Genomic DNA, 57,671 nt, shown 5'->3' on the forward strand with positions numbered 1-57,671 from the left:
GCAAGTGCGGAGTGCAAGTGCGGAATGCGAATGCGAAGTGTAAGTGCGAATGTGAAGTGCAAATGCAAAATGCAAAATGCAAAGAGCGGATGAAGAGTGCAAATGAAAAGCATGGTTGCAAAGCACGAGAAAATGACGATTGCAAAGCACGAGAAAAATACGAATGCAAAGGCAGAATAATAACATGAAGCTTAATCATGGTAGGTTCCGCAGTTTGCGCCGCCAGCTTGCTGCGCTGCTGGCGGTTATGTTGCTCTGCGGCGTTGTATCCGCCGCAGAGCCCTGGGCGGCGGAGCGCATTGACGCCGCCCCAGGTGCAAAAGAGGAGCCGCCGCAAAGCTGGCTCCTCAAATGGAGCGACCCCGCGCAAGCAGCTGAGCTGCGCGGGACGCTCGTGATCCGCCGCCAGGCTGAGGCGGCGGTCGACGTCGTACGTCCGGCCGAAGCATCGGCGGACGTCGAAGCATGGCTGCGCCGGCTGCGAAGCACGCCGGGCGTCGAATACGTGCACCCGAATGGCCGGGTGCACGCCTTAGAGCTGTCCGCCGCACAGCAGGCGGACGACAGCCCTCCAGCCGAAGCTGCCGCCGGCGAGGCTTCGGCCCTCGCAGCCGCCGCTGCGCCAAAAGCGGCGGCCAGCGACCCCGAGCTTGCGAAGCAAAGCTATCTCAAGCAGATCGGCGCGCTAGCCGCTTGGAAAACCGTGCGCGAGCAAACCGCGCTGACAATCGCGATTGTCGATACGGGCATCGATCTCGACCATCCCGATCTCAAGAAAAATCTCGTTCCCGGCATCAACTTGATCGATACGGACATGCCGCCTGAGGACAATAACGGCCACGGGACAAGCGTGGCCGGAGTGATCGCCGCATCTGGCAACAATGGCATTGGCGTGTCCGGCATTTTGTGGAAAGCGAAGCTGATGCCAATCAAGGCGCTTGATCATAATGGCGATGGCACGGAGCAGGATTTGGGCGAAGCGATTTTGTACGCCGTGCGCAAGCAAGCCAAAATCGTCGTGCTCTCCGTCGGATTATATCGTTATTCTCCTTATATGCAGGATATTGTAAACTATGCCGAAAGCAAAGGGGTGCTGCTAGTAGCGGCCGCGGGCAATGACGGTCAATCGCTCGAAAGCATGGCTGTTGTAAAATACCCTGCCGCTTATTCGACGGTGCTTGCCGTTGGCGGCGTGAAGGCTGACAATTCGCCAGATTTGCGTTCGAATCCCGGTACGGAGCTGGATTTGTCAGCAGCCTGGAACGTTTATACGACGGCGGTAGGCGGGAGCTATAAGAAGGAGGAGGGCACGTCGATGGCTGCTCCTCAGGTGGCAGCGGCAGCGGCACTCATCTGGGCCCGTTATCCGAAACTCAAAACGTATCAAGTCAGGGAGCTGCTGCGCCAAACGACGCGCAACATTGGCCAGTCTGGCTTCGACAATCGCACAGGCTATGGGCTGCTGCAAATTGATAAAGCATTAAGCACACCAGTTAATGCGGACGGCTTTGAGCCGAATGACACGAGGGGCACGGCTGCACTTCTACCCTTGAACAAGCAAATATCTGCCGTTCTGAATACGGGCAAGGATATCGACTGGTATACGGTGGAGGCTCCGTATGACGGCAAGCTCACGATGAAATACCAATCGCTTACAGAATCTGGAGCCGCGATTCCACCAGTTCGGCTGCTGCATTATGTGAACGGTGTCCAAAAAAATACGTATACGACGAAGCTTGCCAGTGGCAATGCCGAGTTCACGGTAAAGAAAGGGACGCAAAAAATAGGCGTCCAGTTCATGAACAGCGATAACGGCGCCCGCCAGCCTTATTTGCTGGACTCCTCTTTTATCATGAAGCCTGATGCTTATGAATCGAATGACCAGACGTATGAAGCATTCGCTTTGTCGCCGCGCAGCCAGACGGTAGTGGGCAACTTCCATCAGAAGTCGGATCGCGACTGGTACGCGATTACCTTCAAGCAAAGCGGCACACTGCGCCTTACCTTGGAAGGGAATACAGCGCGAATTGATCCAGGCCTTGCGATTCAGCGCGCCGGACAATCGCTTCGGACCTATGACGAGGAGTCGGAAGGCCAAGCTGAAATCTCGCCTATCTTGACAGTAACACCCGGGAAATATTATATTCGTGTGCATAATGCTATTTCGTCTGAGGCCAGCCCCGTTATTGGACAATACACGCTTAAAATTAATTATGTGCCGAAATACGATGATCCTAACGAGCCAAACAATCAGTATTACGAAGGCTTGAGCATACGCAGCGGTACAGAGTATGTAGGTGTCATTGACAGCAGCACCGATGTCGATTGGTTCCAGCTGCGCCTCACCAAAGCGAGCCAAATTGATTTGCAAGTGTTTAATGTTCCGTCAGGAAAGGTAATGCAAGTCATAGCATACGATAAAAAGCAGCAGCAGCTGTTCGCACAGAAAACAGGCAGCACAGGCAAGCTGGAAGTGAAAAACAAGCGGCTTCCTGCGGGCGTTTATTATTTTAAACTGACAGCCAATGAGCCCTTCGACAAGCAATATTACCGCTTCAAGGTTACGGTCAAAAATGCAGTTTCGGGAGCTGCTGCGATGACAGAGCAGCAGCTCCCGGTAAGCGAAGCGGGAGGCGATGAAGCACGCCGCATGTTTGGAATGGAGGACCCTGCCCTGGAAAGCAGAGGTGAGCCATTTGCTAAAGAGCGGCTGCTCGTGCAGTAGCTGAGTAAAGGAATAAACAGGCGGCACACCGGAACTTAAGGTGAATAAAAGGAGGCATCTGGAGCACAGATGGGTTTGACTCAGGATATGTTGAACAGCATGCAGACGGCCACAGGAGTAACGGGACTGTTCTCCATTGTTGTAACGCTCGTTAGCATTATACTTATATGGTTTATTATGCAGGAGCTGAAATGGGAAGCATTTTTTGCTTTTCCCCGCAGCCCGAAGGCTCGCATGTTGCAGGCGGTTATTGCTATCATACTCGGGCATGCATTTGCCAGCTTCATTTTGGATTACTGGTCTTGGACGACAATGTTGAAGAGTTTTGTCGAATAACGAGAGCGGAATATGTTAACAATGGGTAGTACATGACGGACTGAAAATCCCGCCCGCTTCCGAACGCTATACAAGTGCGGGAATTTTGTTCCAGTATCAGGCAGGGCAACACCTAAAAGCATCGTTCAGCATAGGATGTTAGGGTCAGGATCGGGCTGCTTTAAATGCTGCGGTTACATGTAAATTTAAAGCTTGTCGATTAGTGTAGATAAGTGTTAATATGGAGTTTGGATTAAGACGGGAATTTTTCACTTTTAAACAATAATTTTAAAGCGAGAGACAGAAATTCAGTTCGCGGAGGGAACCATAAGATGACCAAAATTATCGTCCGCGGAGGCAAGCGTTTATCGGGAACGGTACGTGTCAGCGGTGCAAAAAATGCAGTACTCCCCATTCTAGCAGCCTCTTTACTTGCGACGGAAGGAGACAGCGTCATCTGTGACGTTCCCCTCCTCGACGATGTCATGACTATACAGAAGGTATTGGCATCATTAGGCGCAACGATATCGTATCAAGATACAACAATGAGAATATCGGCGGGAACAATTGCTTCTTATGAGGCGCCCTATGAGCTGATTCGCAAAATGCGTGCTTCCTTCCTTGTTATGGGACCGCTGCTTGCACGAATCGGCAAGGTGCGTATTTCGCTTCCAGGCGGCTGCGCGATTGGAACACGTCCGATTGATCAGCATTTGAAAGGCTTCGAAGCGATGGGAGCGGAAATTACGCTCGGACACGGCTTCATTGAAGCAAGCACAAGCACGCGTCTCAAGGGCGCAAAAATATATCTCGACGTAGCAAGCGTAGGCGCTACCGAGAACATTATGATGGCTGCTGCACTCGCAGAAGGCACAACGCTGCTTGAAAATGCCGCGAAGGAGCCGGAAATCGTCGACCTCGCCAATTATTTGAACGCGATGGGCGCGAAGGTTCGCGGCGCGGGCACAGGACTCATTCGCATTGAAGGCGTTGAAAGCTTGCACGGTGTGACGCATCATGTTATTCCTGATCGTGTAGAAGCGGGTACTTATATGATTGCTGCAGCGATTACAGGCGGCGACGTATTTGTAGAAGGCGCGATTGGCGATCATTTGACACCGGTCATTTCCAAGCTGCAAGAGATGGGCGTCGAGGTGCTGGAGTCGGATAACGGCATTCGGGTTAAAGCGGATCATCCGCTGAAGTCGGTAGACGTGAAGACGTTGCCGCACCCAGGCTTCCCGACGGATATGCAATCGCAAATGATGGCGCTCTTGCTCGTATCCGAGGGTACGTCGGTTGTAACCGAAACGGTATTTGAGAATCGCTTCATGCATGTGGAAGAATTCCAGAAGATGAATGCGCATATTAAGATCGAAGGCCGTTCCGCTATCGTTAGTGGAAATATGCCGCTAACTGGCGCGAAAGTATGTGCGACGGACCTGCGTGCAGGCGCAGCCTTGATCTGTGCAGCATTGCGTGCTGATGGTGAGACGGAAGTAACGGGTATCCACCATGTAGATCGCGGTTATGTAGATATTACAGGTAAGCTGGCTTCGCTTGGAGCGCTTATTCACCGCGTTGAAGCGGAGGAGGAAGAGCTGCAGGCGGCTGAAGTGGAAAATGTACTTCAAGCTAAAGCAGTCGCTGCTGTAGAACAAGCGAAGGAAACGGCCGCTGTTATAGCAGCAGTTGAGCTGGATTCCTCTTCTAGCTTCAAGCGTGAGAAGGAAGCAACGGTTTTGAAGGTGCAGCCTACTTGGGCTTAACCATTTAATAAGCATAAGAGCAGAGCTGTTTGCAGACGCGCCGGATGGGGCGATGTGAACAGCTCTTTTTTTTAGAATTTAAGCATGCTGAAGCTGTCCTCTTGACCATAGGCTTCGTGTGGTATGATGAAAGATCAGTTTGAAAGCGTATAACTTTCTGGGAATGAGAAGGAGATTTTATGGCAACTATTCATGATGTCGCGAAGATGGCTAAAGTATCGGTAACGACGGTCTCCCGCGTATTAAACAACAGGGGGTACATTAGCGAGACGACCCGCAATAAGGTGTTCCAGACGATGAAGGAGCTGAATTATCAGCCGAACGAGCTGGCACGTTCTTTGCTGCGCAAGCAATCCAATGTCATCGGGCTTATTATTCCGAACGTGGCTCATCCCTTTTTCGCTGAGCTGGCCAGCCATGTCGAACGTTATGCCTACGAGAAAGGCTATAAAATTATGCTGTGCAACTCGCATCTTGATCCTGTGAAGGAAAAGGAATACATCGATATGCTTAAGCGAAACCGAGTAGACGGCATTATTATGGGCAGCCACACGCTTGAGGTTAAGGAGTATAAGGAGCTGCATTCCCCGATTGTAACGATAGATCGGCAGATCAGCGAGGAAATTCCGTTTATTTCATCGGACAATTACAAGGGCGGTAGGCTCGCAGCACAGCTGCTAGTAGACAAAGGATGCAGAAAAATTGCGCATATTTGCGGGAATTTAGAGCTTCAGCTGCTGGCGAACCAGCGAACGGCTGCTTTCCGTGACGTAATGGCTGCAAATGGGATCGAACCGATTATCATTCAGACGGATATGAACGTATTTGACGAGCAGCAGTATGAGCAGATTATGAGCCGTCTGTTTGCAGAGCATCCTGAAATCGATGGCCTGTTTGCGACAAGCGATATTATCGCTTCCTTCGCAGTGAAGGAATGCCGCAAGGCGGACAAGTCTATTCCGGAGCAGATCAAAATAATTGGCTATGATGATGTGAGTGCGGCCAATTGGATAACGCCGGCGCTCACGACAATTCGCCAGCCGATTGCCGAAATCGGGCGGGTTGCGGTTGATTCAATCATCCGGCAAATGAACAATGAGCCGCTGGAGCACCGGTATGTTTTGGATGTTGAACTGGTGGAGAGAGTGACGACTTAAGAACGGTTGAAATCCCTTATACAACAAGGGATTTTTATTTTTTATTTGTAATGTCAATCGTTTGACATGTCAAACGATTGACATATTTTTTAGCACGGACTATAATACGTTATGAAAGCGGTTTATAAAATGGTTCCAGCATAGAATATTTATCATTTAGAATCGGGGGACGAACAAATGAAATCTTGGAAAAGCTTGCAAGCTCTACTCGTATCTTTGGTAATGGTTATAGTCGTAACGGCGTGCGGAGGCAATGCTGGCTCAACGCCTGCAGACTCATCCACAGCTGAGGGCGGCGCAAACAGCGGAAGCGCCTCAGGAGAAGTGAAAATAACATTGCTGAATTCCAAAGGGGAAATTCAGACGCAGCTTGAAGATGCAGCTAAGGCCTTTAAAGAGGATTATCCAACTATTACGCTGGAGATCGTTCCTGTTCCGGCAGGACAGTCGCCATTCGAGAAAGCATCCGCGTTGTATGCGGCGAACAGCCCATCGACGATTACGATGCTGGACACAGGAGATGTAGAGAAGTTCAAGGATCGCATTCTCGATCTAAGCGGGGAAAAATGGATGTCCGACAAGGTTGACGGCAGCACGGATCTGACGACCTTTGATGGCAAAAATTACGCGTTCCCGCTTTCGATTGAAGGCTATGGTTTTATTTACAACAAAGCAGTCTTAGACAAAGCAGTTAGCGGTAGCTTCGATCCGGCTACCATTACGACGACACAGGCACTGGGAGATTTGTTTAAAAAGATCGAAGCCTCCGGTACGGGTGCGCTGATCGTCTCGCCAATGGATTGGTCGCTTGCTGCCCACTACCTTCCGCTCGCTTACGCTGGACAATCAGCGGACAAAGCGGTGGTAAACCAGTTTATTACCGATCTGAAAGGCGGAAGCGTAGATCTTTCGACCAACAAAGTGTTTAACGGCCTCATGGATACGTTCGACATTATGAAGGAGCACAACATTGATAAAGCTTCCCCGCTCGCAGGCACATATGAGAAGGGCCCTGAGGTGCTGGGCAAAGGCGAGGTTGGTATTTGGTTCCAGGGCAACTGGGCTTGGCCGCAAATCAGCAGCTTTGATACGGCAAGCGGCGCATACGGCTTCCTGCCAGTGCCGATCAGCAACAACCCAGATGATTTTGGCAACACGCAAATTTCCGCCGCTGTCTCGAAACGACTCGTTCTAGACAAGGAGAAAAGCACGCCGGAGCAGCAGGCAGCAGCGAAAACGTTCCTGGAGTGGATGGTTTACAAAGAGAAGGGCCAAGACTTCCTGATCAATAAAGCGAACATCGTGCCTGCGTTCAAAAACATTACACTGGAGCCGCAAGATCCGCTTGCTAAGTCGATTGGGGCGTATATCACTGGCAGCAAAATCGAAGAATCGATGAGTGCGCTTCCTGCGGATCACTGGAGCAAGGTAGGAGCTTCGATGCAGAAGTATTTGGCCGGAGCAGCTGACCGCGCCACGCTTGCCAAGGAAATTCAGGAATACTGGACGACTGTAAAGTAGCGTCAACTAGACGACAAACAACAGCTTAGAAGAGGAGGCAATGGGCGGGTGAACGCGGCTTGTCCATTGCTTCGCTTCCATGAAACGTTAGCGAGGGATAACGATGATATCGGAAAAAGGACTTTGGAGCCGTCTTCGGCTAAGGCTGTTGTTCACCGGGCCTACCTTGTTTGCTTTTGCCACCGTAATGATTGTGCCGTTTTTGTACGGCATTTATTTAACCTTTACGAATTGGGATGGCATTTCCACAACGAGTACAATGGTTGGCTTTGAAAACTATGCGTATGTGTTGAAAGACGCAGTATTCTGGAAGTCATTTTATTTAACGCTCAAATATGTGGTTATTAGTGTGGCGCTCGTCAATGTGGTAGCCTTTTTACTGGCGTATTTTTTATCAAGCGGCTTGAAGGGCCAAAGCTTTTTCCGGGCCGGATTTTTCATTCCAAATTTGGTCGGCGGCATTGTGCTTGGATTCGTATGGCAGTTCATTTTCTCTAACGTTCTCGTATCCATTGGACAAAAAACGGGCATTGCCGTATTCGGTACCTCGTGGCTTGCTGATCCGGATAAAGCGTTTTTTGCGCTTATTATTGTCACAGTATGGCAATATGCCGGATATATGATGGTCATATACGTAGCGGGCTTGATGAATGTGCCGAAGGATATTATGGAGGCGGCCAGCATTGACGGGGCAACGGCATTCCGCAAGCTGCGGACGATGATTTTGCCGCTTATGGTGCCATCGTTTATCGTCTGTGTATTTTTATCGCTGCAGCGCACGTTTATGGTTTACGATTTGAACCTGACGCTGACGAAGGGCGGACCGTTCAAAAGCACAGAGATGGTCTCTATGCATGTGTATGAGAAAGCCTTCCTCTCAAGAGATTATGGGGTAGGGCAGGCGGAAGCGCTTGTACTGTTCCTGCTCGTAGCGGGCATTACGTTATTGCAAGTATATTTCAGCAAGAAGCTGGAGGTGGAGGCCTAATGAAACGTTTGAAAGCCTCTATGGAATGGAGCAAGTTTATTGTTTTGCTGGTTGGCCTGGTGGCCTTCGTCTTTCCATTTATTTTGCTAATCATCAATTCCTTCAAGGAAAATAAAGCGATCACCGCTTCGCCGCTTTCTCTGCCAGGCAGCTTCAATCTGGCTAACTATGAGTCAGCGTTTACGAAAATGAATTATGTATCCGCATTTTCCAATACGGTTATTATTACGGTGCTGAGCGTTCTGCTCATCTCGGTGCTTGCGGCCATGACAGCCCATTTCTTTGTGAGAAATCAAAGCAAATTTAATCAATATACGTTTTTTCTGATGGTAGCGGCGATGATTATCCCATTCCAGGCGATTATGATTCCGCTCGTAAAGGTGTATGGAAATCTGCATTTGCTGGATAACAAATGGTCGCTGATTTATATGTATCTCGGCTTCGGAAGTCCGCTTGCGGTATTCATTTATCATGGCTTTGTGAAAAGCATTCCGGCAGAGCTTGAGGAGGCCGCAATGATTGATGGCTGTACGCGGACACAGACGTTTTTCCGCATTGTGTTCCCGGTACTTGCGCCAACGTCGGTGACGATTGCGATTTTGAATGTGCTGTGGATTTGGAATGATTTTCTGCTTCCATCGCTTGTGCTGACTTCGTCAGAGCAGCGTACGCTGCCGCTCTCGACCTTTTACTTCTATGGAACCTATACCGTCGATTACGGGCCGCTGATGGCTGGCCTGCTGCTGACTATTTTGCCGATACTCATCGTCTATTTGTTCGCACAAAAATTTATTATTCAAGGCGTCATGCAAGGCTCCATTAAATAAACGCGTAAGAATAGGATGATTGAACATGTTATACACGCTTGAAAATGCGGAGCAGTTTGTGGCGGAAAGAAAGCATCTGCTGCGCCCGCAGTACCGTCTTGGCTATCATTTGATGGCGGAATTCGGCTGGATGAACGACCCGAACGGTTTTATTTTTCATAATGGGCATTATCATTTGTTTTATCAATATTATCCGTATCAGCCGGCATGGGGGCCGATGCATTGGGGACATGCGATTAGCCGTGATTTGGTTACTTGGGAGTATGCGCCTGCTGCGCTCGCGCCAGACCAGCCTTACGACAGCGGCGGCTGCTTCTCCGGAAGCGCGATCGTTCACGAGGGCAAGCTTCATCTCATGTATACGGGGCATGTGGTGACAGGGCCAAATGGGGATACGGACTATTATCAGACGCAAAATATTGCGGTATCAGGCGATGGTGTGACATTTGCCAAGCTGGCAAGCAATCCGGTGCTAGGGCTGGAGCAGATTCCGGCTGGAACGAGCCGCAAAGATTTTCGCGATCCGAAGGTGTTTGTTCGGGATGGCTTCTATTATACAGTCATTGGCTCGAATGACGGCGCTGGGCACGGCCTGATTTTGCTTTACCGTTCTCAAAACCTCGTGAATTGGGCCTTTGTTGGCGAGATGGCGCGCAGCGACGGACAGATGGGCGACAATTGGGAATGCCCCGATTTGTTTGAGCTTGATGGCTATGATGTGCTGATAATGTCGCCGCAGCGAATGCCAGCTCAAGGTGACCATTATCGTAATCTGCATTCGACCACTTATATGGTAGGAAAATTAAATATGGAGACAGGCTCGTTCTCGTATGACGGCTATGAGCCTGTTGATTTCGGCTTTGATTTTTATGCGCCGCAAACGGCATTAGATCCGCAAGGCCGGCGCATTGTCATCGGCTGGATGGAAACGTGGGAGCAAGAAATTCCGACCCAGCTCGGACATTATTGGGCCGGGGCGATGACGCTGCCGCGCGAAGCTGTGCTGCGCAGCAGCGACAGGAAGCTGCTGTTTCAGCCGCTGGAAGAGCTGAAGGCGTACCGCCGCGATAGCTTTGAGCTGAGCGGGCTGGAGCTTGCAGGCGAGCAGCTGCTTACTGCCCAGGGAGATTGCTATGAGCTTGAAGTAGTGCTTCGTACCGGCAGCGCTCGCGAGTTCGGTTTGAAGCTGCGGACGAATGGGGCGGGAGAAGAAACGGTGCTGGCTTATGATGCGGAGGAAGGGCTGTTCCGCTTCAATCGGGATCGCTCCGGAATCGGGCAGGGCGGCGAAAGAAGGACGGACATTGCACTGGCAGAAGGCGGCGAGCTTTCGCTGCGGATTTTCGTCGATCAATCGTCGGTTGAGGTATTTCTCCAAGGCGGGGAAAAAGTGATGACCGGGCGTATTTACCCAGGCGAAGCCTCAACAGGCATTGCAGCCTTTGCCTTGGGCGGAACTTGTACACTCGTTTCATTAAAAAAATGGAATATCGAGCGCCAGCTTTAATGAGCGTGACTGGCGCAAGGCCAGGCTTAAGAACAGGACAGGGGATTTGTCCTGTTCTCTTTTTTATTTTCAGCCGCCGAAATGATGAAGCTTCTTACAGTACGGTACTAGCTAGGGCGACTGTCCTGCAGGACTTGTTCATTCTCCGTTCATTTTTTCATGCTATATTCGTCACGAATATGTCAGTCGGAGGGTGGAATACAGTCGATGAAAAAGTGGAAGCTATGGCTTGGTATTATCCTTGTAGTAGGCGCGGCCGGGGGAGGCGGTGCCTATTATTATTTGAAAATGGGGCAGCCGGCGACGGTGCAGGCGGCAACCTCGCAAACGGTGAAAGCGACGCGGGGCAATATTGAGCTGAAAATAAGCGCGACAGGCAGTGTAGAAGCCAACTCTCGCGAAACCGTAACGTCCGGCGTATCCGGTACGATTGCAAAGCTGAACTTCAAAGTCGGCGATAAAGTGAAGGCAGGCCAAGTGCTGGCAACGTTTGAATCCGAGAAGGACTACGATAGCCAGATTGAGCAGACGGAGCTTTCCATTAAGAAGCAGCAGGTGCAGATGGAGCAATATCAGACCAAATATAAGGAAGCTGCAGGCACGGAGGATGAACTGACGACCCAGCAAGGCATCAAAACGGATATGGAAATGCTGGCGCTGGAAATCAAGCAAAACCAAGACAGCCTGAGCACCATGAGGGAAGATCAACTAAAGGTGACGGAGGTTGTGGCGACGATTGATGGCGAGGTGACGGAAAGCGAGGTTTCCGTTGGAGACGAGGTTGTAGCGAATACAGTTATTGCGTCTATCGTCAATTATGATTTGCTTGATTTTGTCGTGCAGGTCGATGAGCTGGACATTCCGTCGGTCAAAACAGGCCAAGTGGTGCAAGTATATTTGAGCGCGCTGACGGACAAGACGATCGAAGGAAAAGTAGCCAGCCTGGCTCGTGAGGGTACGGCATCGAATGGCGTATCCGCCTACGAGGTGACGATCTCGCTTGATACGATTGCTGGCGTGATGACGGGCATGTCGGGGGAAGCGGATATTATTCTGGAGTCCAGAAATGATGTCGACGTTGTACCGGTAGACGCGGTTATTACACGTGGAGGCAAATCCTTCGTTCGCGTGCCAACGAGCACGCAAGGCGCGGCAGGCGCTCAAGGTGCGGGCGGGACGCAAGGCGCAGCGGGCACTCAAGGTACAAACGATGCACAAGGCAGCACAGGTACACAAGGAACACGTGGGGCACAAGGTGGGACCGGTGGTCAAGCCGCGAGCGGAGCTGCGCAAGGTGCAGCTGGCACACAGGGATCGCGTGGAACACAAGGCGCTAGTACGCAAGGTACTGGAGCAACAGCGCAGGGAACGGCAGGTACGAACGGTACAGCGCAAGGTGCGACAGGCATGCAGCGCGGCGGCGTTCAGATGGAAGGGCAGCTAGTGGAAGTGGAAGCGGGAATCAGCGATGAGACGTATGTGGAAATTATTTCAGGGCTGAATGAAGGCGACTCGGTGCTTATCCCAACACCGCAGGGTACAGTTGGCATGACGACAACGACGACACAGCAAAATCAAGCGACTATGGGAGGCGGCATGATGCCAGGTGGCTTCGGCGGCGGAACAGGTGGTGGATTCGGCGGAGGTGGCGGCGGATTTACTGGCGGCGGAGCAGGCGGTGGGCGCCCATGACCAGCGAAAGCAGCAGCATTTTAATCGACATTAACCATCTCGTTAAAAATTATGTGATGGGCAGGGAAACGGTGACGATTCTTAAAGGTGTATCCTTTCAGGTGGAGAAAGGCGATTTTGTCGCCATTGTCGGGCCTTCCGGCTCGGGAAAATCAACGATGATGAATGTCATCGGCTGTCTGGATACGCCGACCGATGGCAGCTATAAGCTGGACGGCATTGAAGTAAGAGGCATGAGCGAGAACAAGCTGGCGGATATTCGCAACAAGAAGATCGGGTTTATTTTTCAAGGCTTTCACCTGCTGCCACGGCTTACCGCGCTTGAAAATTGCGAGCTGCCGCTCATTTATCGTGGATTGCCCGCCAAGCAGCGCAGAGCTATGGCGATGAAGGCGCTGGAGCAGGTTGGGCTTGGGGAGCGGGTGCATCACCGTCCGAGCGAGCTGTCGGGCGGGCAGCAGCAGCGGGTTGCCATCGCCCGGGCGCTGGCGACAAACCCGCCGATTTTGCTGGCGGACGAGCCGACTGGAGCGCTCGATATGAAGACGGGGCAGGAAGTGCTGCAGCTTATGGAGGACTTGAATCGGCAGGGTCACACGATTGTGCTGATTACGCATGATATGGAGGTCGCTCATCGGGCAAGTCGTACGGTTATTATGCGGGACGGCGTGCTGACCGAGGAAAGGAGGGACCGAGATGAAGCTGACGCAGGGGTTCAGGATGGCGATCAAGAGCGTCTTGTCAAGCAAGCTTAGAACGGCCCTCTCGATGCTGGGTATACTGATCGGCGTAGCGACGGTTATTGCGCTGGTTGGGATGGGGCAAGGCTCGACGAAGCAGGTGGAGGAGCAGGTAGCCAGTCTGGGCACCAATTCCTTGTCGGTTACGATAACGGGCCGTGGAACAGCAACCTCCCTTTCGCTCGACGATGCGATGGCTCTGGCTGATATTCCGAATGTGGAGGGCGTATCTCCAACGGTCAGCGGCAGTGCGACAGTGAAGTATGGGAAAAATAGTACGAGTGTCACGGTAGAGGGCATTACGCCGGACTACGAGCAGGTAAGTGATTTTAGCGTGCAGTCCGGCAGATATATCGCTTCGATGGATGTGAAAAATACCCAGAAGGTCGCATTAATCGGAGTCGATACGGCAACGGAGCTGTTTGAAGAAGAGGACCCGGTTGGCAAAACGATTCAAGTAAACGGCAGCCGTTTTACAATCGTCGGACTTTTGGAGGCAAAGGGCAGCACGCTCACCGGCTCCAACGATGAAAAAATTGTTATTCCGATTACGACGGGGCAAAAGCTTTTTGATAGTGTCGGTGTGCGTACAGTTGCTCTCAAGGTGACTGATCTTGACCTGATGGATATAACAGTCGCGGCGCTCGAAGCAAAGCTGCTGGAAAAATTCAGGGGTGATGACAGCAGCTACCGGGTGTTCAACCAGCAGGATGCGGTAGAGACGCTTAATTCGGTAAATGAGACGATGAACACGATGCTGCTTTATGTGGCGGCTATTACGCTGCTCGTAGGAGGCATCGGGGTTATGAATATTATGCTGGTGTCCGTTACAGAGCGGACGCGGGAAATTGGCATTCGCAAGTCGCTGGGCGCAAAGCGCAGAGATATTTTGTTCCAGTTTCTTGTAGAGGCTGTTGTCATTAGCGGCATGGGCGGAGCACTCGGCATCGGGTTCGGTTATTTGGGCTCCTATGTCATTGGGGTGGTGAATGGGACGGACACTTCCGTTCCGTTTAATACGGTCATTTTGTCGTTTGCCTTCTCTGCTTTTGTCGGAATCGTGTTCGGCATTTTCCCGGCTAACAAAGCTTCGAGGCTGAAGCCAGTCGACGCGCTGCGCCACGATTAGCTCTCCTTTCTGTTCTACCCTATTAAATCCGCTCATAGAATGGACTATCCAGATAAGCAGGATGACATTGCTATAAAAAGGTAGCGGAAGGAGCAGGGATGAGACGAAGGAGAATCGAACGCAGAGTGTCAGAAGCGCTGCAACGCTTGAAGAGCAGCCGCTGGGTGCATGTTTTTTCAATAGGTCTATTGCTTGGCATTACCGTAGCTTTAATGAAAGTTTCCCTTGTAGGCATACCTGATCGCATGCCCGCGACTCTAGCGAATGCGCAGCCGGAAGGGGCAGCGGGGATGGCTTTTGAGCCACCTGGCACGGGCAGCGGCAGCGGGGCGAATAAAGTCGAAGCAGGCAGCGCCGTTATCGCCCAGAAAATGGGCGGGCTATTGCCTAAAACGACAGGAGCGCTGAACGGGCTCATCGTACGCACCTATATGATGAAGGAACAGCGCACGGAAAGCTTGCCGCTGGAGGAGTATGTGCGCGGCGTTATCGCAGCGGAAATGCCGGCCGATTTTGAACTGGAGGCGCTCAAGGCGCAGGCGATAGCTGCACGCACCTATATCGTACGCCGCCTCGCTTCTGGTGATGACAGCGGCGTGGAGAATGTAGAGGCTGACGTAACGGACACGATTGCCCATCAGGCCTATTTGCCGCTCGCGCAGCTGAAGCAGCATTGGCAAGGAGCCAAGCAGACAGCTAATATGAAAAAGCTGAATGATGCGGTGAAGCAGACGGAGGGACTAATCGTCACGTATAATGGCGAGCCGATTCAGGCTGCTTTTTTCTCCACAAGCAGTGGGTATACGGAAAATTCTGAGGACTATTGGTCTAGTGGGATTCCTTATTTGCGCAGCGTCGCGAGTCCATGGGACATCGAGCTGTCACCGCGATACAAACAAAGCGTGGAGCTGACGCTGGCGCAATTTTATGAGAAGCTTGGCCTTCAGGAGGAGAGCAGGGTTCAGCCCTCCATTCGGGTATTAGCTGCAACGGCAGGAAAAAGCATCAGCAAAATCGAAATCGCCGGAACGGTATTCACTGGCCGCGAGGTGCGCGAACGATTGGGACTAGCCTCAGCCGCCTTTACATGGAGAATGAACGATAAAGCCATTACTATTACAACTTATGGGTATGGACATGGCGTGGGCATGAGCCAATGGGGAGCGAACGGCATGGCAAAGCTAGGCTATTCGGCGAAAGAAATATTAACCTACTATTATACCGATGCGAAGGTAGAGCAGGCTTCAAAGTTCTCGGGAACGCTGCTTGGTCGCTCCTAGCTCCATAAAACACAGGCTTTTTCGAAATCTTAAAGTCTCTATATTTTTACCCGGCATTTCATATACCCTCACGTATAAACCTAGCGAATCTGGCAACAATGGCTAGTGAGGTGATAGAAATGAACAATCAAAACAAACCAAATCAAGGATCAGAGGAAACTCCCAAAAATGGACTGGGAGCATCATCTGCCGCGGGTTCAGGCAATGGATTTAAAAGGCTGCTGGCACGCAAATGGGTTTCGCCAGCAATATTTATGGCCGCGGCAGCAATTATCGTAACCTTAATGTGGGTCTACCAGGGAGCGGATGACAGCAAGCAGACGACAGCTACAGAACATCCGGGCCAAACGGAAGCCACAGTAGGCGAGGGTACGGTAGCACAGCCGGAGAGCGCAGTGGATGAAGTCATTCGCGAAGGCGAGCAATTGCAATGGCCGGTTGTGAACAAGGATTCGCTGCAAATCGAGACACCTTTCTATGATGCTAGCGCAAGCAGTGATGAGCGCCAGGCAGCTATGGTGCAGACGGGGAATACATTCTCGCCGCACATGGGTATCGATCTTGTAGACCCGAATGACCAGCCATTTGATGTCGTAGCCGCTATGTCGGGCAAAGTTAGCCTAGTGCTCAATCATCCGACGAATGGCAGCATTATCGAAATCAACCATGGCGACGGTCTTGTGACCACTTACCAAAGCCTTAGCGACGTGAACGTGGCAGTAGGCGATGAAGTGAAGCAGGGAACCATTATTGCCAAAGCAGCTCGCAACGAGCTGGAAAAGGATTTGGGCGTCCATCTGCACTTTGAAGTGCGTGAAAACGGAAAAGCCGTCAATCCAAGCACCGTAGTCGGCGAGCAATAAGCGCGGGCAAAATAGGTCTCTAGACCTTGCAGGCAGGGGAATATCCCCTGCCTGTTTTGTATTTTTATGAAAATTTTATGACAAACTGGCTTGTCAGGCTTGACCACAAAGAATATATACCCGCGCCCCTCATATACTGTACCAAACTATCTCGAGTAGGGAGGCGGGAACGTGCACGATTACATCAAAGAGCGAACCATTAAAATAGGCCGTTGCATCGTGGAGACGAAGCATACGGTACGAACGATCGCCAAGGAATTCGGCGTATCCAAGAGTACGGTCCATAAGGATCTAACCGAACGGCTGCCGGAAATTAACCCCGACCTGGCGGATCAGGTAAAGCACATTTTGGAGTATCACAAGTCAATCCGCCATCTGCGCGGTGGTGAAGCAACGAAAATCAAATATAAGAAAACGAGCACGAAGAAGAGGGAAGTACTGGCAGCCGGGAAAACATAATTTATTCGCAAATTATTACAAACGGGTAGAGGATTTTATAGTTTTTTGGCGAATAATGTACGTTAGGGGTTTCCACGTCGTGGGAACTAATTGACCGTAGCGTTTACACTATTCGTTGGAGGACTTACGCCTTATGCTGAGCAAGGACATTGGAATTGATTTGGGAACGGCTAACGTATCTATTCATGTAAAAGGGAGAGGCGTTGTGCTCGATGAGCCGTCTGTCGTCGCGATTGAAAGCGACACGAAGAAGGTGCTTGCCGTTGGTGAGGAAGCTCACCGGATGGTCGGCCGTACGCCAGGCAATATTATTGCAATCCGCCCGTTAAGGGATGGGGTTATTGCTGACTTCGAAATAACGGAAATTATGCTGAAAGCATTTATTGATCGGGTGGAAGGGCGCAAGTGGCTGAGCCGTCCGCGCATCTTGATTTGCGCGCCAACAAATATTACATCCGTTGAGCAGAAGGCGATTCGTGAAGCGGCGGAACGCAGCGGAGCCAAGGAAGTATTTTTGGAAGAGGAAGCTAAAGCTGCCGCTATCGGGGCTGGAATGGACATCTTCCAGCCTAGCGGCAACATGGTTGTGGATATTGGCGGAGGCACGACGGACGTAGCTGTCCTGTCCATGGGCGACGTCGTGACCGCTTCTTCCATTAAAATCGCAGGAGACAAGTTCGATGCTGCGATCATGAAGTATATTAAAGATAAGTACAAGCTGCTGATCGGCGAGCGGACAAGCGAGGATATCAAGATTAAAATCGGTAAAGTTTACGAGGATGGACAGCGTGCGGAAATGGATATCCGTGGACGCGATATGGTAACGGGCCTTCCGTTGACCATGACGATTCATTCGCAAGAGATTCAAGAAGCGCTTTGGGATTCGGTCATGTCGATCGTGGCTACGGCGAAGTCCGTACTGGAGAAAACGCCGCCTGAGCTGTCGGCAGATATTATTGACCGGGGCGTTATTTTGACCGGTGGCGGTGCATTACTGAATGGCCTGGATACGCTGCTTGCGGAAGAACTCAAGGTTCCGGTGCTGATTGCGGAAGATCCGATGCATTGCGTTGTTAAAGGTACCGGCATTCTGCTTGATAACTTGGACAAGCTTGGCAAGAAGCCTCGTTTTTAGGAAGACAAGGCAGGAGCAGCGCTTGCATAGCCGTTTGCGCAGGTAGGGCGTTTAAAAGGGGACGCGCCGAGGCGTTAAATTGAGTCAAAGGTCGCATAGGAAGCTATAACTGAAGTCATGCCTTTAACCGATATATAAATAATGGCATATACAGCGAGAGGGAACAGCCTTATACGATCTTCGAGGAGGCAATTGCAATGCTTAGAGGGCTTTACACAGCAGCTGCAGGCTTGACGGCTCAGCAGCGCAGACATGATACCGTAACGAATAATATTTCAAATATAAATACACCGGGCTATAAGCAGACGAATGCGGTCACGCGTTCGTTCCCAGATACACTGCTTTCCATGACAGGGGTACAGGGCGAGTCAAGCAAGTCCATCGGCCGTCTCGGCATGGGGGTATTTGCAGAGGAGAGCTTATCGCTGCATGTTCAAGGGGACTTGTCCCAGACGGACAAGCCTACTGACTTCGCACTCGTGTCCAACATTGGGGTGGAGGGTGCGGCGTTTGACGAGTCCGGCAAATATGTAGCGGATGACGGTACGGTGACGTTCCAGCCGCAAGCGTTCTTTACACTGCAGGATGCGCAAGGGGATCTTCGTTATACGCGGGGCGGCTCCTTTACGCTGACGGCGGACGGTTTTCTTGTTAACGGAGACGGCGCCAATGTGCTTGGAGCTGATGGGAATCCTATTCAATTCGCAGCAGGCATAGGGCTTGAGCAGCTGTCGCTGACGAAGGATTTGCGTTTTGTTAATTCACAAACCGGTGTGGATAGTGGCGTACAGCCGCTGCTGGTGACGCGAATTAATGAGCCGAACCAACTCGTACGCGCTGGAGACGGCCAGTTCCGTTTTAATGGAGATGCAGCGCAAGCTGTTGCGCTTCAGGAAACGGATCAGGTAGAGGTGCAGCAAGGGTATGTGGAGCGTTCCAACGTAGATGCGGCACAATCCTCCGTTGATTTAATGGCGGCGCTTCGCGCTTATGAAGCCAACCAGAAGGTTGTACAATTTTACGATCAAAGTCTGGAGAAGGCTGTAACGGAAGTAGGCCGCGTTTAAGACGAAGTCAGCAACGGAACGTGAAGGAGGCAGACGATGAACGGCTCAATGATTAATGCGGTAGTCTCGATGGGTGGACTCCAGCAGAAGCTTGATATGATCGCTGATAATATCGCCAACGTGAATACAGTAGGCTATAAGCGGAAGGAAGCAACGTTTGAGGATTTGTTGACGAATGTCAGCAAGCAGCCAAATGATTTTAAACAGCCGGGACGTATGACGCCGCTTGATTTCAACCAAGGCTGGGGCTCCCAGTTGACGATGATTAAGCCGAATCTAGAGCAAGGAACGATTGCAACAACAGGCAAGGACACGGACTTTGCTATTGAAGGAAATGCGTTGTTCGAGGTCATTGTGAACGCTAATGGCGACCGTGCTTATACGCGCAACGGTGCGTTTCAGTTGACGGTTAATGCAAACGGTGATAACATTTTGGCAACGGCTGAAGGCTATCCTATTGTTTCGACAGTGGTGACCCAGCCAGGCAATGTAGTAGTTGAGCAACCGGTAACTGTTCCAGATGGCTATAAGCTGGTTATTGGTGCTGATGGCAGTGCGCAAGGTGTTGCTGCTGACGGTACAACCATTAATTTAGGCACAATTAAATTGATGCAAGCAACCCGACCTTCTGCTCTTACTCAGCTGGATGACAATTTGTTTTCCGTAGCTGAAGGGCTGAATGTGGGTGATGTAATCCAAGAGGTTACTCCTGACGCGGATAATGCGATCGCGCTGCGCCAAGGCTCTCTTGAGCAATCCAATGTGGATATGAGCAGCGAGATGACTGAGCTGATTAATGTACAACGTGCTTACCAACTGGTAGCTAGGGCATTAACATCAAGCGATTCGATGATGGGATTGGCGAACGGCTTGCGCAGATAGATAGGGTGATGGTGGTAATGAGTACGACGAATGAACGAGCTGATTTTGCGGATGATAGGCTGGAAGATGAACAATCAGAACAGACCCGCAGCAGCTCGCGCAGGAAGGGGCAGGGCTCCACTCCAGAGAAGAAGAAGCGGCCCCTGGTACTGAGAATCATATTATGGATTTTGCGCCGCAGCATTGTGCCTTGCATCATGGTCATTATGCTGATTGCGGGCCTCTATATCGGTTATACGGTGCTGGGCAAGCAATCGGGAGATGATGTGTTTGAGTGGTCGACTTGGCAGCATGTCTATGATCTTGTATTCTCGGATTCGTAGTTCGCACCGTACGAATGGTTGAAGGCGGTATTCGCAGCTTATTGCGGATGCCGCTTTTTTGCAAATATAGGAAAGGATATGATTTTTCTATCCTTTCTCTATATTTGCAAAAAAGCGGCATGAAACGCGCTGCGCCGCCAAAGGACGGCGACAGCCGTTTCACCTTGGTCGTCTGTGAGTGAGAAATCAGCAGACGAAAAAAGAACACCGATCCGTTTGTTTACAAAACAAAGCGGAAGGTGTTCTTTTTTAGTAATATAAGCATTTATAAATTTTACCCTTGCTTATTTTACAGTTACACGCATGGATACTGTTTTTCCGTCAAAGGTAGCTTTAATAGTAGCTGAACCTTTGCTCAGAGCAATAATTTTGCCATTCGATACAGTAGCTACGCTCGCTTTGCTAGTTACCCAAGTTGCGCTCGTTGTTACGTCTACTGGATTGCCGGTCGTGTAGTTTGCTTGCAGCTTCACCGAAGAAGAAGCGCCTGGGCTAAGCTTAAGCGACTTATCCGACAGGGTTAAAGATTTAAGCTTAGGCGATACCGTAATCGGAACTTCCAGCGTTTTGCCTTGATAAGAGCCGGTCAGCTTGCCGCTGCCTACGGCCAGCGCTTTAACGGTGCTGCCATTAACAGTTGCCAGAGTGCTGGAAGAAACCGTCCAGTTCATTTTGGTGCTCAAAACCACTTTCTTGCCGCTCACATAGTAGCCAGTTACCTTTACCGACTTGCTTTTGCCTGGGAAAAGCTCAAGGCTGGATGGTTCTGCTACCAGCTTCTCGATTTCTTCTTCAACGTAAGCTTTGACGGTAGTTGTTTTATTTAAATAGGTTGCCGTTAACGTCACTTTGGAGGCTTCAATCCCCTTCACTTTGCCATTAACGACGATTGCATTGTCTGATGATGCTTTCCATGTAGCTTTGGAAGAAACATTCTCTTCCGATCCATCCTGATTCACAACCGTAATCGTAGGCAGCGCCGAATCCTTGCCGATTACTACGCTAAGCTCTTTCGTACTTGGAACGAGCTTCACAGGTGTAAGGTGTACAATCAGCTCAAATGTCTTTTTTAGGCCATTGAGCTCAGCCGTTACAACGGTTTTGCCTACAGCTACAGCTGTCCATTTGCCATCTTCAATAGTAGCAATTTTTTCGTCGGCAACGGTCCATTTTACGATTTTGGATACGTCAGCTGTATCTCCACCGAAGGTAGTACCGCTGACCTTCGGTAGCGTCTCGCTTTTTTCCGAGAAGGTATCGATGGAATCTTTCTCGATTTTCAGCTCGGAGACGCTAGGGAAAACCGTAATGTCAATGCTGCGGCTGATGCCTTTAATCGCTGCTGTTATTTTGGTTGTTCCCGTTGCTTTTGGCGTAACAAGTCCATTCGTCACTGTAGCGACGATTAGATTGGAGGATGTCCACTCCGCCTGCGTAGTAACGTTTTCGCTTCCACCGGAAAGCTCCTGAACTTCAGCTGTAATTTGCAAGCCAGGGCTGTTTAGCATCATTTGATATTCCTTGGCTGGCGATAGCTTGATCGATTGGTAAGGTGTACGAACGACAACATCAATAGTCGAGCTTACTCCTAAATAAGTAGCGGTAATTTTAGTTTGGCCAGTGGCAACTGGAGTTACAACACCATCCTTGACGGTTGCAACAGCAGCACTGCTAGTTGTCCAAGTTGCTTTTGCCGTTACGGTTTCTGTCGAGCCGCTTGTTGTTGTAGCTATGGCTTGAATCGTCTGGTCATCGTCGCCCATATCGATTTCAAGTATGGTCTTTGGCGACAAAGCCAGTGATTTATAAGGGGAAGTGACGACAAGCTTTACCGTGTCGGTCTTTCCTTTATATTTTGCAGTAATCGTTGTAGTTCCTGCGCCTACAAGTGTAACTGTGCCGTCATCGACAGTCGCGACGGAAGTGCTGGAGGACGTCCAGGTCGCAATGGTTGTAATAGGCTCATTGGCAGAGCCGGTTTTAATCCCGCTCAGCGTAAACAATTGATCTGCACCGAGATTAACGTCATAGCTTTCGGCTGCGTTGCTGCCATTTTTCAAAATTTGCACAGAGTCATAAACGTAATCGGATGTGACTTTAATGTTTTCGGTATAGCCGCTGTATGAAGCGCTGACAGTAGCTGTTCCTTTTCCTACAGCCGTCAGAACGCCTTTGTCTACTTTAACGATGGAGGTGTTGGATGACTTCCATGTTGCGGAGGCACTAACGTCCTTCTTGGTAGAAGAGCTTGAAGTGGCAGCCAGCAAGGAAACGATAACGGCATCATCCTCAATAAATACTTCCAGTGATGAAGTGCTGCTATTGTAATCCCAAGAATCATAGCTTAGTTCAATGCTTGTTACAGTTTCGTCTGCAGCATTCGCGATGCCGCTGAATGTGGTAGCGATGAGCATGACAGATAGAACGGCGGCGAGCCATCTCCTGATTTCTCTGAGAGACTTGTTCCCGTTTACACTTAAATTCACTACATCCTATCCCTTCGTCTATAGAATAAAAAAACTCTCTATTCTATATAACGGCTTACATATAGAGGAAATGAATAAAGATGTCGTATTTTGTTTGAAAAAAAATCATTTGCCACGCAATTGCATCTGCAAGTCCCAAGTTTAGCCATACATGGGCCGTGGCAGTTTTATTTTTGATACGGTAGTTGTATAATGGTTTGGAGCCTTAATGCCGCGCCCGCCAAGGGGTAGAATGCTTGCTATTCTTCGCTTGCGTGCCGCCAGGGAGTCCAGAGGGATTCGCGGTAAAATGAAAGAAGCTTGGCCGCAGACGCTTCGGGTCCGCACAGCCAAGCCCTCTATCTCAACCTTCACAAACTGCAGCTTCATGAAGGATATCTATAGTGTCAGTAAAAATTGCATTTTTTATACCCTCGATAACAAGGAAGGAGCTTTATTCATGCTCGATATTAATCAAATTCAGGAAATTATCCCCCATCGCCCGCCATTTCTGCTCATTGACCGTATTTTGGAGGTAGAGCCGGGTGTCAGAGCGGTTGGCCTAAAAAATGTAACGATGAACGAACCTTATTTTGTAGGACATTTTCCAGGTTATCCGGTTATGCCTGGCGTGCTTATCGTTGAAGCGCTGGCTCAAGTCGGCACTGTAGCAATGCTCATGCTGGAGGTCAACAAAGGCAAATTAGGCTTTTTTGCAGGCATTGATGGCTTTCGATTCCGTGGTCAGGTGAAGCCTGGCGATACGCTTACACTTGAGGTCGTCATTACGAGATTGAAAGGCAGCATCGGCAAAGGACAAGCTACTGCGAAAGTGGGAGACCAAGTTGTTGCTGAAGGCGAGCTTATGTTTGCCCTGTCGGATCCAGCCTAAATTTTCTAAAATATAAGGATTTATAAGTTTGATCTTTATCAAACGGCTTATATTTCACACGCGAAACGGTAGCTTTGCCGCCATAGGGCGGCGACAGCCGTTTACGCTAGTTTCATTTATATATAAGGGAGAGATAGCTATATGAGTCAAAATGAAGCGGCAATCCAGCGTTACAATGCTTGGTTAAACGATCCGTTGATCGATGAGGCGACAAAAGAGGAGCTTCGCGGCATCGCGGGCGATGAGAAGGAGATTACAGACCGTTTCTACCGCGATCTAGAATTCGGAACAGGCGGCCTGCGCGGCGTTATGGGTGCTGGTACGAATCGTCTTAATACTTATACCGTAGGCAAAGCGACGCAGGGGCTGGCGAACTGGTTGCTGGGTAATGCTGCAGGCGATGCTCCTTCAATGGTTATCGCTCATGACTCCCGCAACTATTCACCAGAATTTGCGCTCGATTCAGCGCTTGTACTGGCGGCAAACGGCGTGAAAACGTATTTGTTCCAATCGCTGCGCGCAACGCCACAGCTGTCGTATGCGGTGCGCTCGCTTAAAGCTTCGAGTGGTATTGTAATTACGGCGAGCCATAATCCGCCTGAATATAACGGCTATAAGGCGTATGGTGCTGACGGCTGCCAGCTCATTCCTGAGGATGCGGAGCAGGTTATCGCTTCGATTCAGCAAGTGACAGGCTTTGATCAGGTGAAACGTCTGGGCCGGGAAGAAGCAGAGGCGCAAGGCTTGCTCGTATGGCTGGGCGAGGATGCCGACGAATCCTACATTAATACGGTGGTCGCGCAAAGCCTGAATGTGGAGCTTATCCGCAGTGGTGTTGGCGAGCAGTTCAGCGTAGTATTCACTCCGCTTCATGGAACAGGCAATATGCCCGTTCGCGAGGTGCTTGCAAAAGTCGGATTTAGCAATGTACATATTGTCGCGGAGCAGGAGCAGCCGGATGGCTACTTTAGCACTGTAAAATCTCCTAACCCGGAAGAACGCGAGGCGTTTACGCTAGCAATCAAGCTGGCGCAGCAGGTCAATGCCGATATTATTATCGGAACTGATCCAGATGCCGACCGTATGGGTGCAGTTGTGAAAAATAATAACGGTGAATATGTTGTGCTGACAGGCAACCAATCGGGCGCTTTGATGGTGAATTATGTGCTCAGCCAGCTCACGGAGCGTGGACAATTGCCGGATAACGGCGTTGTTATTAAAACCATTGTGACGAGCGAGATGGGTGCGGATATTGCTCGTTCTTACGGTGTAGCTGTTGAAAACACGCTTACTGGCTTTAAATATATCGGTGAGAAAATGACAGGCTATGAAAAAACAGGCGAGCGCTCCTTCCTTTTCGGCTATGAGGAAAGCTACGGTTATTTGACTGGAACTTACGCACGGGATAAGGATGCTATCGTAGCGGCTATGCTGATTTGTGAAGCAGCAGCATATTATAGAAGCTTAGGTAAAACACTATATGATGTATTGCTTGAGCTGTATGAGAAGCATGGCGTTTATTTGGAAGGTTTGGAGTCGCGGACACTGAAGGGTCTTGACGGCGTGCAAAAAATTGCTGGCATTATGGACAGCTGGCGCAATCAGCCGCCCGTTGATATTAACGGCGTGAAGGTAGAGCAGGTGCTCGATTATAAGCTCGGTCTGGATGGTCTCCGCCCAGAAAATGTGCTGAAATATATGCTGGCTGATGGCTCATGGTTCTGCCTTCGTCCATCGGGTACCGAGCCGAAGATTAAAGTTTATTTTGCAGTTCGCGGTGAATCGACTTCGCAAGCTGAAGAAGCGCTGAATGCTTTGCGTCAGGCGGTTATGGCAAGAGTAGACGGATAGGGAATATTTGGCTTCAACCGTGGACAGCTGCTCGACAATAGAGCGGTAGGAAGCGGAATGAAAAGGATAGATGAACGGAGGATTTTCGTGCTTCAAAACTGGCTGCAATGGAATCGCAGAGCTAAGCAGTGGCTCTGGATCATTACGCTGATTGGCGTGATGGCGGCACTTCCTATTGGTTATAATCGAATGAATACGGAGTCAACGTCTAAGCAAGTGGAGTATGTGTTTGATTATCGCGATTTGATCGAAATTGCGGAATATTCAGCGAAGCCGCAGGATTTTATATCGCAGCATCTCATTTTTATGAAAGAAGCCGGCGTATCGACCATGGCCGTCTATGAAAGCTCGCTTCGCGAGCTGATGCAGGCGGGCAGATTGACCTACTATAACTCCAAGGATGCAGCCTTGCTTCAAGGCAAGCTGGAGACGCCGGGGCAAAATTTCACTTATATTTTGTATACTGGCAGCGAGGAGAAGGAGCAGGTTGGACCGATTGTTCGCGCTGCATATGACCGGGCTGGCGTCGTTTATCGGGACTGGTCTTTCGATGGACGCGATGGTCTTGTGGTGGAACTGCCGCTGCAAAATTCGCTGCTTCAACCGCTTGGCTTTGATCCGATGTCACTGGAAAGAATTAAAGCAGCAGGCTTCAGTGTTCTGCCTCGTTTGACTGACCGGGTGCTTCCGTATTCACAAGAAGAAGCAGAGGCGACTCTTGCTCAGTTGAAGAATTACGGCGTTACACGGATTTTGTTCGACGGTGATAAGGTAAAAGGCTACACCGATAATGCCGAGGATAAGAGCTTGCGCGCATTTGCCGAGCTGCTTAACAAATATCAAATCGGTGTAACGACCATCGAGAATTTGAAAAAAGAGCAATCGGGCATGACGACACTCGCCTACCTGACGGACTATAATATTGTACGTCTTTATTCATTGTCTCCTACGGATGCGATGAAAATGAAGCCGGAAGATATTGCTGATCGCTTCCTGCTTGCAGCGAAGGACCGCAACATTCGGATGTTTTTCCTAAATGGTGCCCCATCGTCGAGCCAGGAGAAATCGACTGTTATTAATCCACTGGACAACCTCTACCTGTCTCTTAAAGGGGAGGATGGAAACAAAGGCACGATTCAGCGTTTGGCAGATGCCGGATTTGCTCCGGGTACAGCGGAGCCGTTTGATCGGGAATATCCGTCATGGGTTAAAATGCTGAAAGGAATCGTTGTTATTGGCGCGATTGCCTTAATTGCACTATTAATCAATGCTTTTCTGCCAGGCACGCTTATTGCGGTATTCCTGCTCGGTATGGTCGGAAGCGGCGGCTTGTATGTGCTGAGCAGCTCCGTGCTGGAGCAGGCGCTTGCTCTTGGAGCCGGTATTAGTGCGCCAACACTTGCGCTTATTTGGGTCATGAACCGAATTTACTCCAGAACCGAAGGAAACCAGCGTTTTGTTGGCGGAGCGGATTGGACTTTCCGCAACAAAGATAAAGGGAAGGGCGTGGTTATTCCGCTGAGCAGCTCCGGTGATGCTGGCGGCAAGTGGGTATTTGAGGGCTTGCCGGCGCGCCGCCGTCTGGGACTTGCTTTCAGTTGGTTTATTGTAGTAGCGCTCATGTCGCTTATTGCAGTCCCTTATGTGTTCGGCTTGCTGAACAATATTACGTATATGCTTGTGCTTCAACAATTCCGCGGAGTAAGCCTGCTGCATCTCGCGCCGATTGGGCTTGTTGCGATCTATGTTGTGTTTTACACAGGACATGCTCCAATCGCCCGCATTCGCAAAATGCTGTCTACGCCGATTAACGTGCTAATGGTTGTCGTTGGTTTAATTGTTGTAGCTGCGGGTATGTATTATTTATCACGTACAGGTAATGAGGGACAGACGCTGCCCTTTGAGCGTCCTTTCCGCGAATGGCTGGAAGGCACGTTTGGCGTCCGTCCGCGAAATAAAGAGTTTTTGCTGGCGCATCCACTGCTGCTAGTGGGGTTGTTCGCCGCGCTGCGTTACCGCGCCGCCTGGCTGTTCGTTATTATTGGCTCCATTGGCCAGCTTTCGATGGTCGACACATTTGCGCATATCCATACGCCGCTGCATATTTCCATCATCCGCGTATTCCTTGGCCTTGGCCTCGGTGCGGCGGTCGGATTTATTCTCATCGGAGTGTGGCAGCTTCTGGAAGGAGTCTGGTCTAAATGGTCGCCGGCCCTCAAACGCATATTCGCCGAATAGCGATTTCTGGCTACTACGGCTTTAGTAATAGTGGCGACGAGGCTGTGCTGCGTTCGATTTTGCTGGCGCTTGCCGAGCAGAGCAAGGCGCATGGGCTTGAGGTGCAGCCGATCGTGCTGTCGGGCGACCCGGCTTGGACGAAGGCGATGTACGGCGTAGAGGCCGTACATCGGATGCGCCCCGCGGACGTGTGGGGCGCGCTGCGCAGCTGCGACGGGCTGATCAGCGGCGGCGGAAGCCTGCTGCAGGATGCCACAGGTACGAAGACGATTCCGTATTACACTGGAATCGTGAAGCTTGCCCAATTGCTGGGCAAGCCGACATTCATTTATTCGCAGGGCATCGGGCCGGTGAACCGCCGGTGGATGGACCCGATGATCCGCCATATTATGCGGCGGAGCGCTTATGTTTCAGTGCGGGACGACCAATCCGCCGCTTTGCTTGGGCGGATGGGCGTGCCGCATGACCGGATCGAGGTTGTACCCGATCCGGTTATGGGCTTGCCGCTGCCGCTAGGCGCAGCGGCGGCCGGGGCGCCAGGCGGCGGGGCTACCGCGGCGGCTGCGCCTAGCGGTGCGGGGACCGCGCAGGCCGGCAGCGGAGCTATGCCGGTCGTCGGCGTGTCCCTGCGCCGCTGGCGCGAAGATGGCGCGGATCTTGCGCGCGCCGCCGATGCGCTAATCGCGCTGACGCGCCGCCGCCAGGTGCGGCTGCGGTTTCTCCCGTTCCATACCCCAGATGATGTGGAAACATCGAAGCAGGTCATGGAACGACTGCAAGGGCAGCTTGCCAGCGGAAGCGTCGCTGAGCTGGCGTCGCCGGGCGATGACCCGCAGCAAATGCTGCTGGAAGTGAGCCATTGCGATATATTATTCGGAATGCGGCTGCATGCATTAATTTATGCGGCAAACCAGATGGTGCCTATGCTTGGTTTATCCTATGATCCCAAAATCGATCAATTTCTGAAAAGAATCCATTTGCAGCCGATTGGCTCAACGGAGCTGCTTGACGCAGAAGCTTTCGCCGATGAGGCAGAGCGGATGCTGGAGAACGGCGACAGCTGGCGCAGATCGCATCAGGAAGCTATTTCGAAGTTGAAGCAACAAGCGCAGCAGCCTGCTGAACAAATTATGAAGCTGCTGCTCCATCCCATATCGAGGTGATATTCGTTTGTCGAACTATGTTCCAACCGTATCTATTTACGGCATACCCTTCTCTAAAATGACAATGGATGAGACGGTCAGCTATTTAGTGAAAGCAATTGAGGAGAAGCGTCAAACGCATGTCATTACAGCTAATCCGATTATGGTGATGTCTGCTCTGGAGAGTGCTGATTACTACCGAATGATGACGAAGGCAGAGCTTATTGTACCTGACGGCGCAGGCGTAGTATGGGCAGCTAATTATGTGGGCACGCCTGTCGCCGAGCGAGTTGCTGGCTTTGACCTGATGCATCGTTTAATGCGTGAAGGCGAACAGCGCAAATGGACGGCTTACCTGCTCGGAACATCTCAAGAGGTTATTGAAGCAGCAGCCGAAAAGCTGCAGCTTCAATATCCGCAGGTGCGAATCGTAGGATATCGCAACGGATTTTTTGGTCCAGATCAGGATCAGGAGGTTGTGGAGGAGATTCGCCAGGCTGCGCCGCACATATTGCTCGTTGCCAGAGGAGCAGAGACGCAGGAGCCTTGGATTGCGAAATATAAGCAACAACTTGGCGTCCCATATATAATGGGCATTGGAGGCAGCTTCGATATTATTGCAGGAAAGCTGAAGCGTGCGCCGATGATTTTTCAAAAGCTGCGTTTAGAGTGGTTTTACCGCTTGCTTCAGGAGCCAAAAAGGCTGCCAAGAATGCTCGTTTTGCCGAAATTCGTTGTGAAAGTGATGCGCGACAAAGAAAACGTAACAAAACCTGGGCCATTATCGTGAAAACTCGTGAAAACCGTTGAAATTGAATGAAAACGGGATTGGAGTTTCTTTTTCGATCGGAGTATAATTCACTTCGGTAGACACAAAAGGGGAGCTGCATTACATGCCAGAAGGCTTATTGTATTCGATCGGTTTTATTCTTGCTCTGACGTTAGCGCTTGTCATGACACCACTTGTTAAAAAATTCGCTTTTTTCGTCGGTGCGATTGATAAGCCGAATCATCGGAAGGTTCATACCCGCATTATGCCACGCATGGGTGGTCTGGCAATTTATGCTGCATTTGTTGCAGGGTTTTTATTGCTGTTCCCGTTCATTCCTGATGGAATGCTGACAGATGCAAATATGAATATGATTAAAGCGCTGCTTGTAGGCGGCACGATTATTATTTTGATTGGCGCTTTGGATGACCGGTTTGAGCTGTCTGCCAAAGTGAAGCTGCTGGGCCAGCTCGTCGCGGCAAGCGTTGTCGTATTTGGTTTTGGTATCAAAATCGATCTAGTTAACATTCCGTTCGGTGAGGCTATGCAGCCGATTGCTGGCTGGATCGCTGTTCCGATTACCATTATCTGGATTGTCGGCGTAACCAATGCGATTAATTTAATCGATGGTTTGGATGGGCTCGCGGCTGGTGTTTCCGGTATTGCGATCTCTACCATTTTGATCATGGCGATTGTAATGGGCAATATCCCTATTATTCTGCTCAGCAGCCTGCTGCTTGGCGGCATTGTCGGATTTTTATTTTTCAACTTCCATCCTGCGAAAATCTTTATGGGCGATTCGGGCTCGCTGTTCCTTGGATTCAGCCTGGCTACGTTGTCCATGATTGGTTTTAAGCAGGTTACCATTGTTTCGTTCGTTACTCCATTGCTGATTATCGGCGTTCCGCTTTCGGATACTTTTTTTGCAATCGTTCGCCGCTGGGTGAACAAGCGCCCGATTTTCGCACCGGATAAAGGGCACTTGCATCATTGCTTGCAGGAGCTTGGCTTTAGCCATCGTCGTACAGTTCTGATTATTTGGGGCGTGGCGGCGATATTCGGAGGTTTTGCGATTTTGCAGTCTACCGTCATACAATCGACCGCAGCCAATTGGGTCACGTTCTCCGTTATTTGCCTCCTGATGTTTGGTCTTCAAATTGGCGCCGAGCTTATTGGGATCGTTGACAAAACGCGCCGCCCGGTTATTAACTTCTTTAATCGGCTGCTGCTTCGGACAAAGGTAGATGCGCAATCGCGTTCGAAATAATTTAGGATTCCCGCTATTATTTTATTATAGGATTTTATGATGAAGCTCCACAGCCTTTGCAAAGGCTGTGGAGCTTTTTTGCGTAACTTTCCCAAATAGACTAAAAATATAGGCCGTAATAACCGATAACTACAGTACGGAACTTTTCTTGGGTCTTTGCGTCTAATTGTAACGGACATTGACAAACATTCACTCAAGAGGGAGAAGGAGGAAAGTTTATAGAGTAGAGGACGAAAGCTCTTCTGTGTGATATCAACGTTTGTCTATACAGCATGTTCATTAATTATTTTTATGAAGAACAAATGCCAGCCATTAAGGTTTTTGTTCAAAAGCAATGCATATAAGGAGGAACCAGTGTGATGAGAAAGTGGAAACAAATGTTAAGCCTATTTTTATCGATTGCTTTGATTGTAACGTTGGCTCCGCTACAACCGGCGAAAGCTGCGTCATTGTATTTTCAGTTCACCGACTTTAGTACGTTTGAGGAAAGCCCGACTATTGTAAATACAAATACGGTTAATCTGCGAGGTTCATTTGTAGATGTGTCTCCAGGCTCTATTACGTTCAAAGTAGAACGTTTGGTTGGTGGAACAGTAGTAGCCTCTTCCAATGGAGCCCTTACTCCCTCTATTGTAGGTAATACCTTCTTATTTGCTGGAGTACAGCTATATGAGGGACTTAATCGTATCACAGTAATGGGGGTAAGTGGCGGAAACGGCAGCCTTGTTCAAGGGACGAGCTTCGTCAGCTATGGAAACGTACCTGTTATTACAAGTATACAGCTTGCCAACGGCACATCAATGTTGGAAGATAAGCCGGTTATTGTCACGGACAAAAATACATCTTTTCTAGTAAAAGCTTCGAATGCTACAGATGTCTTAATTAATGGCACTGCAATGTTTAATGGGGGATCTGGAACGTTTGTTATCTCCTCACTTGATTTGAAGGCTGGTATTAACAACTTAGAAATTGTTTCTCGCAATGAAGACAAGAGCTTTACGCTTCGCCGTCAGGTAGTTTTGTTCGAAAATAATCGTCCAACGCCTTTCAGTGTAATAGCAAGTCCTCCCACTCCTGGTATCCAACTGGATGGTAATTCAATTGTGAAGCCTCTAAATGGAAGCACAATTAAAGGAAAGCTGCTTTTCAAAACATCGACGACTACACCAGCACCAGCAAATCCAATTATTACAATGGAATTGTTGGATACGACAGGTACACCAACCAGTTTCAATACAAACGTAACACTAGATACAAATGCAAGTAATTCAAGCTACACTCAATTTTCTTTTGAATCAACGACGGCTCTTACGGCTTCTGTTAATGGTAAGTACACGCTACGTATCAAAAGCTCGAGTTATGATGGCGTAGAAGCTAATTTCCCGCTTGATTTTACAGTGAGAAGTGACACCTCCCCTACTATTACAGATATTAAACAGCTTTATGGAGTAACTGAATCAGGAACGAGTGTTACTTCTACGTCGCAAACAAAATTTATTGATAATAGTGCTGTTGGGCAGTTGCCTCTATACCTTGCTGTCGAGACTACAAACTTCAGCCTCGCTGGTGGCAGCACAACCATTAGTGCAACGGTAAATGGTTCTCCTGTATCGGCATCGTTATTTGTTGCTGCTGATCGCACATCAGTTGCTACAAACCAAGAGCGCGTTTATCGAATTGATGCTATCCCACAAGGGCAAATTGAGCTTACCTTTAAAATAACCAACAGTGTTGGCAGTGATACGGTAACTAGAACTTTCGCTTATAATCCGATTTCTTCCATTCAAGTTACAAATACTTATAACGGCGCCGTTTATTATGATAACGCTCCGCTTACCTCAGTAAAAGGTAGGCTAGTTAATTTTAACTTATTAAGCGCTACAGACATTGATTCCTTGAAATTCACATTAAATGGAACTGATGTGAGTTTCAATAAGGTAACAGATATTGATAAGGTAACAGGAGAGTTTAATTTCCTAATTCCTGCTGGAAGGCTGGTATATGGAATCAACGAAATTTTGCTATCAGGCAAGGCTAATGGGGTGGAAGTTGCAACTAATTTGTCCGTTTATCGTTTTTCTGATAAGCGACCATTTGTTTCTAATGTTGTACCCGTTCCATATGTAGCAGTAGGAACACGTTATAAAACCGATTCTGAAAATAAATATAAGCCTGGAACTACTGCAAATTCATATGTTACTACTTTGGATAGTGTAGATTTGATATTTAGTGTTGCCAACCTTTCTAACTTGATTATTAATGTAGATGGGAAAAGCTACATTAATGAATCAGTAATTGCAAATAATGAGTTGACAATGACGGATAGGAATAAGCTCGACTATGAATCGCCATGGTCATCAGGTGAAACAGCTTATAATTTGCGTTTACTTAATATCAGTCTTCCAAGCACAGGGTCCAAGAGCATTACAATTACATCACAAGTTGGTACTGAGAGTGCCAGCCAAACTATAACGATTACACGAGAAATACCCCCTTACGAAATTCTGTCTCCAAAGTTGCCAGAAGAAGCGGTTATTAATCAGAATTTTCTAAATGTAAGTATACTAGCTGAAGGCGCTGATCGTGTTGTAATTGGTAAAATCGATATGATAAAAAGCGCAACGGACAGTATTTTCCGTTATGAGCAAAGAGGGCTTAAAGCAGGAGTGAATAAAATCAAGTTTACTGTGATTAGAGGAACTGAAAAAATCAATGGAGAATTCTCTGTTAATTATGCTGCCGATAATTCCATTGGAGCACAATACAAGACGGCTATACCAAAATCAGGGAAGACTTCAATATTTAAAGGAGAATTGCAAGTATCTTTTCCTAAAAATACTTTCCTTCGACCGGCTAATCAAACTCCCGGGCAAGATGTCAAAACTATAGATATGTTTGATTCGCAGCAAATCTTATTTGGTATCGCAGACAGAACTGATGGACGAACAGTAAAGGTGTACAATGGAGTAGGAAAGTACGATGCCACTACAAAAAAGGCGAAAGATGGAATAATGATTACGATACCAGAGGCGGGCTCTAATACAGATTTGGGTGTTGCGAGAATTCGCCCAGATACTCATTTCGGTTTTGCATCGAATTTATTTTGGTTGGATGCAGGTTACGTGGATGGCTTCAAGCAAACCGATTATACCTTTACTCAAGGGGACCAGCCATATGCAACAGGAAATACATTTTACGATAGGCCACTCAATCGCTGGTTGGAAACAACTAATGCAGGTAAAATTACAATTAAGTACGATTCGGAAATTCGTAATACAGTAGCAAGCAACTTGAGTGTGTGGCGTTTCTACAGTGAAGGTGGCATTCCAAAATGGACGAATATTGGTGGGATTGTAAACACCGGCAACAAAACAATTACAGCTCCGATAAATGGGTTTGGCTATTACGTTGTTATGCAAATGCGCTATAGCTACAACGATATTATCGGGCATCCATATGGACGAAATTCTTTGGAACTTATGTATGCTCGCGGTGTTATGAATACGAAGAGTCAAAATGAATTTGGAGTGTACGACAATATAACGCGTGGTGAATTTGCGCAACTATTGATTAAAATGTTCCAGATACCTTTGGATTATAATCCCAATGATATGACCTTTGATGATGTTGTTCCGATATTGGGGATTAGCGAACTTTGGGATTATCGTTATATCGAAACAGCGGTTCGAAAAGGAATTATTCGTGGCAAAGGACCAAGACAATTCTTACCGAATGAGGCATTGACTCGAGAAGAAGCAGCTGTCATGATTGCTAGAGCTGCAAACTTAATCAATACGAAGAAAGAAGATCAGACAAAGGATAGAGCTACATTACAAAAGCAATTCACAGATGGTGGAAGTATTGGAACGTATGCAATGAGCTCGGTAATAGCAGTTGTAAAAGCGAAATTTATTGAAGGTTTGCCGAATTCAACAACAACTGGAAAACCGACTGTTCGTTTTGATCCTAGTTCTAACCTGAAGCGTGCAGACGCGGCTATTATTGCTGAACGTGTTATGCGTAAAAATAAGTTACTATAAGCAATAGAATTTAATTTAGTAATGACATGGAGATGCTCGTAGTTGTGTTTTACTACTGCGGTGCGGGCATCTTCATTTTAATTAAGTGTAAGATTATCCATGGAAAATCTTTTGCATCGACTTAAGGCAGCTAGCCAAGCTATACTAAAAAAGCAACCAAGACATAGAAGTGCTTTTAGAACTATCCAAGCAAGCCTTTATATGGTTCGCATGCAGTTGTTTCAATGCTACATAGCGAGGGTAAAACTTTTTTGAAATTATTTTTAAGGTGAGCGCAACTTTTCTGAGACCTGTGCGTCTAATTAAGTGGTGTTACATCAATCGGCAAAAAAATCACTCTTTAGACTTGCCTAATATCAGAGTTAGTTGGAATGAATTCTCAACTTTCTCTTTACGATAAGGGTATGCCATTGTATAATGTTATAGTGGTATAAGGGTCTAGCAATTTTCTGCGTGTTTACGAGTTTCTGCGACATGTTATTACATAGGGTTAAACATGGCGACAGACATTATTTATACTAAATACTGCTCAACTCTGGGAAGGGGGTGACACACACATGAGGGAAACGAGCAATTCATTTTCTAAAGAAAACTCTCAACAACCGAAGCAATTTAGAGGAGGAGAAAAAAAGGTTATGAAGAAAAGTTTATTGGCATCCGTGCTATCTCTCTCCCTTGGTATGTCGTTGGCAGTTCCAGCATTCGCTGCAACTCCTACTGACGTAACAGGCGTGAAAGAACAAAGTGCAATTGAGGAGCTTGTAGCTCTTGGAATTATCAATGGTTATACTGACGGTACATTCAAACCAGGCAACAGCATCACTCGTGCTGAGCTTGCTAAAATTATCGTTATCGCAACAGGTAGCGAGAAAGCTGCTACTGCACTGCAAAACGTTAAATCGTCATTTAAAGACGTTAAAACAAACGAATGGTACACTGGTTACATCAACGTAGCAACTGGCAAAGGCTTGCTGCTTGGTGACAAAGGTACTAAAAACTTCCGCCCGAACGCTAACATCAAGTTCGAAGAAGTTGCCGCAATCGTGGTTCGTGCTCTTGGTTACCAAGATTCCAACCTGCCTGGTTCGTGGCCTTATAACGTCACTTTGAAAGCCGAAGAAGTTGGCGTATTCAAAAAAGTTGACTTGGCTCTTGGCACTGCGGCTACTCGTGGTGTTGTAGCTCAACAAGTTAGCAATGCACTTGGTGCTAATCTTGTCGAATGGAATGCAGATTCTAAACTTTTCAGACCGTTCGTACCTAATAAAAAGTTGATCTCTCGTTTGGGAACAACATCTGAAGAAATTATTACTTCTGCTGTACTAGATGATAACGGTCGCATTTCTTTGAATAGTCAGTCCAAAGTATTGGCTCCAAACTTCATCATCACTGGTGGAAACAAACTGGTTGATCTGCTTGCTCACAACGTAACTGTTTTGACTGACTCTGATGGACGTATTCGTTCTATCACTGACAATCAAAATGCTAACGATGTTGTAACTGGTAAGCTGAATGCTGCTTTGAGCAGCACTGCACAAGTTGAAGTGAAAAACGGAACGGCAGTATCTAAATATTCTACTGTAAGTGATTCTGTATACTACTACAACAGTGATTCTGTTGGTGGAAATGATTCCCGTTTGAAGAAAGATGCAGATGTTTCTGTATACTTGTATGATAAAGATGCAGCTTCGTCTCTTGTTGGTAAAGTACGTGCTGTTGTTGTAACTGATGCAAACGGAGCAAACAAATTGCTTGAATCGTACATCGCTGCAACTTCGACTGCAAAAGCTCGTATCCTTACACAGGATAACCTTTCTGTGACACTGAATGACTCCACTTCTATCACTTTGAACGGTGAAGCTAAAGCTGCATCTGATCTTGCTAAAAACGATGTTCTTGACATTGTTTATAACAAAGACAGAGTAGCGGTTAAAGTGGTTGCAACTCGTACTGTTGTTGAAGGTAAAGTTACAAACGTAGCTGCTCAAGCTGATGGTACTTTCGTTTACACTGTGGATGGTAAAACATACACAACAACAAAAGAAGCTGGCTTGACTAATTCGAAAGAAGTAACTAAAGATGCAACTTACAAACTGTTCTTGAACAAAGATGGTAAAGTTGCTGGTGCTGAATTGTTGACTGGCGGAAGTGCTGATGCTAAATATGGCATTATCCTAAACGCTGCTAATGACGTGGCTCCAACTGGCGCGTTTGGCGATGCTAAAGATGTATTCAAGTACTACTCGATTAAAGAAAACAAAAACATCGAAGTTTCTTTGAATGCTGCTACATGGAATGCTGCTGTTAATATGCTTCGTCTCGGCGATGATGTAACTAATGCTTCTTCCGCAGAAGTAGCTTATAACAACGCAACTTCAGTATTTGTAACTTGGAAACTGAAAAATTCCGATAACAGTGTTAACGGAATTGAAAAGTTGACTCCACTTACAACTGAATGGGCAGTTAAAGAAAAATCGGATACTGCATTGAAATTGACTAAAACAACTACTCCTAACCAAGGTTCTGTTGTTACCTACGAAATCAATGCTAACACGATCGTTCTTGATGGAAACAAATACGATGCTAGAAATACTGACAACACTCCGAAGCCAGGCGATCGTGAGATCAAAACTAGCTCACTAGCTAACCTGGTTGTAGGTAACAAAGTAACTGTAATCTCGGATGGAACATCTACTTTTGCTAAGTATGTTATCATCACTGAGAAAACTGCTGACAGTGCAAAAGAAGCTAAATACGGCTTGTTCGTTGGTGCTTCGAAGTCTGGCGATGACTACTCTGTAACAATCAATGTTAAGGGTACTAATGAAACAATCGCTTTGACTAAGGATGAAGGCGCGGCTATCTACACTGCTGTTGTAAATGGTCTGTCTGCTAATGATTCGACTTACAAAGAGTCCTCCAGAACTCTGGTTGCTGTTAAAGACGTAACTAATGGTGCTGTGGGTACTGAACTGGGTAAAGCAAGCAACGCTTATGACACAGTTACATTCCTTAACGCAACAGGTAAGATTACAAATGTAAGCAACACTGATTCCACAATTACTGTTGCTGGCAAAACTTACTATGTAAACAGCGGCACTGCAATCTACGTTTACGATCAAGCAACTGATTCCCTTGTAACTGATGGTATTTTTGCTGACGTAACTGCTCACTATGGCGAAGCTGCTTATGGTGAAGTTGGTGCTAAGTATGGTGTTGCAGTAGATGGCGATGCTAACTACAATGGCTTCACACTTGCTAAAGCAATCGTAGTTACTAAACTGAAGTAATTTCAGGTTAGTATAAGGAAACCGATGAGATATTCTCATCGGTTTCTTTTTTTGCGTTCACACTTGATTCATAAAAGTTTGTTATACTTAAAGTAGAAAAAAATGTTCCGAAGGGGTGAATTGCTCGGCATTACAGCGAAACTTTTTGTTGGGTATGAACGTCTATATAAAAAAAGATGTGGAGTGATATTTTAATGCAGACGGTTTTTTCAGCAAGCTCGAAATTGAAATGGCGTTTTTATGTAGGCATGTTGTTAGTAGTAGCTCTGCTATTCCCTACGTTGCCCCCTATGAGTGAGGCGGCCTCTACGGCAAGCAGTATTAAACCTGTGTACATAAATAGCAACTCGTATGTAAAGCTCGATAGCGCGGATATACTGTCGACTAGCAAAGGAAAGACAGCCAGCTTCACGATCACGCTTTATAACGGAGGAAGCAAAGCGATTAATCTGCAAGACTATTGGTTCCGTTTGGCTTCTACTAGCGGTACTAAATATACCTTGTATATGCTGGATAGTGATAAGACGAAAAAAACCGTTCAAGCCAATTCGAATGTTACCTTAACTTTTTATAGTGAGCTGCCATCAAGCATGACTTTGCCTAAACTCATTTTTAAAGTGGTGAAGTTTGATTTCAGTGTGGCTGGTTATGAGAAAACATTGGGACAATTTAAGTTTCCAGCAGACTATTCTACGGATGTTAAAGCAGGCGGCTACAGCTCTGTAAAGTTGAATAGTACTCCTGTAAATATTAGAATTAGCAAATCGACGATGTCGACGAGCACAGATAATAATACGGTTAATATTGAACTTGCCATGCGAAATACTAGCAGTTCGGAGCTTTCGATTTCCAATCTGCAATTTTTGGCTCAGTCCGCAGCTGGTGGAATGTACAAGATGAAAGTCACTTCAACTACTTCAGGTACAGCAGATGCTATCGTCTTGCGTCCGAAAATTCTGGAAACGATTAAATTAAGCATCACTCTTCCTAAATCTGTTTCTACAAAAGGGCAAAAGCTTGTTATTACACAAGGTGTTAGCACTGGAACTGGAGAAGGCGCATCAAGCTTATCCCTGCCTGTTTCTAAAATAGGGTATAATTTAAAAACAGCGAATACAGCAACATCAACTAGCTATGAATATATTAAAGATGATTACACTTATAAAATGAATGTAGCCTCCATTCAAAGAAACACTTGGGGCGGCGAAGACAGCCTGATCGGAAAGCTTGTTATTACAAATACAAGCTCCAAAACAGCTCCAATCCCAGCAATTGAGGGTTCATTGTATCTTGGGGATAAAGCGGCTGTGAAAACTACCATTATTCCATTTACTAATCCAGTAGCTATTCCAGCTAAGAGCTCTATAACGATCTATTATACAGGTACAGTTCCTACAACTACATCGTTAACTGATTTGAAGCTTAAGCTATTTGAGAAGTCTGGTGAATCACAGACAGAATTGGCTGCATTGAAAACACCTGCGGCTATCGTACCAAAATCAATTGCAATCGGCAGTGAAAATAATGTTAATGATATTGGAGAAAACTTCACAGTAAATGTTATGAAAACACAATTGTTCGAAGGAAATTCAAACAATCTGTATACTGTATATATGGATGTTACGAATAAACAATCCCGCGCAATTGCAACTTCCAAGCTTGTCGGTTTTCTGAAAACAGCTGATGGAGACAAATACGATATTAAATTGTTGAAAACAAGCAATTTGATCAATCCTGGCAAGAAGGAACAAATTATTGTTACAACAGAGGTGCCTAAACAACTTGATTTAGCTGGCGCATCAGTTGTACTTGGTAGTGCTTTTAACGCTCAGGGCATTGTAAAGAAAGATGATGCTGAAATTTCAGGTTTTGTAAATCCAGTGAGCTATGCATTGCCACAGTATAGTCAGACGATAACATCCGAATTTAACAAGGTTCAAGTTGGTCCTTATACGATTAATATGGATAACATTATTACTTACTTGACTGATGACAAAATCGACGTTGATTTCTCTGGTCAAGTAACGAAGGATCTTAGTTATGAAGGCTTTAGCGCTAAAAAATTCACTTTTGCTCTCGAGGACCAGTCTACTAATATTTCCATGATTAATGCTCCATTTGAACTCGAAGGTGCAGGTGGTACTGCAGGTCAATATGTTTGGAAAGTTGGCAACAACTATACGAACATTGTCCAAAGCGTCACAGATAAGCTAGTTGCCAAAACCATTCAGCTCAATATTTATGAGGAGATTAATGGTTACAAAACAAAGCTGGTATCCAAAAATATTAAGTGGTCGGCATACCTGAACTGGGCTGATCCAAAAAATAAGGAATTTTAATTTCATAATAGCTAATTAAAATATTGTAGTTAATTTTTTAAAAATCAGGTATCTTAATAAGATACCTGATTTTTTTTCTGAGAGGAGTAATAGAGTTGAAGAAAACGACAATGAAAGTGGCTATTGGTGCAGCACTCCTATTGGTAGGTTTCGGTATTGGTATTCTTAATCCGAAAGCGATCGAAGCAGATGGCGTATCAACAACTCCAGGCTCTATCGACGATCCTGTTATTACAAAAAGTTATTTAGATGAGCAGCTTGCTAAAGTATCTGATGGCAGCAGCAGCTCGGGGAATGGCTCTAGTGGCTCGTCGAACGCTTCCAGTGCTCAGGCTTCACTGCAAGTCGTTAGTGTACCTAGCGGCAAAGTGCTGCTTGGTGATGAAGGCACAGAGATTATTCTTCGTGTGGGTAAAGCAATAGCCTACAGCTCAGATAGCAGTGGTATCGTGGATATAACGGATGGCAAGGACTTGGTTAAAGGAAAATCCGTTACCACTAATCACCTTTTATTGATGCCTCGCTCAGGCAGGGGAGTTACGGCAGCGACAGGCTACGCTAAATCGTTGACCGTATTGGTCCGAGGTGGATATAAACTGCAATCCGTTAACTGAGTTAGTATAATTTGTACAAGTTGACAATAGATTATACGCTTGAACAAATGCCTTGAGGTTAAAATAAGAGCATGCTCCCATCATCCAACAGTGAGGTGTTCTTATAATGAGTCGTTCCAATAAAGTAGCCGTTCCATTAAGTAAAGCAGCACTGCAGCAAATGAAATATGAAATCGCTGAAGAATTTGGGCTTTACTCGTATGTTTCCGGACCGTCCGGTGAAGATACGGAGTTTGCGGGCGAGCTAGGATCAGTACCGCAAACTACAGGCTCAGTGCACTGGTCACAGCTTTCAACAAGGCAAGCCGGTTCTGTTGGCGGAGAAATGACGAAACGCCTTGTAGCTCAAGCAGAGTTTGTTTTAAACGGTTATATTTAAAATATAGGAAAGGATATGATTTAGCTATCCATTCTCTATATTTCTCGGACTGAAACGAACCACGACGCCAGAGGACGGCGACAGCCGTTTCACCTTAACCTTTACCGAAAATTAAATCTTATCGGGATAGTATCCATTGACAGGAAGCGACATTTTCGGTAACATACTTTATTAGAGAGTTGTAAAACAACCTTTTCCCTAAGGAAAAGGTTCGTTTTTTGTTTATACGTTCTGAACTTATTTATACTAAAGCTGTAGGAGGTTGATACGGGTGTCAATTAAAGGTCGTCATTTATTTACATCAGAATCAGTAACGGAAGGTCATCCCGATAAGATTTGTGACCAAATTTCCGATGCAGTATTGGATGCATTCCTGGAGTCAGATCCTTATGCGCGTGTAGCGTGTGAAGTATCTGTAGCGACAGGACTTGTTCTCGTTATTGGTGAAATTAGCAGCCGTGCGGACTATGTCGATATCTCGGCTATCGCACGTCGTACAATTAAAGAAATTGGGTACACTAGAGCTAAGTTTGGTTTCGATTCCAGCACTTGTGCGGTTCTGACTTCGCTTAATGAGCAGTCCGCTGATATTGCTCAAGGCGTTAATGCCGCGCTTGAAACACGTGACGGCAAAGATATTCAACAAGAGAACGAAGATATTGGTGCTGGTGACCAAGGCTTGATGTTTGGTTTTGCTACAAACGAAACACCAGAGCTTATGCCGCTTCCGATCGCTCTATCGCACCGCATTGCGCGTCGTTTGTCCGAAGTGCGTAAAAACGGAACTCTCGAGTATCTTCGTCCAGACGGCAAAACTCAAGTTACAATTGAGTATGTCGATGGCAAGCCAGTACGTGTTGATGCAATCGTTGTATCTACACAGCATGCTGAAGAAATTGGCTTGGAGCAAATTCAAAGCGATATTCTTGAGCACGTTATTAAACCAGTTGTACCAGTTGAATGGCTGGACGCTGAAACAAAATATTACATTAACCCAACAGGCCGTTTCGTTATCGGCGGTCCTCAAGGTGATGCAGGTCTTACTGGCCGTAAAATCATCGTTGATACGTACGGCGGTTATGCACGTCATGGCGGCGGCGCATTCTCCGGTAAGGATCCTACAAAAGTTGACCGTTCTGCAGCCTATGCGGCTCGTTATGTTGCTAAAAACATCGTTGCAGCTGGCCTTGCTGATAAATGTGAAATTCAGCTTGCTTACGCTATTGGCGTGGCAAATCCGGTTTCTATCAGTGTAGACACATACGGAACAGGTAAAGTGGATGAAGAGAAGCTGGTTGAAGTTATCAGCAACAACTTCGATCTTCGCCCTGCTGGCATTATTAAAATGCTGGATCTTCGTCGCCCAATTTACCGTCAAACAGCTGCATATGGTCACTTTGGCCGTACAGATGTGGATCTTCCATGGGAACGCGTTGACAAAGCGGATAAACTGAAAGCAGATGCTTTGGCTTAATTAAATCCTCAAAACTAAAGCCCTTCAGAAAAAAGTTGAGAACATCGGTTCTTAACTTTTCTGAAGGGCTTTTTTGCTAAATGAAAAATGATAGTATTTGATCATTTTGAAATTAAAATATACATATAATAGTTTTCTTGTAAATTAAAAAAAACCAATTTTAATATTTACTTGGATACTAGAAGTATCTATTATGAAATTATGATTTAAATTGTAAAAATTTATTTTAATATATGATAAGGGGTGGGCGTTTTTGAATATCAGAAAAAATGCTAGACGAGTAGCGGTTGCTGCTTTTGCGTCAACGATTTTTCTATCAGGCGCGACATTTACTGGTTTGACGCAAGTAGACCTTAGTCCAGCGGCTGTACAGGCATATGGAGAAACACTGCATGTACAGGGACCAGACGGTTTAACTTATACGGTTGCTTATTATGCGGATGAGTTGTTCGTGACAAGAGATGGAGGAACTGACTGGATTGATAGACAAATTCCTCCGAGACATATGAATTACGCTTTTAATCAAGCTTATTTGGTAAGTGCAAGCTTTAACGGTAATAACCTTGTTGCTTGGGTGAGGTGGCCGGGTTTAGTATCGTATACTTCTACATTTCTAAACATTACTTCAAAGTTAGATCGATTAGTAATAAAGGAAGGAGATCCATTTACAAATTTTAGATATATCACTTTTTCTAATTTGGGTAATACGAGAAACATTGAATATTACTATCAATTTGGGGATACAGGAGCATGGGTGAAAACCAGTAAACAATCAACGATTACAGTTAGAGAAAATGTGAAAATTAATATGAAAGCTATTTTGGTGAATACAGGCGAAATCCTAGCCACAGATTCGCATCAAGTATCAACAATACAAATGCAGGGCAGTACACTCTCTGGACCAGATGGGAAAAGTTATAAAGTGTCTCGTGTGAGTGGCACTAATATTGAAGTTAGGAACACACAGAATGTACTTTTGGCAAACTATCAAATCCCCCAAGGTGTTTATGAGAATATAGATTATTTGCAATATTTTTATTGGGAAGGTAATGATTTGGTCGTTACAGGGTATAATCGTAATTATAGTAATGGGACTGCCAAATATATAACAATGAGATTTGATAATCTTCCGGCATTGAATCCGAATTAATAACTTTAGTTTGGGATATTGTTTGAATAAGAACTTTGTTAATAATAATTGACTCATATAAATAGCCTGCGAATAAGCATTTTCTCAAAGGAGAATGCCATTCACAGGCTATTTTTAATGAGAAATGACGAATTATTCAAAATAGATGGAAATTATCCGGAAAACCTACATTTTTGGCATTCAGAAGCCGACAAATAAGGTACGAGTGTAAATTTTTAGGGAGTGAATGAAATGAGTCGTTACAAAATTAGCCTTATTCTAGTATTCGTACTCTTGCTACAAGTTGCTTTGCCGCCAAGCAGCAGCCTTCTAACCAATGAAGTGCATGCGGCAGTCGGCGGACCTGTTATTACAAGCAAATCGCCAGCCAATACTGTTGGAAATGTCGGACTCGGTGCGCCTCTTTCCTTTACTTTTGATGAAAGTGTAGTAAAAGGAACAGGTCCTGCTTCAATTACCATCTACAAGTATTTGAATAATATTCGTTTTGAGACTTTTAATGTTGCGACAAGCAACCAGGTGACCATTGATGCTACCGGAAGGACGGTTACCGTGCAGCCAAGTGCTGCTTTTGAAGTAGGCACCGAATATTATGTATTCATTGACCAGGGTGCATTCGCGAATGCCTCTAATGGCTCGAATTTTAGCGGCATATCTAATGCGGCGGATTGGAGCTTTAGAACAGTAACTCAGGTTGACAGTACACCTCCAGACCTGCGTTCTGCGGTATCGCCTGCTTCTGAATCAGGCGGAGCGCTTATTACAACAAGTATAACGCTACCATTTAATGAAAACGTATATACGACCTATGGAGCAATTACGCTGGTATCTGCGCCAAGCGCAACATCTTATGACAACAGAGAGATTGCGGTTAATTCCGTGCAGGTGGTGGGCAGTGGCACCCCAACCTTAACGATTAAGCCGACTGAGGCGCTCTATCCAAATACGACATATACGGTGACCATTCCTAATTATGTCATTCAAGACAGTTCGGGTAATCGCTATGCAGGAACGACATGGCGCTTTACAACGGCTCCAGCGCCAGTGAATGCAACGGCATTAACCCCTGGAAATTCCGCTACCTCAGTAGGAGTAAGCAGTTCTTTCAGCGTTAGCTTTGATAAAAATGTGACAGCGAACGCTGGAAAATACATCAGCCTCGTACGCGTAAATGACAATTATGCGGATCGCTATCAGGCTACGGACATATCTCGCATCATGATTAGCGGAAATACCGTTACCTTTACGCCGCCGAAGCTGCTTGCGAACACTCGCTATTATATTTTGATAGATGCAGGGGCCTTCACGGACAGTGCGACCGGGGACTGGTTCCAAGGTGTTTCCAATGCTGCTACGTGGAGCTTTACAACGAGTCCGGGAGACGAAACCGATCCGCCACGGATTCACAGCACCTATCCTGCTCACACAGCGGCAATCGGCACGCTTAATTCCGGCATTGAAATCAACTTTACCGAGCCGGTTTATCCGAGCGCGGGCAACATAGAGATTCGTAATTCAAACAATACGATATTTGCAACGATTCCCGTTACCTCAAGTTATGTAACAGGTGGCGGAACGAGCAAAATTACGATTAATCCGAATAAGACCTTTATTAACAACGCTCAGTATTATGTGGTTGTTGGCAGCAATGCCTTCCGTGATGCGGCGGGGAACTATTTTGCCGGGATTACAGCGAACAGCTGGACGTTTCGAGTGACACAAGATACGGTAAGGCCAACGATTGAATCGCAACATGCCGTGAATAATACGCAAAATGTACTTACAAATGCTTATTTCACAGCTCTTTTCAGCGAGACCATTGTTAAAGGCAGTGGTACGGTTACGATTAAGCCTGTTACTCCAGAAAGAGGTATAAACGATATTGCGGCTAATTTCTATGTTGATCCTAACAATGGGCGACAATTGGTCATTACTCTTCCACCTGGCATATTAATGGAGACGGAGACAAATTACTATATCGAAATCAGCCCAACGGCTGTTTACGATCTGTCAGATAATGCGTTTCTAGGTATTCAGAATGCCTATCAGTGGACCTTTAAAACGCTAGGCAATGATACGACGCCTCCTGCTGTCAGCAAGATAGAAGCCAAGGGCTCCACTGTCGTCATGACCTTTAACGAGGAGCTTAGAGCAAGCTCTATCCCTGCCTTAAGCAGCTTTTACATTACCGTTAATGGCGAGCGGCGGGAATTGCTTGCGGCTGCTGTGTCTGGCAATACCGTTACACTGACGTTAGCGGGAACACTCGTTAATATTCAGACAGTCAAGCTTTCCTATTCCAAGCCGACTACGACGACTGGCGGCATACAGGATCTCGTTGGCAATCAGGCATTAAGCATTGCAAGTCAGGACGTGGTCTTTGCGGTAGATGCGACAGCGCCAACGCTTTCCAGCGGTACGGCAACAGGCAGCGTGGTTACGCTCACGTTTAATAAAACGTTGGCTTCTGTAAACAATTTGGCGTATCAGCAATTCCGCGTCAATATTGGCGGTGCCTCCTATACACCGACAGCTATTAGTATCAATGGCGCGACTGTAACTATGAGTGTAAATGCAACGATCTCCAATCAGTCTGTTAGCGTCTCTTACACGCCAGGCAACTATCCGCTTAAAAGCACGGATGGAGCCAATGTGGCGGCTTTTGGTAGCTACTACCTTACGAATACAGTGGATACGACGGCTCTTACGTTGCAAGGGGTATACGCAAATGGCAGCACCATTACGCTTAGCTACAACAAAACGCTGAGCACGAGTACAATTCCACCTGCAAGCAGCTATACGGTCAGCGTAAATGGCAGCCTTCGCTCTATCGTGCAAATTTCTGTGTCTGGCAGTCAAATGCTGCTTACGCTAAGCTCGGCCGTTAGCTCAAGCGATACCATCTATGTATCGTATAATGTGTCTTCACCAAGGGTAGTGGATGGGGCCGGAAATGTGGCAGCCAGTTTCTCAACACAAAGAGCATCTATGTCATCTGCCAACAGCTCGCTCTATTCAGCAGTCATTAAAGGAAATTCACTTGTACTTACGTTCGGCGAAACGTTGAATAGCTCTTATGTGCCGTCCAATATGCAATTTTCAGTTATGGCGGGCAGCTCGTCTGCAACGGTATCAAATGTGTCTATTAGCGGCTCTACGGTTACGCTGACGCTCGCAACGGGTATTGCTTCTACGAGTTCGGTGACCTTTAGCTATTATGCATCAGGAACGACGCTTCGTACTTCATCGGGCAAAATCATTGAGAATATCATAAGCCAATCGGTAACGAACAGCTCGTCAATCATTGATTTGATTCCGGGAGAGTTTACCCAATCGTCCGATGGCGGGGTTCTAATGACGAGCGGTGCTTTTACAAAGACGTCTTATCAGACCGCTTCAGGCAGATCGTCAGTGAAATATTCTATCTCAGCCGACAAGCTTGCTCCTGCCTATCAAGCGGCAAGAACGGCTAATCTTACGAAATCGCGAATTATAGTAGAAATTCCGAATTCTGAAAATGCGGCTGTTGTAGCTGTGCCACTGTCAACACTGCTGAATGCAAGCTCTATTAATACGAATCCGTTTTTTGTTGTAAAATATAATGGCACATCATATGAAATTCCGCTGGGCGCCTTGAACTATTCCAAGCTTACTAGCATCGTGGGCTCCACGGGGGAACTGCTTATTGAGATCGAGCTTGGTACGACATCACTCACAACAGCGCTGACGAATAGGCTGAATCTATCAACAATTTCGCTATTATCAGGAATTGTACATTTTCAGCTCTATGCTGTTAGTGGTACAATGAAAAGCGAGATTACAGAGCTTAACGGCTATGCGACTTTAAGCGTGGATACCTCCTTGTCTGTGACGAGGAAAAATACGGCAATTGTTCGGGTTGACCCTGTTGCGGGTGCATTGACCTATGTACCGACGATGTTTTCCGCGTTGAGCGGCAAGACGGTTGCTACCTTTAGAAGCAAAAGCATCGGCGCCTTTGCATTAGTTAGCAATTCCGTCAGCCTTGTTGATATTAGCAGCCATTGGGCTGGCCCAACTGCGCAGTCGCTTGCCAACAAAAATATTGTTGCAGCGCGCACAGGCAATCAGTTCGTTCCAGACAGGCCGATAACCCGCGGCGAGTTCGCAACGTATATTGCGAAGGGGTTAGGGCTTTCGGGCAACCAGGCAGCGGCTGCCAAATATTCTGACGTCAATATAGGCACCGAGCTTGCAGCTTATATTGGAGCGGCCTCCGAAGCAGGCATTGTGCTTGGCTATACGGACGGAACGTTCAAAGCAGATAAATATATTCAACGCCAGGAGATGTCGGCAATGATGACGCGCGCAGCAAGTGCAGCTGGCGCCACCATTCAACTGCCATCTTCAGCCTCTACGTATTTGCAGCCATTTACTGATCGCAACAGCATCAGCTCATGGGCGCGTACGGATGCGGCAAAAGCGATTTATACCGGCGTAATCGGCGGTAAAACTACAAAAACCTTTAGTCCTTTGACGAATGCAACCCGGGCAGAAGCAGTCGTCATGATCAAGCGCTTGTTAGAGCATATTCAATTTTTAAACACGTAGTAAATTGGTACCAGCCCCGGGACACCTTGCATAAAGGTTGTACGGGGCTTTTTTTAATAAGCTCTTACAATTTTGGGTTTACTTTCATTTGAGAGAGGACTGATGCCGCAGCGACAGGCGCTCACAGCAAGAAGCAGGATCAGAGACGAACGCTGTTGCCATACGACAAAATTCGCAAAAATCGGAAGATTAGCGGAACTTTTTGCACCTCTTTATAGTCTATATTTAATAGGCTTAGTAGATTAGGCTGCTGCCAACATCCCTTTTTAATATTTTTGGCATGGATGGGGCGGGGCCTGAGATGGGAGAGTTGCAAAAATAATGCGCAAGCTAGTAAGAGGATACGACCAAGATAACCGCGAAATAGGCAAAAAGGTAGCTATTGTTATAATCGGAGGAGCGCTGCTCCTGCATCCAATTTCAGAAATTGCTCCGGCAAGCTGGAAGATGCTTAAAATAGAAACGGCCGCAGCAGCAAGCAGCGGAACGCTTAAACAGCTGCAGCAGTCCTATGTCACATCAGGCGCCAAACGAGTCGATTATGTTTGGACGACAATACGCAGCGGCAGAACGGCGCAAGCGAACGTCCATGTCATTGAAGTCGATCTCACGAATAAATACGTGCAATTGAATGCGCTGAGCGGCAAAAACAATACAATCGGCGATCGCGATACGATTTTGAATATGGCGAAAACGAGTGGAGCGGTAGCCGGCATTAACGGCGACGTCTATGTGACAACGGGCGAGGGCTCGCCGATGGGGGCGCAGATTACTAGCGGAACGCTCATGACGACGCCGATGCAAATTAAAGGCATGTATGCTTTTGGAGTCACGAAGGACCGCCAGCCGAAAATCGACAGCTACAGCTTTAGCGGCACGGTAACGTCTGCAGGCGGATCTTCCTTTGCCCTTTCTGGCATTAACCAGTCGGCTTATACGCCGGATAGTGGAGACTCCACTTACAGCCATGCCAACACGATGTTTATCTATACGAGTGCGTGGGCAGGCACAGAGCGTCCTAAAAATTCCGCCGCATTGCCGACCGAAGTGCTTGTTCGCAATGGCGTTGTCGAGCAGATTTCCGATGGGACTGCGCTCACGATGGCGGCCCCTAAAGACGGATATATTTTACGCGCCAACGGTACGGCAGCTAAATTCATCCGCGCCGAGATCAAGGTCGGGGACAAGCTGAAGTCAGACTACTCGTTAGTCTCCCAAACGACGGGAAGCAAAGTAGATCCTAATCAATTCGAAATGATGGTTAGCGGTCATACGATTCTGGTTAATAATGGGGCAGCATCGACATTCTCGCGCAGCATTACAGGTGTTAGCGGAGCGGCATACCTTTCTCGTTCAGCCGTGGGTTATTCCAAGGATGGTACAAAGGTATATCTGATCACCAGCGAACAGTACGGAGACAGCAAGGGCGTGAATTTGGCGGAGCTGCAGCAGATTATGGTGAAGCTTGGCGTCTACAAAGGCATGAATCTGGATGGCGGCGGATCAACAACGATGATTGAGCGTCCGCTCGGGCAGTTTGCCCTGCAATCCGCGCATTCCACGACTTATGGGACGACGATGCGCAGCGTAGCGAGTGGAATAGGCGTGTTTTCGACAGCGCCTAAAGGGGAAGTCAAGGGCATTACAGTAGGCGGCACGAATGCCCTGCTTATTGGGCAGCAGGCGACCTTTACGGTAAAAGGGTATGACACCTATTACAATCCGGTAGCGGTTGACGGCACCAATGCCAAATGGAGCAGCTCCTCGGCGATCGGCACCTTCAAGGGCGCGGACTTTACGGCCACAAAAGCGGGCTCTACGACCATTAGCGTCAAGTCGGGCTCAGCGAGTGCTACATACAAGGTAGAGGTTGTCGGACAGGATCAAATTGCGTCAATGACGATTGACAGTGCAGCAGGTATGCTTTCCAAAGGAGCAACTGTCTCGGTGCCAGTAACGATGACCTTGAAAAATGGCAAAAGCTATAAGCTGAGCGGCGATTCGCTTAAATGGGAGTTTGTAGGCTTTACCGGCAAAGTGTCGGGCGATACGCTTACGGTGCAATCAGTTAATGAGGGCGCAACGACAGGCTATGCCATTGGTCGCTATGACGGTTATCCAACGATGCTCCCGCTTACGCAGGGAGGCTCGGAAAAGCCGCTTGAGGATTTTGAAAATGTGAATTACAGCATTTCGACGCAGCTAACGCCATCGGCCACGACAAAGGGTAGCGTCAAGCTGACTAGTGATCTGGCGGGCCAGACATCGGCTAAAGCTTTGCAGCTGACGTATGATTTTAGCGCAGGAACAGGGACGAAGGCCGTCTATGCTGTGTTTAACGGCACTTCCGGCAAAACGGTTGAAGGCTCGCCTACTGCCATGACGCTTGATGTTTTTGGTGATAAGAGCCTCAACTGGCTGCGGGCGGAATTCACCGATGCTGATGGCAAATCGCATCTGGTGGATGTGGCGAAGCAGCTCAATTGGAGCGGCTGGAAGACGGTGAAGGCTGACTTATCGTCTTATGGGATGAAATATCCGGTTAAGCTGAAGCGGGTATACGTCGTTACAATCGCGGAGGGTGCGGATGAGCGCGAGGCAACCGGCACGATTGGCATTGACAATATGAAGCTGCAATATCCAGGCGAAGCCGCGAATTCCCAAGCGAAAGACATTGTCATGACGATTGGCAGCAAAGCGGCTTCCATCGGCGGCAAGGCGACAACGCTTGACGTGACGCCAATTACGCTGAAGGGCACAACCTACGTTCCAATCCGTTTCGTATCCGAAGCGCTTGGAGCCAATCTTCAATGGGACAATAAGCTAAACCGGGTGACGGTATTTGATGGCGCCCATTTGCTTGAGATGGTTATTGGTAAAAAAGAGATTGTAGCGAATGGCAAGCGTTCCACGACAGAGGTTGCGCCTATTGTGCGGAACAACCGTACGCTCATTCCCATTCGACTATTTTCGGAGCAGCTGGGACTTAAGGTAGGCTTCGATAATAGCACGAAGAAAATTACCATCAACTAGGGAAGAGCTCTAACCGGGATTGCAGGAGGAAGAGAGGGAAATAGAGGGATTTTTGCCTGAAATGCATGGGTAATCCTGCCTCTATTCCCTCTCGTTCCCGCAGTGTTCGACAGCTAGAGTTCAAGGCCAAGGAGGCGGCGGACTATGCAATTGTGTTATGATAGTCTAAAAGAACCTTCTATTGGAAAGGTTGCCGATTTTTTATGGATCAACATATTTTAGATATTAATCGTGTCATTACGAATGCGACGCAGGTCATGGAGGACAGCAAATTTCAGATTTTTGAAATTTGCGAGGCTGCACGCGCTGAACTTGAATCGCTGGAGCAGGAGCTCGAAGTGGTCATTCAGGAAACGGTAAAGACGATTGAACGAGTCGATCAGCTTGAGCTGGATTACCGGCAGGCGAGAATACGCCTAACGGAAGTTAGCCGTGATTTCGTCAGATATAAGGAAGAGGATATTAAATCCGCGTATGAAAAAGCGACGCAGATCCAGCTGGATTTAATGGTTTGCCGCGAGAAGGAAACATATTTAAAATCGAGACGGGATGATCTGCAAAAGCGTGTGCGCAATGTAGAGTCCTCGATTGAGCGTGCGGAGATGATTGCATCGCAAATTAACGTCGTATTGGAATATTTGTCGGGCGACCTCAATCAGGTTACGCGTATTTTAGAATCCGCAAAAACAAGGCAGCTGATTGGCCTGAAAATTATTTTAGCCCAGGAGGAAGAGCGCAAGCGTATAGCCCGTGAGATCCATGACGGACCGGCGCAATCCCTTGCAAATATTGTCATGCGTACGGAAATTGCAGAAAGAATGTTTCTAAAGAAGGAATTTCAGCTAGTACAGGACGAATTAGTAGATTTAAAGGGTCAGGTTCGTCTAGGACTCGAGGAAATTCGCAAAATTATTTTCAATCTGCGTCCAATGGCGCTTGATGATTTGGGACTTGTACCCACGCTGCGCAAATTTGTACAGGATTTTGAAGAGAAAACTAAAATACATACTGTATTTGACCTTACGGGCAGAGAGATTCGGATGCCTTCCGCCATGGAAGCTGCTATTTATCGTTTGGTTCAAGAAGCCTACTCCAATGCGCTTAAGCATGCTAATGCCTCTTACGTTACTCTAGACATGGTTTATACCTCAGATTCAGTTACAATCACCGTATTCGATAATGGCAGTGGATTCCAACAAGAGCTCATTCAGGTGCATAACGGAGACAACTCGCATTTTGGGTTAGTAGGCATGCAGGAAAGGATTGACCTCTTGGAAGGGAAGATGGACATAGACTCAAATTTAGGAAAAGGCACGAAGATTATATTTAAAATCCCTATTACAGCGGAGAATAGAAAGGAGTAAGATGACGAATGAACCAAAGCGCACCTAACCATAAACGTAAAATTAAAATTTTGCTTGCTGACGATCATCAGCTTTTTCGTGAAGGATTGAAACGTATCTTGAATATGGAGGAGGACCTGGAGGTCATTGGCGAATGCGGTGACGGCATTCAGGTGCTCGAATTTTGCAATCATACCATTCCAGAAATCGTCCTGATGGATATTAATATGCCGATTGAAAATGGGGTTGTGACGACTGAGCGGCTTAAGACGATTTTCCCAGATGTGAAGGTCATTATTTTGTCGATTCATGATGATGAAAGTTATGTATTTGAGACGCTGCGCAAAGGAGCGACAGGCTACCTGCTGAAGGATATGGAAGCGGAGGCCCTTATTAACGCTATACGCTCTGTAGTTAACGGACATGCTTACATACATCCTAAAGTCACAGGCAAGCTGATTAACCAGCTGCGTCGTATGACATACTTGGATGAAATGGGTGTCGTGTCTGGAGCAGCAGCAGCGAAAGAGCCAGGCGTGAAATTTGTCGCTGGCGATGATAATCCATTAACGCGGCGTGAGGCCGAAGTATTGCGCCTGATGGCTGAGGGCAAAAGTAACAAGCTTATTGGCGAGTTTCTATTCATCAGCGAAAAAACGGTTAAAAACCACGTCAGCAGCATTCTGCAAAAAATGGAAGTGGATGATCGTACGCAAGCCGTTATCAACTCCATTAAGTTTGGCTGGGTTACGCTGTAGTTTTTCTGGCCAGGGAAATTAAGGTTCGAACGTTCTAGGTTAAGCTCCTTTGACTCCTGAAGGCAGAGAGTGCGAGCGCTGTTTGCCTTTTTGACAATCTACATAGTGTTCTTAGGGCACCTGTAAGGAATAGGATATGAATTGGAATAAATAAAGGCGGATAGGATCGAATGAAGAGCTTCTGGAACCATGTTCACATGGCGGAAGCTCTTTTTTGTCGTCTCTTTGATGTGAAGGGATGGAGGATGAACACAGAAAGCTGATCCCAAATCCGGATAAATGACAAAAAGAAAGCGAGAAACAGGAGAGCCTAAGTGTTAGCTGTAACGGGGTATTATTTTTTTCGGCAACAGCTGTGTGCATGTCCGTCAAGGAAGGAACCACTGGGCGCCCGCAGGCATATAATGCAGAACAAGACAGGTTGGGAGCAGCAGCAAAGCCGTCTGTTTAATACTCTAAACCTTGCAGGAAAATAAGTCGGACTCACGGCAAGAGCAGCTTGGAATAAAAGAGATGGCTGCAAAATAGGGCCAAGCATGTATGGAAAATTGCCTGAGAGTGGGATAGGGAAAGAAGGCTTATATTATTTTCAGGAGGTGCGGTGCCATGATCGAAATTTTCTTGCTAGTCGTGGGCTGCTATGTGCTGGCTGGCTTCATTGTGCATGCAGTTTACCGCTTGAAACGCCAGCGGCGGCGTTCCGCTAAACATTATGTGCTGCTTGCGAGTCGTCAGTATTCCAATATGGAACGGACTCTTCGCTCCTTCTTCTCCTTCTCGCGGTGGATGGGAGTAGACGTACACTTGACTGTCGTAGATGCCGGTCTCAGTGAGCAAACACGTGAAATCATCGAGCGGTTGAACCGGGCAGCTGGTGGAGTACGCCTCTATGTAGATAGTCATGAAGATAGCGAGTTAACTCATTTGTTGTCAAAGCAATTGGAGCAGCATAGAGAATTCGAAGGTGGACTAGAGCAAGGGCAGAATGAATATGAGCAGCAAGCCGAATCGAACGTAAACAAACAAGAATCAGGGGCTTCCAGCCTGCTGTGGCGACTGCAGGTGGATGGAGTAATAACCAAAAATGAGTATCCTGTCGTCATCGATTTGCATAACCCCGACGATTTAGGGAAGATCCCTTTTTGAGAGATGAGGGATTTGAAGGTGAAAGGAGCCTAAGTGGGGCGCAAATATTGAAGACAGAGAAGCGGTTTTAGCAAGGCGAGAAATAAAGATACGGACTAAAGTCCTTATAGTAAGGTCAGAAGATTTAGCAATTGGTCATTTAAATAAGTATACCGTTGATAAAAACGATTTAATCCATTATAGTTAGAGCAATCAAAACAGTTTTTGGAAAATCGGGATGAAGCACATCTTTGATAACGCTTAGGCGTTGTTGGGATGTGCTTTTTTGCGTTTGATATCAAAAAGGAGGATATCCGGATGAAAGCCTATATTTATGTTGTACGGCAATTCGGCAGCTGGTCTTGTAAAGTAACAATTGCGCCTGAGGTAGATATCGACTTCTGGCAATGTGCTGATGGGATGCTTCTATGGAAAGCACCGCTTCCGCTCGGCATTGCGCTGGAGGCTGCTTGCCACTTCAACGAATATGATAATAGAGATGGTCAGTATATTAGGCAAAGTAAGCAGAGTGCAGATCATAGTGCAGGAATGGAAAGGTTACGCTCCTTCAAAGGATGGCTGGATATACACGCGAAGAGATGGTCGGGCAGAAAAAGTAGGAATGCCGAGCAAGGGAGGGAGGACAGTGGGCAGAGAGGGGCATACTCGGGGAAACCGTATCAGAAAATGCAGGGAAAACAGCCAGGTAAACCAAAGGGAGCGGGGGCCGCGGCTGAAAGGGCCTCACGTTGGAGGAATGAAAGCGATGATGAGGTGTCAGATAGGCTTGCTGCTGCTATCAGTAAGGCAAGCAGCGGAGTGCTTTTGCAGGTAGAGGGGGCTCAGGAGGGGCTTGATGGGAAGCGAATAAGGATGATACCCGTCGGACAAGCTGGGCGAAGCCAGTCTGATTTAGTAGACCAGGCAGCATCGGCTGCGGATAGGTGCGAGCGTAGTGGACAGGCGCGCGGAGTGGAACGCGCGCCTTCAGAGGCGCTTGCCGCCGCCGCGCAGCTGGCGGCAGCGGCGCTGCAAGGCCGTGCGCTGCTGCGCGGCGAAGCGCACGCACTGCTTGAAGGGACAGCGCCTGCGGCAGCTGTTCCTGTCATGGACAAGGACGCCGCGCTGCAGCTGGCGTCCTTGCAGGGCTTGATACAGCTGCGCAGCGCTGTATCAAAGAAGGCCAGCCGCGAAGCCGGCTGGCCTCGGCGCGCCAAGCGCGCGCTTCGCTGCCTGCGCTGCGGCAGCGGAGAAGAGCAGCTGCACAAGGCACCTTGTGCAGCTTGCGGGCAAGAGGCATGCGCGTATTGCACCGCATGCCTCACAATGGGACGCAGCCGCGAATGCGAGCTGCTCATCATAGGAGGAGGAGCTGGAGGCAGCCGCTCCTCCATGGATTTGCCGCCTCCGCAGCAGCGTCTCGCGCGCTGGGGGCTAAGCCCTGCCCAATCAGCGGCGGCAGAAGCCGCGCTGCATTTTACAGAGCAGCCGCTTCGCGATGCTTCGGCTGGCCCGCTCGCCGCCACACAAAACAGCTTTCTGCTATGGGCGGTCACCGGTGCTGGCAAAACCGAGATGGTGTTTCCTATAGTCGAATCCACTCTGCTGCGAGGTGGCAAAGTCCTAATCGCTACACCGCGCCGAGATGTCGTGCTGGAGCTGAGTCCGCGTATTAGAAAAGCCTTTTCGGGGTGTGATGTGGTCACATTATACGGCGGCAGCGAGCAAAAATGGGAGCAGGGCGACATTACGCTAGCAACAACGCATCAACTGCTGAGATTCCATCTTGCTTTTGATTTGGTCATTATTGATGAGTTGGACGCATTCCCCTATCATAATGATCCCCAACTGCACTATGCTGCCAACAAAAGCTGCGCTCCTGACGGTGTCAAAATTCTGCTCTCGGCTACACCTCCAGCAGAGCTGCAGCAGCTGGCGCGACGTGGAAAGCTTGAGCATGCGAGAGTCCCGGTACGTTTTCACCGCCATCCGCTTCCTGTTCCAGTACTGCTTCACACGGTGAGTGTGGGACAAATGCTGGACAAGCTTCAATTGCCTAGGCAGCTTCGTGATGCCATGCTCCGCTCCTATGGTCGCGGCGCGCAGCTGTTCGTTTTTGTTCAGCGTATTTCACAGGTGGAGCGGCTGGCAGCATTATTGAGACAAAAGCTTAGTATTTCTCAAGTAGCAGGTACCTCCTCCCAAGATCCAGAGCGGGGAGACAAGGTTCAGCAATTTCGCACGGGAGAAATACGCATTTTGGTGACGACTACGATTTTAGAGCGTGGCGTTACGATCCCTAGGAGCGACGTGTTTATTCTGGATGCCGACGGGCAGCTGTTCGATGAAGCTTCGCTCGTGCAAATGGCGGGTAGAGCAGGAAGATCCAGCGATGATCCAAACGGAAGGGTTGTTTTTTGCGCAAAAGAACGTACACGGCCACAAATGCTGGCCGTCAAGCATATTAAAAAAATGAACCGTATCGCACGGGCAAAAGGCTATTTTCAACATGTATCTAAGTAAGGGGGACCCA

39 protein-coding genes are annotated in these 57,671 nt (G+C 47.7%); 38 read left to right on the forward strand and 1 reads right to left on the reverse strand.

The window, feature by feature from the left end:
* The 19 genes from ACSR9A_RS07000 to ACSR9A_RS07090 all read left to right on the forward strand — a co-directional run.
* On the forward strand, nt 1–188 hold a 188-nt coding region (locus ACSR9A_RS07000; protein ID WP_473756355.1), incomplete at its 5' end, for a hypothetical protein.
* Nucleotides 185–2,725 carry a S8 family serine peptidase gene (locus tag ACSR9A_RS07005; RefSeq protein ID WP_473756358.1) on the forward strand — a complete coding sequence of 847 codons (2,541 nt, stop codon included), beginning with the start codon at nt 185–187 and terminating at the stop codon, nt 2,723–2,725. The genes ACSR9A_RS07000 and ACSR9A_RS07005, both read left to right, overlap by 4 nt.
* Before the next feature lie 69 nt (nt 2,726–2,794).
* Nucleotides 2,795–3,061, forward strand: coding sequence for a DUF1146 domain-containing protein (locus tag ACSR9A_RS07010; RefSeq protein WP_473756360.1), 267 nt, complete (start codon nt 2,795–2,797; stop codon nt 3,059–3,061).
* A gap of 311 nt (nt 3,062–3,372) precedes the next feature.
* Nucleotides 3,373–4,809 carry a UDP-N-acetylglucosamine 1-carboxyvinyltransferase gene (gene murA, locus ACSR9A_RS07015; RefSeq protein ID WP_473756362.1) on the forward strand — a complete coding sequence of 479 codons (1,437 nt, stop codon included), beginning with the start codon at nt 3,373–3,375 and terminating at the stop codon, nt 4,807–4,809.
* Nucleotides 4,810–4,988: 179 nt separating this feature from the next.
* Nucleotides 4,989–5,966: a LacI family DNA-binding transcriptional regulator gene (locus ACSR9A_RS07020; protein ID WP_341279910.1), complete on the forward strand. Its 978-nt coding sequence runs from the start codon at nt 4,989–4,991 to the stop codon at nt 5,964–5,966.
* 177 nt (nt 5,967–6,143) lie between these two features.
* Nucleotides 6,144–7,487, forward strand: a complete 1,344-nt coding sequence (locus ACSR9A_RS07025; protein WP_473756364.1) for an ABC transporter substrate-binding protein — start codon at nt 6,144–6,146, stop codon at nt 7,485–7,487.
* A 103-nt stretch (nt 7,488–7,590) separates the two neighbouring features.
* Nucleotides 7,591–8,475 carry a carbohydrate ABC transporter permease gene (locus tag ACSR9A_RS07030; protein WP_473756366.1) on the forward strand — a complete coding sequence of 295 codons (885 nt, stop codon included), beginning with the start codon at nt 7,591–7,593 and terminating at the stop codon, nt 8,473–8,475.
* On the forward strand, nt 8,475–9,302 hold the full coding sequence (locus ACSR9A_RS07035) for a carbohydrate ABC transporter permease (protein WP_473756368.1): 828 nt from the start codon (nt 8,475–8,477) through the stop codon (nt 9,300–9,302). Before ACSR9A_RS07030 ends, ACSR9A_RS07035 begins: the two co-directional genes overlap by 1 nt.
* Nucleotides 9,303–9,327: 25 nt before the next feature.
* Nucleotides 9,328–10,809, forward strand: coding sequence for a glycoside hydrolase family 32 protein (locus tag ACSR9A_RS07040; protein WP_473756370.1), 1,482 nt, complete (start codon nt 9,328–9,330; stop codon nt 10,807–10,809).
* Nucleotides 10,810–11,016: 207 nt separating this feature from the next.
* Nucleotides 11,017–12,501 (forward strand): efflux RND transporter periplasmic adaptor subunit, encoded by a 1,485-nt coding sequence (locus tag ACSR9A_RS07045; protein ID WP_473756372.1) that lies wholly within the window; start codon nt 11,017–11,019, stop codon nt 12,499–12,501.
* Complete coding sequence (locus tag ACSR9A_RS07050) at nt 12,498–13,256, forward strand: ABC transporter ATP-binding protein (protein ID WP_473756374.1); 759 nt, start codon at nt 12,498–12,500, stop codon at nt 13,254–13,256. Before ACSR9A_RS07045 ends, ACSR9A_RS07050 begins: the two co-directional genes overlap by 4 nt.
* Nucleotides 13,198–14,370 (forward strand): ABC transporter permease, encoded by a 1,173-nt coding sequence (locus ACSR9A_RS07055; RefSeq protein ID WP_473756376.1) that lies wholly within the window; start codon nt 13,198–13,200, stop codon nt 14,368–14,370. The genes ACSR9A_RS07050 and ACSR9A_RS07055 overlap by 59 nt, the downstream gene beginning before the upstream one ends.
* Before the next feature lie 98 nt (nt 14,371–14,468).
* Entirely contained in the window at nt 14,469–15,650 is a 1,182-nt protein-coding gene (spoIID, locus tag ACSR9A_RS07060) for a stage II sporulation protein D (RefSeq protein WP_473756378.1), read from the forward strand.
* Between the two features lie 119 nt (nt 15,651–15,769).
* On the forward strand, nt 15,770–16,513 hold the full coding sequence (locus ACSR9A_RS07065; protein ID WP_473756380.1) for a peptidoglycan DD-metalloendopeptidase family protein: 744 nt from the start codon (nt 15,770–15,772) through the stop codon (nt 16,511–16,513).
* Nucleotides 16,514–16,684: 171 nt separating this feature from the next.
* Complete coding sequence (gene spoIIID, locus ACSR9A_RS07070) at nt 16,685–16,972, forward strand: sporulation transcriptional regulator SpoIIID (RefSeq protein WP_046231346.1); 288 nt, start codon at nt 16,685–16,687, stop codon at nt 16,970–16,972.
* Nucleotides 16,973–17,105: 133 nt separating this feature from the next.
* Nucleotides 17,106–18,107 (forward strand): rod shape-determining protein, encoded by a 1,002-nt coding sequence (mreB, locus tag ACSR9A_RS07075; RefSeq protein ID WP_473756382.1) that lies wholly within the window; start codon nt 17,106–17,108, stop codon nt 18,105–18,107.
* Nucleotides 18,108–18,304: 197 nt separating this feature from the next.
* Nucleotides 18,305–19,174 (forward strand): flagellar hook-basal body protein, encoded by an 870-nt coding sequence (locus tag ACSR9A_RS07080; protein WP_473756383.1) that lies wholly within the window; start codon nt 18,305–18,307, stop codon nt 19,172–19,174.
* Nucleotides 19,175–19,210: 36 nt separating this feature from the next.
* Nucleotides 19,211–20,056 carry a flagellar hook-basal body protein gene (locus tag ACSR9A_RS07085; protein WP_473756385.1) on the forward strand — a complete coding sequence of 282 codons (846 nt, stop codon included), beginning with the start codon at nt 19,211–19,213 and terminating at the stop codon, nt 20,054–20,056.
* A 17-nt stretch (nt 20,057–20,073) separates the two neighbouring features.
* A complete protein-coding gene (locus ACSR9A_RS07090; protein WP_473756387.1) occupies nt 20,074–20,379 on the forward strand; it encodes a DNA-directed RNA polymerase subunit beta in 306 nt (101 codons plus the stop codon).
* A gap of 284 nt (nt 20,380–20,663) precedes the next feature.
* Here ACSR9A_RS07090 and ACSR9A_RS07095 read toward each other — a convergent pair whose 3' ends face one another.
* On the reverse strand, nt 20,664–22,865 hold the full coding sequence (locus tag ACSR9A_RS07095; protein WP_473756389.1) for an Ig-like domain-containing protein: 2,202 nt from the start codon (nt 22,863–22,865) through the stop codon (nt 20,664–20,666).
* Between the two features lie 439 nt (nt 22,866–23,304).
* On the opposite strand from ACSR9A_RS07095, the gene fabZ reads away from it, so the two are divergent.
* From fabZ to ACSR9A_RS07190, 19 genes are all read left to right on the forward strand, one after another.
* Nucleotides 23,305–23,736, forward strand: coding sequence for a 3-hydroxyacyl-ACP dehydratase FabZ (gene fabZ / locus ACSR9A_RS07100; protein WP_430160351.1), 432 nt, complete (start codon nt 23,305–23,307; stop codon nt 23,734–23,736).
* 141 nt (nt 23,737–23,877) lie between these two features.
* A complete protein-coding gene (locus ACSR9A_RS07105; protein WP_473756390.1) occupies nt 23,878–25,587 on the forward strand; it encodes a phospho-sugar mutase in 1,710 nt (569 codons plus the stop codon).
* A gap of 87 nt (nt 25,588–25,674) precedes the next feature.
* Nucleotides 25,675–27,825 (forward strand): DUF5693 family protein, encoded by a 2,151-nt coding sequence (locus tag ACSR9A_RS07110; protein ID WP_473756391.1) that lies wholly within the window; start codon nt 25,675–25,677, stop codon nt 27,823–27,825.
* Entirely contained in the window at nt 27,789–28,988 is a 1,200-nt protein-coding gene (gene csaB, locus ACSR9A_RS07115) for a polysaccharide pyruvyl transferase CsaB (protein WP_473756392.1), read from the forward strand. The genes ACSR9A_RS07110 and csaB overlap by 37 nt, the downstream gene beginning before the upstream one ends.
* Nucleotides 28,989–28,995: 7 nt before the next feature.
* On the forward strand, nt 28,996–29,757 hold the full coding sequence (locus ACSR9A_RS07120; RefSeq protein ID WP_488199544.1) for a WecB/TagA/CpsF family glycosyltransferase: 762 nt from the start codon (nt 28,996–28,998) through the stop codon (nt 29,755–29,757).
* A 103-nt stretch (nt 29,758–29,860) separates the two neighbouring features.
* On the forward strand, nt 29,861–31,003 hold the full coding sequence (locus ACSR9A_RS07125) for a glycosyltransferase family 4 protein (protein ID WP_473756393.1): 1,143 nt from the start codon (nt 29,861–29,863) through the stop codon (nt 31,001–31,003).
* Nucleotides 31,004–31,362: 359 nt separating this feature from the next.
* Nucleotides 31,363–35,043, forward strand: coding sequence for an S-layer homology domain-containing protein (locus ACSR9A_RS07130; RefSeq protein WP_473756394.1), 3,681 nt, complete (start codon nt 31,363–31,365; stop codon nt 35,041–35,043).
* Between the two features lie 557 nt (nt 35,044–35,600).
* Nucleotides 35,601–38,333 (forward strand): S-layer homology domain-containing protein, encoded by a 2,733-nt coding sequence (locus ACSR9A_RS07135; protein WP_473756395.1) that lies wholly within the window; start codon nt 35,601–35,603, stop codon nt 38,331–38,333.
* Nucleotides 38,334–38,527: 194 nt separating this feature from the next.
* Nucleotides 38,528–40,672 carry a hypothetical protein gene (locus ACSR9A_RS07140; protein WP_473756396.1) on the forward strand — a complete coding sequence of 715 codons (2,145 nt, stop codon included), beginning with the start codon at nt 38,528–38,530 and terminating at the stop codon, nt 40,670–40,672.
* A gap of 95 nt (nt 40,673–40,767) precedes the next feature.
* Nucleotides 40,768–41,286 carry a hypothetical protein gene (locus tag ACSR9A_RS07145; RefSeq protein WP_473756398.1) on the forward strand — a complete coding sequence of 173 codons (519 nt, stop codon included), beginning with the start codon at nt 40,768–40,770 and terminating at the stop codon, nt 41,284–41,286.
* A 106-nt stretch (nt 41,287–41,392) separates the two neighbouring features.
* The gene (locus tag ACSR9A_RS07150; protein ID WP_473756400.1) at nt 41,393–41,665 is read left to right on the forward strand and encodes an alpha/beta-type small acid-soluble spore protein; all 273 of its coding nucleotides are present in this window, start codon (nt 41,393–41,395) and stop codon (nt 41,663–41,665) included.
* Nucleotides 41,666–41,936: 271 nt separating this feature from the next.
* The gene (gene metK / locus ACSR9A_RS07155) at nt 41,937–43,139 is read left to right on the forward strand and encodes a methionine adenosyltransferase (protein ID WP_473756402.1); all 1,203 of its coding nucleotides are present in this window, start codon (nt 41,937–41,939) and stop codon (nt 43,137–43,139) included.
* A gap of 253 nt (nt 43,140–43,392) precedes the next feature.
* Nucleotides 43,393–44,289, forward strand: coding sequence for a hypothetical protein (locus tag ACSR9A_RS07160; RefSeq protein ID WP_473756405.1), 897 nt, complete (start codon nt 43,393–43,395; stop codon nt 44,287–44,289).
* A 231-nt stretch (nt 44,290–44,520) separates the two neighbouring features.
* The gene (locus tag ACSR9A_RS07165; RefSeq protein ID WP_473756406.1) at nt 44,521–48,879 is read left to right on the forward strand and encodes an Ig-like domain-containing protein; all 4,359 of its coding nucleotides are present in this window, start codon (nt 44,521–44,523) and stop codon (nt 48,877–48,879) included.
* Nucleotides 48,880–49,200: 321 nt separating this feature from the next.
* A complete protein-coding gene (locus ACSR9A_RS07170; protein ID WP_473756408.1) occupies nt 49,201–51,912 on the forward strand; it encodes a stalk domain-containing protein in 2,712 nt (903 codons plus the stop codon).
* A gap of 203 nt (nt 51,913–52,115) precedes the next feature.
* Nucleotides 52,116–53,276: a sensor histidine kinase gene (locus ACSR9A_RS07175; protein WP_056036892.1), complete on the forward strand. Its 1,161-nt coding sequence runs from the start codon at nt 52,116–52,118 to the stop codon at nt 53,274–53,276.
* An 8-nt stretch (nt 53,277–53,284) separates the two neighbouring features.
* Nucleotides 53,285–54,013: a response regulator gene (locus tag ACSR9A_RS07180; RefSeq protein WP_056036894.1), complete on the forward strand. Its 729-nt coding sequence runs from the start codon at nt 53,285–53,287 to the stop codon at nt 54,011–54,013.
* Nucleotides 54,014–54,619: 606 nt separating this feature from the next.
* On the forward strand, nt 54,620–55,159 hold the full coding sequence (locus ACSR9A_RS07185; RefSeq protein ID WP_473756411.1) for a hypothetical protein: 540 nt from the start codon (nt 54,620–54,622) through the stop codon (nt 55,157–55,159).
* Between the two features lie 297 nt (nt 55,160–55,456).
* Nucleotides 55,457–57,661 (forward strand): ATP-dependent helicase ComFA, encoded by a 2,205-nt coding sequence (locus ACSR9A_RS07190; RefSeq protein ID WP_473756413.1) that lies wholly within the window; start codon nt 55,457–55,459, stop codon nt 57,659–57,661.
* The last annotated feature ends 10 nt before the right edge of the window (nt 57,662–57,671 follow it).

The organism is Paenibacillus sp. R-74696 (assembly GCF_055814915.1).

Excerpts from the sequence above, each read along its gene's own strand:
- ACSR9A_RS07085 (WP_473756385.1), top strand. The coding sequence starts at position 19,211 with ATGAACGGCTCAATGATTAATGCGGTAGTCTCGATGGGTGGACTCCAG.
- ACSR9A_RS07130 (WP_473756394.1), top strand. The coding sequence starts at position 31,363 with ATGAGAAAGTGGAAACAAATGTTAAGCCTATTTTTATCGATTGCTTTG.
- ACSR9A_RS07190 (WP_473756413.1), top strand. The coding sequence starts at position 55,457 with ATGAAAGCCTATATTTATGTTGTACGGCAATTCGGCAGCTGGTCTTGT.
- ACSR9A_RS07005 (WP_473756358.1), top strand. The coding sequence starts at position 185 with ATGAAGCTTAATCATGGTAGGTTCCGCAGTTTGCGCCGCCAGCTTGCT.
- ACSR9A_RS07180 (WP_056036894.1), top strand. The coding sequence starts at position 53,285 with ATGAACCAAAGCGCACCTAACCATAAACGTAAAATTAAAATTTTGCTT.
- murA (WP_473756362.1), top strand. The coding sequence starts at position 3,373 with ATGACCAAAATTATCGTCCGCGGAGGCAAGCGTTTATCGGGAACGGTA.
- ACSR9A_RS07030 (WP_473756366.1), top strand. The coding sequence starts at position 7,591 with ATGATATCGGAAAAAGGACTTTGGAGCCGTCTTCGGCTAAGGCTGTTG.
- ACSR9A_RS07065 (WP_473756380.1), top strand. The coding sequence starts at position 15,770 with ATGAACAATCAAAACAAACCAAATCAAGGATCAGAGGAAACTCCCAAA.
- mreB (WP_473756382.1), top strand. The coding sequence starts at position 17,106 with ATGCTGAGCAAGGACATTGGAATTGATTTGGGAACGGCTAACGTATCT.
- ACSR9A_RS07140 (WP_473756396.1), top strand. The coding sequence starts at position 38,528 with ATGCAGACGGTTTTTTCAGCAAGCTCGAAATTGAAATGGCGTTTTTAT.
- ACSR9A_RS07125 (WP_473756393.1), top strand. The coding sequence starts at position 29,861 with ATGCCAGAAGGCTTATTGTATTCGATCGGTTTTATTCTTGCTCTGACG.
- fabZ (WP_430160351.1), top strand. The coding sequence starts at position 23,305 with ATGCTCGATATTAATCAAATTCAGGAAATTATCCCCCATCGCCCGCCA.
- ACSR9A_RS07025 (WP_473756364.1), top strand. The coding sequence starts at position 6,144 with ATGAAATCTTGGAAAAGCTTGCAAGCTCTACTCGTATCTTTGGTAATG.
- ACSR9A_RS07020 (WP_341279910.1), top strand. The coding sequence starts at position 4,989 with ATGGCAACTATTCATGATGTCGCGAAGATGGCTAAAGTATCGGTAACG.
- csaB (WP_473756392.1), top strand. The coding sequence starts at position 27,789 with ATGGTCGCCGGCCCTCAAACGCATATTCGCCGAATAGCGATTTCTGGC.
- ACSR9A_RS07080 (WP_473756383.1), top strand. The coding sequence starts at position 18,305 with ATGCTTAGAGGGCTTTACACAGCAGCTGCAGGCTTGACGGCTCAGCAG.
- ACSR9A_RS07185 (WP_473756411.1), top strand. The coding sequence starts at position 54,620 with ATGATCGAAATTTTCTTGCTAGTCGTGGGCTGCTATGTGCTGGCTGGC.
- ACSR9A_RS07105 (WP_473756390.1), top strand. The coding sequence starts at position 23,878 with ATGAGTCAAAATGAAGCGGCAATCCAGCGTTACAATGCTTGGTTAAAC.
- ACSR9A_RS07010 (WP_473756360.1), top strand. The coding sequence starts at position 2,795 with ATGGGTTTGACTCAGGATATGTTGAACAGCATGCAGACGGCCACAGGA.
- ACSR9A_RS07135 (WP_473756395.1), top strand. The coding sequence starts at position 35,601 with ATGAGGGAAACGAGCAATTCATTTTCTAAAGAAAACTCTCAACAACCG.
- ACSR9A_RS07170 (WP_473756408.1), top strand. The coding sequence starts at position 49,201 with ATGCGCAAGCTAGTAAGAGGATACGACCAAGATAACCGCGAAATAGGC.
- ACSR9A_RS07045 (WP_473756372.1), top strand. The coding sequence starts at position 11,017 with ATGAAAAAGTGGAAGCTATGGCTTGGTATTATCCTTGTAGTAGGCGCG.
- ACSR9A_RS07175 (WP_056036892.1), top strand. The coding sequence starts at position 52,116 with ATGGATCAACATATTTTAGATATTAATCGTGTCATTACGAATGCGACG.
- ACSR9A_RS07050 (WP_473756374.1), top strand. The coding sequence starts at position 12,498 with ATGACCAGCGAAAGCAGCAGCATTTTAATCGACATTAACCATCTCGTT.
- ACSR9A_RS07040 (WP_473756370.1), top strand. The coding sequence starts at position 9,328 with ATGTTATACACGCTTGAAAATGCGGAGCAGTTTGTGGCGGAAAGAAAG.
- ACSR9A_RS07150 (WP_473756400.1), top strand. The coding sequence starts at position 41,393 with ATGAGTCGTTCCAATAAAGTAGCCGTTCCATTAAGTAAAGCAGCACTG.
- ACSR9A_RS07055 (WP_473756376.1), top strand. The coding sequence starts at position 13,198 with ATGAAGCTGACGCAGGGGTTCAGGATGGCGATCAAGAGCGTCTTGTCA.
- ACSR9A_RS07090 (WP_473756387.1), top strand. The coding sequence starts at position 20,074 with ATGAGTACGACGAATGAACGAGCTGATTTTGCGGATGATAGGCTGGAA.
- spoIID (WP_473756378.1), top strand. The coding sequence starts at position 14,469 with ATGAGACGAAGGAGAATCGAACGCAGAGTGTCAGAAGCGCTGCAACGC.
- ACSR9A_RS07035 (WP_473756368.1), top strand. The coding sequence starts at position 8,475 with ATGAAACGTTTGAAAGCCTCTATGGAATGGAGCAAGTTTATTGTTTTG.
- ACSR9A_RS07165 (WP_473756406.1), top strand. The coding sequence starts at position 44,521 with ATGAGTCGTTACAAAATTAGCCTTATTCTAGTATTCGTACTCTTGCTA.